46 protein-coding genes and 1 riboswitch (1 of these 47 running past the window's edge) are annotated in these 57,671 nt (G+C 61.7%); of the genes, 34 read left to right on the top strand and 12 right to left on the bottom strand.

The window, feature by feature from the left end:
- From PMI24_RS07090 to aceE, 4 genes are all read right to left on the bottom strand, one after another.
- Nucleotides 1-2,542: the 5' portion of a putative bifunctional diguanylate cyclase/phosphodiesterase gene (locus PMI24_RS07090; protein ID WP_007952302.1), read on the bottom strand. It extends 155 nt beyond the left edge of the window; 2,542 of the gene's 2,697 nt are visible here — the first part of the coding sequence; its start codon is at nucleotides 2,540-2,542; its stop codon lies off the left edge, out of view.
- Between the two features lie 238 nt (nucleotides 2,543-2,780).
- Nucleotides 2,781-4,178, bottom strand: coding sequence for an alkaline phosphatase D family protein (locus PMI24_RS07085; protein ID WP_007952300.1), 1,398 nt, complete (start codon nucleotides 4,176-4,178; stop codon nucleotides 2,781-2,783).
- Between the two features lie 278 nt (nucleotides 4,179-4,456).
- Nucleotides 4,457-6,409: a dihydrolipoyllysine-residue acetyltransferase gene (aceF, locus tag PMI24_RS07080; protein ID WP_007952298.1), complete on the bottom strand. Its 1,953-nt coding sequence runs from the start codon at nucleotides 6,407-6,409 to the stop codon at nucleotides 4,457-4,459.
- 11 nt (nucleotides 6,410-6,420) lie between these two features.
- Nucleotides 6,421-9,066 (bottom strand): pyruvate dehydrogenase (acetyl-transferring), homodimeric type, encoded by a 2,646-nt coding sequence (gene aceE, locus PMI24_RS07075; RefSeq protein ID WP_007952295.1) that lies wholly within the window; start codon nucleotides 9,064-9,066, stop codon nucleotides 6,421-6,423.
- Nucleotides 9,067-9,328: 262 nt separating this feature from the next.
- On the opposite strand from aceE, the gene PMI24_RS29605 reads away from it, so the two are divergent.
- The 17 genes from PMI24_RS29605 to PMI24_RS06995 all read left to right on the top strand — a co-directional run bounded on the left by PMI24_RS29605 (nucleotide 9,329) and on the right by PMI24_RS06995 (nucleotide 27,994).
- Nucleotides 9,329-9,454, top strand: a complete 126-nt coding sequence (locus tag PMI24_RS29605; protein WP_255261909.1) for a hypothetical protein — start codon at nucleotides 9,329-9,331, stop codon at nucleotides 9,452-9,454.
- Nucleotides 9,451-12,390 carry a bifunctional [glutamate--ammonia ligase]-adenylyl-L-tyrosine phosphorylase/[glutamate--ammonia-ligase] adenylyltransferase gene (gene glnE, locus PMI24_RS07070; protein WP_007952293.1) on the top strand — a complete coding sequence of 980 codons (2,940 nt, stop codon included), beginning with the start codon at nucleotides 9,451-9,453 and terminating at the stop codon, nucleotides 12,388-12,390. Before PMI24_RS29605 ends, glnE begins: the two co-directional genes overlap by 4 nt.
- Nucleotides 12,391-12,441: 51 nt before the next feature.
- Nucleotides 12,442-13,476, top strand: a complete 1,035-nt coding sequence (gene waaF / locus PMI24_RS07065) for a lipopolysaccharide heptosyltransferase II (protein ID WP_007952291.1) — start codon at nucleotides 12,442-12,444, stop codon at nucleotides 13,474-13,476.
- 1 nt (nucleotide 13,477) lies between these two features.
- Nucleotides 13,478-14,539: a lipopolysaccharide heptosyltransferase I gene (gene waaC, locus PMI24_RS07060; protein WP_007952288.1), complete on the top strand. Its 1,062-nt coding sequence runs from the start codon at nucleotides 13,478-13,480 to the stop codon at nucleotides 14,537-14,539.
- Nucleotides 14,539-15,660, top strand: a complete 1,122-nt coding sequence (locus PMI24_RS07055; RefSeq protein ID WP_007952285.1) for a glycosyltransferase family 4 protein — start codon at nucleotides 14,539-14,541, stop codon at nucleotides 15,658-15,660. Before waaC ends, PMI24_RS07055 begins: the two co-directional genes overlap by 1 nt.
- Nucleotides 15,661-16,467 carry a lipopolysaccharide core heptose(I) kinase RfaP gene (rfaP, locus tag PMI24_RS07050; RefSeq protein WP_007952283.1) on the top strand — a complete coding sequence of 269 codons (807 nt, stop codon included), beginning with the start codon at nucleotides 15,661-15,663 and terminating at the stop codon, nucleotides 16,465-16,467. It abuts the gene before it with no gap.
- Complete coding sequence (locus PMI24_RS07045) at nucleotides 16,467-17,201, top strand: lipopolysaccharide kinase InaA family protein (protein WP_007952281.1); 735 nt, start codon at nucleotides 16,467-16,469, stop codon at nucleotides 17,199-17,201. The genes rfaP and PMI24_RS07045 overlap by 1 nt, the downstream gene beginning before the upstream one ends.
- On the top strand, nucleotides 17,198-17,950 hold the full coding sequence (locus tag PMI24_RS07040) for a lipopolysaccharide kinase InaA family protein (RefSeq protein ID WP_007952279.1): 753 nt from the start codon (nucleotides 17,198-17,200) through the stop codon (nucleotides 17,948-17,950). Before PMI24_RS07045 ends, PMI24_RS07040 begins: the two co-directional genes overlap by 4 nt.
- Nucleotides 17,950-19,401 carry a lipopolysaccharide kinase InaA family protein gene (locus PMI24_RS07035; protein WP_007952277.1) on the top strand — a complete coding sequence of 484 codons (1,452 nt, stop codon included), beginning with the start codon at nucleotides 17,950-17,952 and terminating at the stop codon, nucleotides 19,399-19,401. The genes PMI24_RS07040 and PMI24_RS07035 overlap by 1 nt, the downstream gene beginning before the upstream one ends.
- A 159-nt stretch (nucleotides 19,402-19,560) precedes the next feature.
- On the top strand, nucleotides 19,561-19,896 hold the full coding sequence (locus PMI24_RS07030) for a YceK/YidQ family lipoprotein (RefSeq protein WP_007952269.1): 336 nt from the start codon (nucleotides 19,561-19,563) through the stop codon (nucleotides 19,894-19,896).
- A gap of 172 nt (nucleotides 19,897-20,068) precedes the next feature.
- Complete coding sequence (locus PMI24_RS07025; protein ID WP_007952261.1) at nucleotides 20,069-21,826, top strand: carbamoyltransferase family protein; 1,758 nt, start codon at nucleotides 20,069-20,071, stop codon at nucleotides 21,824-21,826.
- Nucleotides 21,810-22,940 carry a glycosyltransferase gene (locus PMI24_RS07020; RefSeq protein WP_007952260.1) on the top strand — a complete coding sequence of 377 codons (1,131 nt, stop codon included), beginning with the start codon at nucleotides 21,810-21,812 and terminating at the stop codon, nucleotides 22,938-22,940. Before PMI24_RS07025 ends, PMI24_RS07020 begins: the two co-directional genes overlap by 17 nt.
- On the top strand, nucleotides 22,940-23,836 hold the full coding sequence (locus PMI24_RS07015; protein ID WP_007952259.1) for an antimicrobial resistance protein Mig-14: 897 nt from the start codon (nucleotides 22,940-22,942) through the stop codon (nucleotides 23,834-23,836). Before PMI24_RS07020 ends, PMI24_RS07015 begins: the two co-directional genes overlap by 1 nt.
- Before the next feature lie 8 nt (nucleotides 23,837-23,844).
- The gene (locus PMI24_RS07010; RefSeq protein ID WP_007952258.1) at nucleotides 23,845-25,281 is read left to right on the top strand and encodes a PIG-L family deacetylase; all 1,437 of its coding nucleotides are present in this window, start codon (nucleotides 23,845-23,847) and stop codon (nucleotides 25,279-25,281) included.
- Nucleotides 25,278-26,432 (top strand): glycosyltransferase family 4 protein, encoded by a 1,155-nt coding sequence (locus PMI24_RS07005; RefSeq protein ID WP_007952257.1) that lies wholly within the window; start codon nucleotides 25,278-25,280, stop codon nucleotides 26,430-26,432. The genes PMI24_RS07010 and PMI24_RS07005 overlap by 4 nt, the downstream gene beginning before the upstream one ends.
- A 14-nt stretch (nucleotides 26,433-26,446) precedes the next feature.
- A complete protein-coding gene (locus PMI24_RS07000; RefSeq protein WP_202949241.1) occupies nucleotides 26,447-27,367 on the top strand; it encodes a glycosyltransferase in 921 nt (306 codons plus the stop codon).
- Between the two features lie 3 nt (nucleotides 27,368-27,370).
- Nucleotides 27,371-27,994, top strand: coding sequence for a CatB-related O-acetyltransferase (locus tag PMI24_RS06995; protein WP_007952253.1), 624 nt, complete (start codon nucleotides 27,371-27,373; stop codon nucleotides 27,992-27,994).
- Nucleotides 27,995-27,998: 4 nt separating this feature from the next.
- On the opposite strand, the gene PMI24_RS06990 is transcribed toward PMI24_RS06995, so the two are convergent.
- Together PMI24_RS06990 and PMI24_RS06985 are read right to left on the bottom strand one after the other, a co-directional pair.
- Nucleotides 27,999-29,222, bottom strand: coding sequence for an acyltransferase family protein (locus PMI24_RS06990; protein ID WP_007952252.1), 1,224 nt, complete (start codon nucleotides 29,220-29,222; stop codon nucleotides 27,999-28,001).
- A 2-nt stretch (nucleotides 29,223-29,224) separates the two neighbouring features.
- Complete coding sequence (locus PMI24_RS06985) at nucleotides 29,225-31,087, bottom strand: bifunctional O-antigen ligase/aminoglycoside phosphotransferase family protein (protein ID WP_007952250.1); 1,863 nt, start codon at nucleotides 31,085-31,087, stop codon at nucleotides 29,225-29,227.
- 154 nt (nucleotides 31,088-31,241) lie between these two features.
- Between PMI24_RS06985 and msbA the strand changes: the two genes are divergently transcribed.
- The 4 genes from msbA to hldE all read left to right on the top strand — a co-directional run bounded on the left by msbA (nucleotide 31,242) and on the right by hldE (nucleotide 36,045).
- Nucleotides 31,242-33,044, top strand: coding sequence for a lipid A export permease/ATP-binding protein MsbA (gene msbA / locus PMI24_RS06980; RefSeq protein WP_007952248.1), 1,803 nt, complete (start codon nucleotides 31,242-31,244; stop codon nucleotides 33,042-33,044).
- A gap of 165 nt (nucleotides 33,045-33,209) precedes the next feature.
- Nucleotides 33,210-33,914 (top strand): sulfotransferase family 2 domain-containing protein, encoded by a 705-nt coding sequence (locus PMI24_RS06975; protein WP_007952246.1) that lies wholly within the window; start codon nucleotides 33,210-33,212, stop codon nucleotides 33,912-33,914.
- A complete protein-coding gene (gene cysC / locus PMI24_RS06970) occupies nucleotides 33,907-34,518 on the top strand; it encodes an adenylyl-sulfate kinase (RefSeq protein WP_007952244.1) in 612 nt (203 codons plus the stop codon). Before PMI24_RS06975 ends, cysC begins: the two co-directional genes overlap by 8 nt.
- A 102-nt stretch (nucleotides 34,519-34,620) precedes the next feature.
- A complete protein-coding gene (gene hldE, locus PMI24_RS06965; protein WP_007952241.1) occupies nucleotides 34,621-36,045 on the top strand; it encodes a bifunctional D-glycero-beta-D-manno-heptose-7-phosphate kinase/D-glycero-beta-D-manno-heptose 1-phosphate adenylyltransferase HldE in 1,425 nt (474 codons plus the stop codon).
- 66 nt (nucleotides 36,046-36,111) lie between these two features.
- On the opposite strand, the gene PMI24_RS06960 is transcribed toward hldE, so the two are convergent.
- From PMI24_RS06960 to PMI24_RS06945, 4 genes are all read right to left on the bottom strand, one after another.
- A complete protein-coding gene (locus PMI24_RS06960) occupies nucleotides 36,112-37,080 on the bottom strand; it encodes a hypothetical protein (protein ID WP_007952240.1) in 969 nt (322 codons plus the stop codon).
- 31 nt (nucleotides 37,081-37,111) lie between these two features.
- Nucleotides 37,112-37,924: an aldo/keto reductase gene (locus PMI24_RS06955; RefSeq protein ID WP_007952239.1), complete on the bottom strand. Its 813-nt coding sequence runs from the start codon at nucleotides 37,922-37,924 to the stop codon at nucleotides 37,112-37,114.
- The gene (locus PMI24_RS06950; RefSeq protein ID WP_007952238.1) at nucleotides 37,921-39,096 is read right to left on the bottom strand and encodes an NAD(P)/FAD-dependent oxidoreductase; all 1,176 of its coding nucleotides are present in this window, start codon (nucleotides 39,094-39,096) and stop codon (nucleotides 37,921-37,923) included. The genes PMI24_RS06955 and PMI24_RS06950 overlap by 4 nt, the downstream gene beginning before the upstream one ends.
- A gap of 197 nt (nucleotides 39,097-39,293) precedes the next feature.
- On the bottom strand, nucleotides 39,294-39,626 hold the full coding sequence (locus PMI24_RS06945) for a DMT family transporter (protein WP_007952237.1): 333 nt from the start codon (nucleotides 39,624-39,626) through the stop codon (nucleotides 39,294-39,296).
- Between the two features lie 102 nt (nucleotides 39,627-39,728).
- Here PMI24_RS06945 and PMI24_RS06940 point away from each other — a divergent pair, with 102 nt between their 5' ends.
- Both PMI24_RS06940 and waaA read left to right on the top strand, forming a co-directional pair.
- The gene (locus PMI24_RS06940; RefSeq protein ID WP_007952236.1) at nucleotides 39,729-40,631 is read left to right on the top strand and encodes a LysR family transcriptional regulator; all 903 of its coding nucleotides are present in this window, start codon (nucleotides 39,729-39,731) and stop codon (nucleotides 40,629-40,631) included.
- Between the two features lie 11 nt (nucleotides 40,632-40,642).
- Nucleotides 40,643-41,923, top strand: a complete 1,281-nt coding sequence (gene waaA, locus PMI24_RS06935) for a lipid IV(A) 3-deoxy-D-manno-octulosonic acid transferase (protein WP_007952235.1) — start codon at nucleotides 40,643-40,645, stop codon at nucleotides 41,921-41,923.
- Between the two features lie 31 nt (nucleotides 41,924-41,954).
- Here waaA and PMI24_RS06930 read toward each other — a convergent pair whose 3' ends face one another.
- A complete protein-coding gene (locus PMI24_RS06930) occupies nucleotides 41,955-43,388 on the bottom strand; it encodes a TolC family outer membrane protein (RefSeq protein ID WP_007952228.1) in 1,434 nt (477 codons plus the stop codon).
- Nucleotides 43,389-43,584: 196 nt separating this feature from the next.
- Nucleotides 43,585-43,690, top strand: a riboswitch (TPP riboswitch).
- Nucleotides 43,691-43,836: 146 nt separating this feature from the next.
- Between PMI24_RS06930 and thiC the strand changes: the two genes are divergently transcribed.
- Both thiC and cytX read left to right on the top strand, forming a co-directional pair.
- The gene (thiC, locus tag PMI24_RS06925; protein WP_007952226.1) at nucleotides 43,837-45,726 is read left to right on the top strand and encodes a phosphomethylpyrimidine synthase ThiC; all 1,890 of its coding nucleotides are present in this window, start codon (nucleotides 43,837-43,839) and stop codon (nucleotides 45,724-45,726) included.
- A 149-nt stretch (nucleotides 45,727-45,875) separates the two neighbouring features.
- The gene (gene cytX / locus PMI24_RS06920) at nucleotides 45,876-47,168 is read left to right on the top strand and encodes a putative hydroxymethylpyrimidine transporter CytX (protein ID WP_007952225.1); all 1,293 of its coding nucleotides are present in this window, start codon (nucleotides 45,876-45,878) and stop codon (nucleotides 47,166-47,168) included.
- Here cytX and PMI24_RS06915 read toward each other — a convergent pair.
- Nucleotides 47,137-47,883, bottom strand: coding sequence for an RsiV family protein (locus PMI24_RS06915; RefSeq protein ID WP_007952224.1), 747 nt, complete (start codon nucleotides 47,881-47,883; stop codon nucleotides 47,137-47,139). The genes cytX and PMI24_RS06915 overlap by 32 nt on opposite strands.
- A 221-nt stretch (nucleotides 47,884-48,104) precedes the next feature.
- Here PMI24_RS06915 and PMI24_RS06910 point away from each other — a divergent pair, with 221 nt between their 5' ends.
- The 9 genes from PMI24_RS06910 to PMI24_RS06870 all read left to right on the top strand — a co-directional run bounded on the left by PMI24_RS06910 (nucleotide 48,105) and on the right by PMI24_RS06870 (nucleotide 57,411).
- A complete protein-coding gene (locus PMI24_RS06910; RefSeq protein WP_007952223.1) occupies nucleotides 48,105-48,722 on the top strand; it encodes an NUDIX domain-containing protein in 618 nt (205 codons plus the stop codon).
- Entirely contained in the window at nucleotides 48,713-49,165 is a 453-nt protein-coding gene (locus PMI24_RS06905) for a DUF1249 domain-containing protein (RefSeq protein ID WP_007952222.1), read from the top strand. The genes PMI24_RS06910 and PMI24_RS06905 overlap by 10 nt, the downstream gene beginning before the upstream one ends.
- 105 nt (nucleotides 49,166-49,270) lie before the next feature.
- On the top strand, nucleotides 49,271-50,086 hold the full coding sequence (gene cpdA, locus PMI24_RS06900; protein ID WP_007952221.1) for a 3',5'-cyclic-AMP phosphodiesterase: 816 nt from the start codon (nucleotides 49,271-49,273) through the stop codon (nucleotides 50,084-50,086).
- A gap of 96 nt (nucleotides 50,087-50,182) precedes the next feature.
- Entirely contained in the window at nucleotides 50,183-50,791 is a 609-nt protein-coding gene (locus tag PMI24_RS06895) for a YqiA/YcfP family alpha/beta fold hydrolase (protein ID WP_007952220.1), read from the top strand.
- Between the two features lie 42 nt (nucleotides 50,792-50,833).
- Nucleotides 50,834-52,741: a DNA topoisomerase IV subunit B gene (gene parE, locus PMI24_RS06890; protein ID WP_007952212.1), complete on the top strand. Its 1,908-nt coding sequence runs from the start codon at nucleotides 50,834-50,836 to the stop codon at nucleotides 52,739-52,741.
- Complete coding sequence (locus tag PMI24_RS06885; protein ID WP_007952206.1) at nucleotides 52,741-53,730, top strand: esterase-like activity of phytase family protein; 990 nt, start codon at nucleotides 52,741-52,743, stop codon at nucleotides 53,728-53,730. Before parE ends, PMI24_RS06885 begins: the two co-directional genes overlap by 1 nt.
- Nucleotides 53,727-54,251, top strand: a complete 525-nt coding sequence (locus PMI24_RS06880) for a retropepsin-like aspartic protease family protein (RefSeq protein WP_007952204.1) — start codon at nucleotides 53,727-53,729, stop codon at nucleotides 54,249-54,251. Before PMI24_RS06885 ends, PMI24_RS06880 begins: the two co-directional genes overlap by 4 nt.
- A 7-nt stretch (nucleotides 54,252-54,258) precedes the next feature.
- On the top strand, nucleotides 54,259-56,523 hold the full coding sequence (parC, locus tag PMI24_RS06875; protein WP_007952203.1) for a DNA topoisomerase IV subunit A: 2,265 nt from the start codon (nucleotides 54,259-54,261) through the stop codon (nucleotides 56,521-56,523).
- Nucleotides 56,524-56,700: 177 nt separating this feature from the next.
- A complete protein-coding gene (locus PMI24_RS06870; protein WP_007952202.1) occupies nucleotides 56,701-57,411 on the top strand; it encodes a PqiC family protein in 711 nt (236 codons plus the stop codon).
- Nucleotides 57,412-57,671: the final 260 nt, after the last annotated feature.

Raw genomic sequence — 57,671 nt, 5'->3', positions numbered from 1 at the left:
CCTTGAGTTTCAGGTTGTGGGCCATGGCGATCACGGCGGAGGTGATTTCCATATCGTCCTGGTTGTCCGGGATTTCATGGATGAAGCTGCGATCGATCTTGATGATGTCGATCGGGAATTTCTTCAGGTAGCTGAGCGACGAGTAACCGGTGCCGAAGTCGTCCATGGCCAGGGTCAGGCCCAGGCGCTTGAGCTGGTCGAGCTGCAAGTGGGTGTCTTCGGTGGCTTCCAGCAGCAGGCCTTCGGTCAGCTCCAGTTCCAGCAGATTGGCCGGCAGCGCTTCTTCCTTGAGGATGTTGGCGATCGAGGCCACCAGATCCGGGTCGGAGAACTGCTTGGGCGACAGGTTGATCGCTACTTGCAGATTGCCCATGCCGGCAGCGGTCAGCGCTTTGCTCATGCGGCAGGCCTGGCGGGCGATCCACTTGCCGATCGGAATGATCAGGCCGGTTTCCTCGGCCACGCTGATGAACTGGTCCGGGCGGATCATGCCGCGCTCCGGGTGGTTCCAGCGCAGCAGCGCTTCCATGCCCAGCAGGCGACCGCTGCGCAGGCACAGCTTCGGCTGATAGAACACGTCCAGCTCGTTCTGGGTCAGGGCGCGGCGAAGGTTGTTCTCGACGAACAGCTTGTAGCTGGCCTCGGCGTTCAGCGCTTCGGTGAACACCTGGACCTGATGTTTGCCGTTGGCCTTGGCCTTGTGCAGGGCGAGGCCGGCGTTGCGCATCAAAGTCTGCGGGTCACGGCCGTGCAGCGGCGCGCAGGCCAGGCCCACGGAGCCGGTGACGCTGATCAGCTGGTTGTCGACGAACATCGGTTTGTCGAGGGTCATCAGCAGCTGGCTGGCGATCTGCTGCCCGGCTTCGAGGTCGGTGTTGTCGAGCAGCACCGCGAATTCATTACTGGCGAACCGCGCCAGACTGCCGCTCGGGCTCAGGCTGTTGCGCAGGCGACGGGCCAGGCTGATCAACAGTTTGTCGCCGGTCTGGTGACCGAGGCTGTCGTTGATCCGCTTGAAGTTGTCGATGTCCACCAGCAGCAGGCTGATCGGGGTATCGCTGTCCCGGGCGAAGCGTTCATCCAGATTGCGGATAAATGCAGGCCGGTTGCCAAGGTTGGTCAGGTTGTCGGTGTAGGCCAGGCGCTCGATGCGCTGCTGCGCCAGTTTGGTCTGGGTGATGTCTTCGTAGATGCCGATGTAGTGCGTCAGCTCACGGTTATCGCCGTAGACCTTGGAGATCGACAACTGGCCCCAGTAGGGTTCGAGGTTCTTGCGGCGGCTTTTGAATTCGCCCTGCCAGCTGTTGCTCTTGGCCAGCGCCGAAGGCGCGTCGAACAGCAGCTCGCTGAGGTTTTCCAGGGCCGGCAGTTCCGACAGGCGCTGGCCGTGGACTTCCTCGGTGGTGTACTGGGTGATCGCGGTGAAGCTCGGGTTGACGTACTCGACCACGCCGTCGCAGTTGACCAGCAAAAAGGCGTTGGCGCTTTGCTCGACCGCGCGCTGGAACAGGTGCAGGGCGCTGGTGGCGGTGCGGCGGTTGTGATTGTTGATGACCTGGGCGAACTGGTCGGCCAGCTCGCCGGCAAAGGCGATTTCATCGGACTGCCAGGCGCGGGTGACGCCGGTTTGCTCCAGGCACAACACGCCAACCACCTGGCCGTCGACGCGGATGCTGGCGTCGAGCATGGCGTTGACGTCACGCGGGCGCAGGGCTTCGGCCATTTCCCGGGTACGCGGATCGCGCATCGCGTTGTGCGCGTCGATGGCGCGGCTGCCGTGCAGCGCGTCCATGTAATCGGGGAAGCCGCTGACGTCGATCACCTCCGGCAGGATGTATTCCTGGGTGGCGCGGTGGTACGCCGAGATCGGCACCAGCTTCTGGCCTTCGAGGTTCCACAGGCTGGCGCAGTCGATCTCGTAGATATCGCAGGCGCAACGGGTGATCAGTTCGGCGGCTTCTTGCAGGGAGTTCTGGCTGCTGTAACGCTGGCGGGCCAGCAACAGGATCAGATCCTGCTGGGCGCGCACCCGCTCCAGATGTTGCAGCTGTTCCTGCTGGGCACGCTGGTTGAGCTCCAGGGCGATTTGCAGGCGCGAGTTCTGGGTTTCCAGGTCGACGGACGGCAGCGCTGGTGCTTCGTCGAATACGTTGTCGACCGCCAGCAGGTAACCGCGCAGCAAGTGGCGGTTGTGCTGTTTGTAGGCTTCGCCGAGTTCGAGAATGCTCAGCGCGCCGGCGGCGGTGTGCAGGGTGTAGCGCACCAGATAATGCGGGCTGTCGCCGAGTTGTTGCTGGATCGCGTCGTGCAGCTGATAGCGCGCTTCGGGCTCCATCAGGCTGGCGTAGGGCGAGCCGACCAGGGCGCAGAGTTCGACGGCAGGCTGGCCGAACTGGCGTTCACAGTTGGGATCGAGAAACAGCATCGCCCAGCTGGCTTCATTCAGGCGCTCGAAACGCAGCATGCCGAGCCGCGAGGGCACAGGCAACTGCGTCACTACCTCGGCCACCATACGGCTGGCGGCATCGGGTTGGCTCTTCATGAAGGGAACTCGCTTGGAAATTTGCTGAACGCGCCGGGCTCTCGCCCTCTTTACTGTTGCCTGCGGCAAGGTTGCATCATTGCGGCACCGACTGACAAGAGACATGAAGGCCAAGTGCTATAAGAATATGTCGGCTGCAGTGAACATTTCTCCAGCACTTGCGGAAAAGTAATGCTATTAACCGTGGAGATGGCCGTTCCAGAGCCTTCGGGCATCCGGAACGGTCGTGCCGCTGGATTCATCGCAACGGAATATCAATGGATTGCAGGTGCCTGCCATCCCGGTCGTGATAGTTGACCTGGATCCGTCCGGCCTCGACCGCCATGTGCGCAAAGTTGTCCTGGCTGATGACCTGGCTGGTCAGTTCGGGCCGGTATTCGCCTGCCTCGGTCTGCGCCAGCGGCTGGTCGAGCATGAAGGTCGCGGCGGTGGCGTAGGGCAGCAATTTGCTGTTGCTCAGCGGCGAAGACACGACGGTGTGTACCTCGAAGTCCGGGTCTTCGCTGTGGCTCAGGCGACTGGTCAGCGAGCCATGCACATCGCCGGAAATGAACACGACGTTCCTGAGTCGATGCAGGCGGATGGTTTCCAGCAGGCGCAGGCGCTGTTCGGGGAAGCCCGCCCAGGCATCATCGCCGTTCATTTTGCGGTCGGGGTAGAACATGACGCTGGTGACCACGAACTTGACCCTCGCCGGGCTCTTCACCAGCCAATTGCACAAGGCTTGTTCCTGCTGTTCATCGAGGATGCGGCGGTTCTCGGCTGACAAGTTGCGGCGAGTTCGACTGTCCGTTACAAACCATTCGATATCTCCGTCGCTGAATTGATACCAGTAGTGCTTCAGTGAAGTACGGTCGATTGTGTCGTTAGTTGTTGCTGAGTAAGCCGGGCTATGACTGGCTTGATAAAGTTCGTAAGCCTTCATCGCATTGCTAAACAGTGTTTCATCGGACTCGTGGGCGTTCATTGGCCAGTTATCTTCTATTTCATGATCATCAAGAATCATGTAAGTCGAAGTCTCCGACATCAGTCGTCGAATATTGGGCAGGGAAAACGCCGCACGGTACTTTGCAATGAAATCGTCATAGTCGCGATCCGGGGCGAACAGGTTCAGATCGTCGGCGTAGATCTGATCGCCACACATCATGATTGCGCTGATCGCCGGTTGCGCGCCTTCGATCAGCTGCCTGATGGACGAGAAGATCCGGTCGCCCAGATGCGGAAGCACCGGGATGCCGGAGGTCATGCGCAGGTAACGACACGAACCGAGGATGTAGGCGCGCGGCTGCAAAGGCTGGCTGCTGCGGGTGCGCAGGCGATAGATCTCCCGTGGCCATTGCAGCGGCAGCTCCGCCACGCTGTGGATGGTGTGGACGGGACTCATCGGGCTGAACCAGCCGGTCTGGTATTCGTACTCGGTGTCGGCTTGCAAATGATCGAGCACCAGCACTTCAGTCATGTCGCGGGTTGAATCCAGTTTTACAAACTGGCCCGTCTGCCATTGTTTCGAATCCAATATCCGGTAACGGATGCCGGCAAATACGGCAGCGTTATGTTGCAGTCCGCCACGAATGAAAATTCGCGCCTGATTAGTTGTTGTGTGGCCAACGATCGGGCCAACAGTAGGTTTCAGCATGTTCGAATCCATTCGAATAAGTGTTGGTGATTGATAAAGTTGCCTGGCTTGTCGGTGCAACTTTGATGCGCCAAGGTTAGTTGCCTGTCGCTGAAAAATATCGATTTGAAGTGGACTAAAGTCGTGGCCTATATCAGCGCAAGTTGTGGGAAAAGTGCAGGCGAACGTTATTTCAGGCAAAAAAAAGCCCCGCCAAACTGACGGGGTTGAGGTACGAGCGTGTGGCGCTCGAAAACGTGGAACACGGCCGGCCCTCCGTTGCCGGAGGGCCGAGCGCTTTACAGCAGGATGGTGCGGATGTCCGCCAGCAGGTCGCTCAGACGCTTGGTGAAGCGTGCAGCAGCGGCGCCGTTGATCACACGGTGATCGTAGGACAGCGACAGTGGCAGCATCAGTTTCGGCTGGAAGGCTTTGCCGTCCCAGACTGGCTGGATGGTTGCCTTGGAAACACCGAGGATCGCCACTTCCGGCGCGTTGACGATCGGCGTGAAGCCGGTACCGCCAATGTGGCCGAGGCTGGAAATGGTGAAGCAGGCGCCTTGCATCTCGTCCGACGAGAGCTTCTTGGTCCGGGCTTTTTCAGCCAGGGAAGCGGCCTCGGCGGCCAGTTGCAGCAGGCTCTTCTGGTCGACGTTCTTGATGACCGGTACGAGCAGGCCATCCGGGGTGTCGACGGCGAAGCCGATGTTCACGTATTTCTTGCGGATGATCGCCTTGCCGCTTGGTGCCAGCGAGCTGTTGAAGTCCGGCAGTTCCTTGAGCAGGTGTGCGCAGGACTTGAGCAGCAGCGGCAGGATGGTCAGCTTGACGCCGGCCTTCTCTGCGACAGCTTTCTGTGCGTTACGGAACGCTTCCAGCTCGGTGATATCCGCCGAGTCGAATTGCGTTACGTGCGGCACGTTCAGCCAGCTGCGGTGCAGGTTGGCGGCGCCGACCTGCATCAGGCGGGTCATCGGCACTTCTTCGATTTCGCCGAAACGGCTGAAGTCGACGACCGGAATCGGCGGGATACCCGCGCCACCGGTTGCGCCAGCAGCGGCCGGTGCTTCCTTGGCCTTCTGCATCATGGCTTTGACGTAAACCTGCACGTCTTCTTTCAGGATGCGACCGTGCGGACCGCTGGCGCCGACAGCGCTCAGCTCGACGCCGAACTCGCGAGCCAGTTGACGCACGGCAGGGCCGGCGTGAACTTTCGCACCAGGCTTGGCTGGCGCAGCAACCGGAGCGGCAGCAGCAGGTGCAGCGGCAGCCGGAGCAGCAGCGGCCGGTGCCGGAGCGCTCGGAGCAGCAGCGGCAGCTGGAGCCGGGGCAGCAGCCGGAGCGGCGCCTTTGACTTTCAGCTTGAGGATCAGGTCGCCGGTGCCGACTTCGTCGTCCAGCTTGATGGAAACGCTTTCCACCACGCCAGCGGCAGGCGACGGAATTTCCATGCTCGCCTTGTCGGATTCCAGGGTGATCAGCGACTGGTCGGCTTCAACGCTGTCGCCAGCCTTGACCAGCACTTCGATGATCTTGGCCTTGCCGGCCGAGCCGATGTCCGGAACGTGGATGTCCTGAACGCTGTCGGCAACCGGTGCGGCTGGAGCGGCGGCAGGCGCCGGCGCAGCGGCAGCGGCCGGAGCAGCAGCCTGGGCCGGAGCGGCAGCAGCAGGGGCCGCAGCACCCGCCACTTCCAGATCCAGGATCAGGTCGCCAGTGCCGACTTCGTCGTTCAACTTGACGCTGATGGCCTTGACCACGCCAGCGGCAGGCGACGGGATTTCCATGCTCGCCTTGTCGGATTCCAGGGTGATCAGCGACTGATCAGCCTCGACGGTGTCGCCGACCTTGACCTGGATCTCGATGATCTGGGCCTTGCCCGACGAACCGATGTCCGGCACGTGCACTTGCTGAACCGAAGCGGCAGCAGGGGCAGCAGCTGGAGCAGGAGCGGCTGCCGGTGCAGCTTCGGCCTTGGCGGCAGGCGCAGCAGCCGGAGCAGGGGCCGCTTGCGCGGCGCCCTCGACTTCCAGCTCCAGTAGTTCGTCGCCTTCTTTCAGGCGATCGCCCAGCTTCACTTTCAGGCTCTTGATGACGCCGGCTTTCGGGGCCGGCACTTCCATGCTGGCCTTGTCCGATTCCAGAGTCAGGATGCTCTGGTCGGCTTCGATACGGTCGCCGACCTTCACAAACAGTTCGATTACTTCACCTTCACCGCTGCCGATGTCAGGTACGCGAATGAGTTCGCTCACAGAGTTTCTCCTCAGCAGTCCAGTGGGTTGCGTTTTTCCGGGTCGATGCCGAACTTGGTAATGGCCTCGGCCACGACTTTAGGTTCGATATCACCACGGTCAGCCAGTGCTTCCAGGGCTGCCAACACCACGAAATGACGGTCGACTTCGAAGAAATGACGCAGTTTCTTGCGGCTGTCGCTGCGGCCGAAACCGTCGGTGCCCAGGACTTTGAATTCCTTGGACGGTACCCACTGACGGATCTGCTCGGCGAACAGTTTCATGTAGTCGGTAGACGCGATGACCGGACCCTTACGGCCGCTCAGGCATTCTTCGACGTAGCTGCGTTGAGGCTTCTGGCCAGGTTTCAGACGGTTGCTGCGCTCTACGGCCAGGCCGTCGCGACGCAGTTCGTTGAAGCTGGTGACGCTCCACACATCGGCGCCGATGTTGAACTCTTCACGCAGGATCTTCGCCGCTTCACGGACTTCACGCAGGATGGTGCCGGAGCCCATCAGCTGTACGTGGTGCGCCGCATCGCGGGTGTCTTCTTCCAGCAGGTACATGCCTTTCTTGATGCCTTCTTCGGCACCGGCCGGCATGGCTGGCTGCTGGTAGGATTCGTTCATCACGGTGATGTAATAGAAGATGTCCTGTTGCTCTTCGGTCATCTTCTTCATGCCGTCCTGAATGATCACCGCCAGCTCGTAGCCGTAGGTCGGATCGTAGGTGCGGCAGTTCGGGATGGTGGCAGCCAGCAGGTGGCTGTGACCGTCTTCGTGCTGCAGGCCTTCACCGTTCAGGGTGGTACGGCCGGCGGTGCCGCCGATCAGGAAGCCACGGGTACGGCTGTCGCCAGCGGCCCATGCCAGATCGCCGATACGCTGGAAGCCGAACATCGAGTAGAAGATGTAGAACGGCAGCATTGGCTGGTTGTGGCTGGAGTACGAAGTACCGGCAGCGATGAAGGAGCTCATGGCGCCCGCTTCGTTGATGCCTTCTTCAAGGATCTGACCTTTCTGGTCTTCCTTGTAGAACATCACCTGGTCTTTATCGACTGGCTCGTAGAGCTGGCCGACGGACGAGTAGATGCCCAGCTGACGGAACATGCCTTCCATACCGAAGGTACGGGCTTCGTCCGGGATGATCGGAACGATGCGCGGGCCGATTTCCTTGTCCTTGACCAGTTGCGCGAGGATTCGCACGAACGCCATGGTGGTGGAAATTTCACGGTCGCCGGAACCGTCGAGGATTGCCTTGAGGGTATCCAGATCCGGAGTCGGTACGCTGAAGCTTTGTGCACGACGCTGAGGAACGAAACCGCCCAGTGCAGAGCGACGCTCGGCCAGGTAACGGGCTTCGGCGCTGTTTGGCTCCGGCTTGAAGAACGGCAGGTTTTCCAGCTCTTCGTCTTTCACCGGGATGTCGAAGCGGTCGCGGAACAGCTTCAGGCTGTCGACGTCGACTTTCTTGGTGTTGTGCGCGGTGTTCTTCGCTTCGCCCGCACCGGTACCGTAACCCTTGATGGTCTTGGCCAGGATGACGGTCGGTTGTTCTTTGTGGTTGACCGCTTCGTGGTACGCCGCGTAGACCTTGTACGGGTCGTGGCCGCCACGGTTGAGTTTCCAGATCTCGTCGTCGGACAGATCAGCAACCATCGCCTTGAGTTCAGGCGTGTTGAAGAAGTGTTCACGCACGAACGCGCCGTCTTTGGCTTTGTAGTTCTGGTACTCGCCGTCGATGACTTCGTCCATGCGACGTTGCAGGATGCCGTCGACGTCTTTGGCCAGCAGTGGGTCCCAGAAACGGCCCCAGATGACTTTGGTCACGTTCCACTGAGCACCGCGGAACACGCCTTCGAGTTCCTGGATGATCTTGCCGTTGCCGCGAACCGGGCCGTCGAGGCGCTGCAGGTTGCAGTTGATGACGAAGATCAGGTTGTCCAGCTTCTCGCGGCCGGCCAGGGAGATGGCGCCCAGGGATTCCGGCTCGTCGCACTCGCCGTCACCCAGGAAGCACCAGACTTTCTGTTTGCCCGGCTGGATGAAACCGCGGTGTTCCAGGTACTTCATGAAGCGAGCCTGGTAGATCGCCTGGATCGGGCCCAGACCCATCGAAACGGTCGGGAACTGCCAGAAGTCAGGCATCAGCCAAGGGTGCGGGTAGGACGACAGGCCCTGACCGTCGACTTCCTGGCGGAAGTTGTTCATCTGGTCTTCGGTGATGCGGCCTTCCATGAATGCACGGGCGTAAACGCCTGGCGAGGTGTGGCCCTGGAAGTAGATCAGGTCGCCGCCGTGTTCGTCGGTCGGGGCCTGGAAGAAGTAGTTGAAGCCGATGTCGTACAGGGTCGCACTGGAAGCGAAGCTGGAGATGTGACCACCCAGGTCAGAATCTTTCAGGTTCGTACGCATTACCATGGCCATCGCGTTCCAGCGTACCAGCGAGCGAATGCGGCGTTCCATGAACAGGTCGCCAGGCATGCGTGCTTCGTGGGTAACGGGGATCGTGTTGCGGTAAGGCGTGGTGATGGCGTAAGGGAGTTGCGAACCGCTGCGGGTCGCCAGTTCACCCATACGGGTCATCAGATAGTGAGCACGGTCTTCGCCTTCTTTGTCGAGAACCGATTCCAGGGCGTCCAGCCATTCCTGGGTTTCGACGGGATCGAGGTCTTGCATGGCTTGCTCCAGGGCGGAAAGGCTTCCAGAATCGGTTGCCTGAGTTTGCGACTGGCCTTGTGGGCAGACGATTTAAAATTCTTGGATTGCCGACAGGTTGTTCCGGCGGCGTGTAGTTTTACTACAAATCATCCGGCATTTCAGCCTTTCGAATGTATAGACGAGTAGTAAAACTACAGATGAAAGGCTTGTGGCCTCCGACTGCGTTGTGAGAATAATCGTTAAGGTTGGTCTTTAGCCATCCGAAAAAGGTGAAAGTTTGATGCTGGCTGCCAAAGAAAAAGAAATTTCAGCTATTTCTCACTTTTGTTCGACAGTCCTTCGCGTAGCGGTTTTTCAATCATCACTACAAGCGGCCATTTACACGCCGATCAAGGATAGACCATGACCCTGCCTGCGCTTGCCGAACTGCCCGCCATTCTCCTGCCGTTGGTCAGCCGATCGGAGCAGTCGTTCCGTGCGGCCGTCGCGCAACTGGAAGACGATCACGGCTTCTCGTCCTGGACGCCGGAACGCTGGGCGCAGTTCGCCCGCGTCAGCGCCGCCAGCGATTTCGTCATTGAACAGAGCGTTCGTGACCCTTTGATGTTGTTGTCGCTGGTGCAGTCCGGCGAACTGGACCGGCCGTTCGCCAAAGGTGAGTTGTGCGCGCAGATCGCCGCCGCCGTCAGCCTCGCCCAGACCGAAGATGAACTGGGCCGGGCCCTGCGCCGTCAGCGCACCCGGCATCAGGTGCGGATCATCTGGCGCGACCTCAACCGTCAGGCCGATCTGGTGCAGACCTGCCGCGATCTCTCGGACATGGCCGACGCCAGCATCGATCAGGCCTATCAATGGTTGTACCGTCGCCATTGCGACCAGTTCGGTACGCCAACCGGCCGGCGCAGCGGCGAACCGCAGCAGATGGTCATTCTCGGCATGGGCAAGCTCGGCGCGGTCGAGCTGAACCTGTCCTCGGACATCGACCTGATCTTCGCCTACCCCGAGGGCGGCGAAACCGTCGGCGTGAAGCGCCCGCTGGATAACCAGGAATTCTTCATCCGCCTCGGCCAGCGCCTGATCAAGGCCCTCGACCCGATCACCGTCGACGGTTTCGTATTCCGCGTCGACATGCGCCTGCGCCCGTACGGTTCGTCCGGCGCGCTGGTGCTGAGCTTCAATGCGCTGGAGCAGTATTACCAGGATCAGGGCCGCGACTGGGAACGCTACGCGATGATCAAGTCGCGGGTGGTGGCCGGCGATCAGGTGGCGGGCGAGCAGTTGCAGGAAATGCTGCGGCCGTTCGTTTACCGGCGCTATCTGGACTTCTCGGCGATCGAAGCACTGCGCACCATGAAGCAGCTGATCCAGCAGGAAGTGCGGCGCAAGGGCATGGCCGACAACATCAAGCTCGGCTCGGGCGGTATCCGTGAAGTCGAGTTCATCGCCCAGGCCTTTCAACTGATTCACGGCGGTCGCGACCTGAGTCTGCAACAGCGCCCTCTATTAAAGGTGTTGAGCACGCTTGAAGGGCAGGGCTATCTGCCGCCGGCGGTAATCAGCGAACTGCGCGAAGGTTACGAGTTCCTGCGTTACACCGAACACGCGATTCAGGCGATTGCCGACCGCCAGACCCAGATGCTGCCGGACAGCGCTCAGGATCAGGCGCGTATCGCATTCATGCTCGGGTTCGCCGACTGGGAGGCGTTCCACGAGAAGCTGATGTTCTGGCGCGGCCGCGTGGCCTGGCACTTCGCGCAAGTGATCGCCGATCCCGATGAGGACGAAGGCGTCGAGAGCGAAGTGGTGGTCGGCGGTGAATGGCTGCCGCTGTGGGAAGAGGCTCAAGACGAAGAGGCGGCCTGTCGTCAGCTGGAGGAGGGCGGTTTCGCTGACGCGACCAAGGCCTTGAAGGCATTGGCGAGTTTGCGTGCCAGTCCGCAGTTGCGGGCGATGCAGCGTCTGGGGCGCGAGCGTCTCGATGCCTTTATTCCGCGTCTGCTCGCCCAGGCGGTGGAGCACGAAAATCCCGATCTGGTGCTTGAGCGGGTGCTGCCACTGGTCGAAGCAGTGGCCCGGCGTTCGGCTTATCTGGTGCTGCTGACCGAAAACCCCGGCGCGTTGCGGCGTTTACTGACGCTGTGCGCCGCCAGCCCGTGGATCGCCGAACAGATCACCCGCTTCCCGTTGCTGCTTGATGAATTGCTCAACGAAGGCCGGCTGTTCAAGCCGCCGCTGGCGCCGGAACTGGCCGCCGAGTTGCGCGAGCGCCTGACCCGGATCCCGGAAGACGACCTAGAACAACAGATGGAAGCCCTGCGCCATTTCAAACTGGCGCACCGCTTGCGCGTCGCCGCCTCGGAAATCGCCGGCAGTCTGCCGTTGATGAAAGTCAGCGATTACCTGACCTGGCTGGCCGAAGCGATTCTGGAGCAAGTGCTGGCCCTGGCCTGGCGTCAGACCGTGGCCAAGTACGGCACGCCGCTGCGCACCGATGGCACGCTGTGCGATCCCGGCTTCATCATTGTCGGTTATGGGAAAGTCGGCGGGATCGAGTTGGGGCATGGTTCGGATCTGGATCTGGTGTTCATCCACGATGGCGACCAGCAGGCTGAAACCGATGGCCCGAAACCGATCGATGGCACGCAGTTCTTCACCCGGCTCGGCCAGCGGATCATTCACTTGCTGACGGCGCAGACCAACTCCGGTCAGCTGTACGAAGTGGACATGCGCCTGCGACCGTCCGGGGCGTCCGGGCTGTTGGTCAGTTCGCTCGGCGCGTTTGCGCGCTATCAGGAAAATGAAGCCTGGACCTGGGAACATCAGGCGCTGGTGCGGGCGCGGGTGCTGGTGGGCAGCAAGGATGTCGGCCAGGCCTTCGAGAGCGTCCGGGCCCAGGTGCTGGGCAAGGCGCGGGATCTGGCGAAACTGCAACAGGAAGTGAGTGAGATGCGCGCCAAGATGCGCGACAACCTCGGCAGCAAGAGCACCGCCGCCGGTACCGGGGCGAATGCCTTCGAGGCCACGGCGCCGTTCGACCTCAAGCAGGACGCCGGAGGTATCGTCGATATTGAATTTATGGTGCAATACGCGGCTCTGGCGTGGTCGCAAACCCACCCGCCGTTGCTGCGCTGGACGGACAATATCCGCATTCTGGAAGAGCTGGAGCACGAAGGGCTGATGCCTGCCGAAGACGCCAGCCTGTTGCGCGAGGCCTACAAGGCCTATCGTTCCGCCGCCCACCGGCAGGCCTTGCAGAAGGACGCCGGGGTGATACCGGGCGATCAGTTCGCGGACGAACGGCGGCAGGTGATGCGGATCTGGCGTGAGCTGGGGCTAAGCTGATTCTCGAGACGGGGAGGCGTAAAGCCTCCCCGGTTCGTTTATGGAAACCACATGAATATTCTGATCGTTGGGCCCAGTTGGGTCGGTGACATGGTGATGGCGCAGACACTGTTTCAGTGTCTCAAGCAGCGCCACCCGCAGTGCGAAATCGACGTGCTGGCCCCCGAGTGGAGCCGGCCGATCCTCGAACGCATGCCCGAAGTGCGCAAGGCCTTGAGCTTCCCGCTCGGCCACGGCGCGCTGGAGCTGGCGACACGTCGGCGGATCGGCAAATCCCTGGCCGGCCAGTACGACCAGGCGATCCTGTTGCCGAACTCGTTGAAGTCGGCGCTGGTGCCGTTCTTCGCCGGCATCCCGAAACGCACCGGCTGGCGCGGCGAATTCCGCTATGGCCTGCTCAATGACGTGCGCACGCTGGATAAAGAACGTTATCCGCTGATGATCGAGCGTTTCATGGCACTGGCTTACGAGCCGAACGCCGAACTGCCGAAACCGTATCCGCGCCCGAGTCTGCAAATCGATCCGGTGACCCGCGAGGCGACGCTGGCCAAGTTCGGCCTGACCCTCGACCGCCCGGTGCTGGTGCTGTGCCCCGGCGCCGAATTCGGTGAAGCCAAACGCTGGCCGTCCGAGCATTACGCCAAGGTCGCCGAAGCGCGGATTCGCGAAGGCTGGCAAGTCTGGCTGTTCGGTTCGAAGAACGATCACGCGGTCGGTGAAGACATTCGCGCGCGGCTGATTCCGGGCCTGCGCGAAGAGTCTGTGAATCTCAGCGGCGGCACTTCGCTGGCCGAGGCCATCGACCTGATGTCCTGCGCCGACTCGGTGGTCTCCAACGATTCCGGCCTGATGCACGTGGCCGCTGCGCTGAATCGTCCGTTGGTGGCCGTCTACGGTTCGACCTCGCCGGGTTTCACTCCGCCGCTGGCCGAACACGTGGAAATCGTCCGTCTGGGCCTCGATTGCAGCCCTTGCTTCGACCGCACCTGCCGTTTCGGCCATTACAACTGCCTGCGCCAGCTGATGCCGGACGCGGTCAACGATGCCTTGCAGCGTTTGCAGGGCTCTGTGGTCGAGGTTCATTAACTTGCGGGTATTGCTGATCAAGACTTCATCGCTGGGCGACGTGATTCACGCGTTGCCGGCGCTGACCGACGCCGCCCGGGCGATTCCCGGGATCAAGTTCGATTGGGTGGTGGAAGAAGGATTCGCCGAGATTCCGACCTGGCATCCGGCCGTAGGCAAAGTGATTCCGGTGGCGATCCGCCGCTGGCGCAAAAACATCTGGAAAACCATCACCAGCGGCGAGTGGAAGCGCTTCAAGCAGTCCGTTCGGGCGAACAAATATGATCTGGTGATCGACGCTCAAGGTTTGCTGAAAAGCGCCTGGCTGACCCGCTACGTCAAAGCCCCGGTGGCCGGTCTCGATAAGGGCTCGGCCCGCGAACCGATTGCCGCGCGCTTTTATGACCGCAAACTGGCGGTGGCCCGTGGGCAGCATGCCGTCGAGCGCGTGCGCCAATTGTTCGCCATCGCCCTGGGTTACGACTTGCCCAAAGGCTTGGGCGATTACGGCCTTAACGTCGAACGTCTGGTCGAGCTGCCGCGCAAGAATGCCTACGTGGTATTCCTCCACGGCACCACTTGGGACACCAAACACTGGCCGGAAGCCTACTGGCGCGAGCTGACCGAGCGGGTCGGCTACCTCGGCGTCGGGATCAGGCTGCCGTGGGGCAACCCGTTGGAGAAGGCCCGGGCCGAGCGCATCGCCGCCGGTTTCAAGCACGCCGAAGTGCTGCCGAAGCTGAACCTGGCCGGGGTCGGCAAGGTGCTGGCCGGCGCCCAGGCCTGCGTCGCGGTGGACACCGGTCTCGGCCATCTGGCTGCGGCACTGGATGTGCCGACGATTTCCCTGTTCGGCCCGACCAATCCGGGCCTGACCGGCGCCTACGGCAAGCTGCAGATTCACCTCGGCAGCGATTTTCCGTGCGCGCCGTGCCTGCAAAAGAAATGTACGTATCAACCGACCGCGCAGGATGCCCGTCAGTTTGACCTGAAACGCGAGTGGCCCCTGTGCTTCACGCGTCTGAATCCCGAGCGTGTTGCCAGCCGACTGAGCACGTTGTTGATGGCTGAGGAGCTGCGCTGATGCAATTGGCTTTTGTCCTGTACAAATATTTCCCGTTCGGCGGTTTGCAGCGCGACTTCATGCGCATCGCTCTCGAATGCCAGAAGCGCGGGCACCAGATCCGTGTCTACACCCTGATATGGGAAGGCGACGTGCCGCCCGGCTTCGAAGTGCTGGTGGCGCCGGTCAAGGCGTTCTTCAATCACCGCCGCAACGAAAAGCTCAGCGCGTGGATGGAGGCGGACCTGGCCAAGCGTCCGGTGGATCGCCTGATCGGCTTCAACAAGATGCCGGGGCTGGACGTCTACTACGCCGCCGACGGCTGCTTCGAAGACAAGGCGCAGAACCTGCGCAATTCGCTGTATCGCCGCTGGGGCCGTTACCGCCACTTCGCCGAATACGAGCGCGCCGTGTTCGCCAAAGACGCGAAGACCGAAGTGCTGATGATTTCCGAAGTGCAGCAGCCGCTGTTCATCAAGCATTACGACACACCGCTGGAACGCTTCCACCTGCTGCCGCCGGGCATTGCCCAGGACCGTCGCCGCCCTGCGGATGCCGACGAGATTCGCGCTGGTTTCCGCGCCGAATTCAATCTGAAGGATGACGAACTGCTGCTGGTGCAGATCGGTTCCGGCTTCAAGACCAAGGGCGTCGATCGCAGCCTGAAAGCGCTGGCCGCATTGCCTGCCGAGCTGAAGAAACGCACCCGGCTGTTTGTAATCGGCCAGGATGACCCCAAATTGTTCCAGATGCAGAGTGCGACGCTGGGCCTGGGCGACAACGTGACGTTCCTCAAGGGGCGCAGCGATATCCCGCGTTTCCTGCTCGGCGCCGATCTGCTGATTCACCCGGCGTACAACGAAAACACCGGTACGGTGCTGCTTGAAGCGCTGGTCGCCGGGTTGCCGGTGCTGGTCAGCGCGGTCTGCGGTTATGCCCATTACATCGCCGAGGCCGACGCCGGGCGAGTGCTGGACGAGCCGTTCGATCAGGCGCAACTGACGCAATACCTGACTGACATGTTGAACGACGACGCTGCACGGGCGGCCTGGAGCCGCAACGGTCTGGCTTTCGCCGAGACGGCCGACCTCTACAGCATGCCGCAGCACGCGGCCGATGTGATTCTGGCGGAGCACGCTTAAATGAAGTTGATGCTGGCTGAACCGTTCAAGAGCCTGTGGGCTGGCCGCGATGCGTTCGTGGAAGTCGAAGGCTTGCAGGGCGAGGTGTACCGCGAGCTGGAAGCCCGCCGGACGTTGCGCACGGAAGTCGACGGCAATGGCTTTTTCGTCAAGATCCACCGCGGTATCGGCTGGGGCGAGATCTTCAAGAACCTACTGACCGCCAAGCTGCCGGTGCTCGGCGCGGGCCAGGAATGGAAAGCCATTCAGCGTTTGCAGGAAGTCGGCGTGCCGACCATGACCGCCGTCGCTTACGGCGAGAAGGGCAGCAACCCGGCGGATCAGCATTCGTTCATCGTCACCGAAGAGCTGGCGCCGACCATCAGTCTCGAAGACTTCAGCATCGACTGGGTCAAGCAACCGCCGCAGCCGAAACTCAAGTGGGCGCTGATCGCTGAGGTCGCGCGCATGACCGGCATGATGCACCGCGCCGGGGTCAACCACCGCGACTGCTACATCTGCCACTTCCTGCTGCACACCGACAAACCGGTCACGCCCGAAGATTTCAAACTCTCGGTGATCGACCTGCACCGCGCCCAGACCCGCCCGGCGATCACTCAGCGCTGGCGCAACAAGGATCTGGCGGCGCTGTACTTTTCCGCACTGGACATCGGCCTGACCCGCCGCGACAAGCTGCGCTTCCTTAAAGGTTACTTCCAGCAACCGCTGCGCCAGATCCTGGCTGAAGAGGCGCCGTTGCTGAGCTGGCTCGAAGGCAAGGCCAACAAGCTCTACGCGCGCAAGCAACGGTACGGGGATGCGCTCTGATGGCGGGTTGGAATCTGGAGCCTGAGTACAGTGAACTTGCGCAGTATTTCGGTAGCCTCGAAGCGGTATTTGCCCTTCAGGGCGAGCGCCTGACTCGCGATCCATTGTCCGAAGTCATTCGCGTGCAACTCAACGGCGTCAACTATTACGTCAAGCGCTACACCGGTGCCGGCAAAGGCCTGCGGCGTTATCTGGGTAAGCCCCGGGTGAAGATGGAATGGCAGAACCTCAAGCGCTTCGCCAAGTGGGGCATTCCCACCGCCGAAGTGGTGGCGTGGGGCTTGGAGCGCAACGGCATGGCCTACGATCGCGGGGCGATGATCACCCGTGAACTGCCGCGCACCGAAGACCTGTCGGCACTGGCCGAGCGCAACGATCCCAAGCTCAAGGATCGCGCCTGGGTCGACGGCGTCAGCCGGCAACTGGCTGCTTATACGCGTGTCATGCACGACCACCGTTTTACCCATAACGATCTGAAGTGGCGCAACCTGCTGATCGACGATCAGGCGCAGCTGTTTCTGATCGACTGCCCGAACGGCGATTTCTGGCGCGGCTTCTGGCTCAAGTACCGGATCACCAAGGATCTGGCCTGCCTCGACAAGGTGGCCAAGTATCACCTGTCGAACACCCAGCGCCTGCGCTTTTACCTGCAATACCGTGGACGTGATCGGCTGAATGCCGCCGACAAGCAACGTATTCGCCACGTGGTGAGATTTTTCGAGGGACGCGAATGACTGATTTTCTGGCCGCTGAAGACCGTGCGCTGCTGGAGCGCCACGGTCTCGGCACGTTCGATGCGCTGTGGTCCAAGCAGCTCGACGCCGTGGATGAGCCCAACACCGATGGCGGCGGCTGGAGCAGCGTGTTTCGTCTGGACCTGGAAGGGCATGGCTATTACCTCAAGCGCCAGTGCAATTACCTGACCCGCACCCTGCACGCGCCATTCGGCGAGCCGACGTTCGCCCGGGAATTTCGCAACATCAGTCGTTACAACAAGCTCGGCATTCCGGCGTTGCAGGCGGCGTTCTTCGGTGAGCGCAAGGTCAACGGCGAAGTCCGTGCGATCCTGCTGACCCGGGCGCTGGACGGCTGGGACGATCTCGATTCGCTGCTGCAGCGCTGGTCCGACCTCGATGCCGCGCAGCAATCGGCGATTCTCAAGTCTTGCGGCCTGTTGGCGCGCCATCTCCATGGCATGCGCCAGGTGCATGGCTGCTTTTATCCCAAGCACATTTTCCTGCGTGCCGAGGGCGATGGCTATCAGGCGCAGTTGATCGACCTGGAGAAGACTCGGCCGTTGCTGTTCGGTATGCGTGACCGGGTCAAGGATCTGGAGCCGCTGCTGCGCCGTGCGCCGGAGTGGAGCGAAGCGCAATTGCGTGAGCTGCTTGCGGCGTATCTCGATCAATCGACGGACAGTTCGCTGGTCGATAGCTGGGTCACGCGGCTGACCGCGCGGCGCAGTCGCAAGGAGACCCGCTGATGCAGCTGTCCGACCTGAAAAATGCCGGGCGTACGCCGAGTCTGCCGCTGACGGTTTCGCTGGCCGATGCGGCGGGCGCCGCCGATTTGCAGTTGCTCAGCCTGTTGCGGGTGTTGCCGGGGCAGCGTTACGTCGGTGCCGGTGTGTGGCGCGGGCGTCCGGTGCTGGCCAAATTGCTGGTCGGTAACAAGGCTGCGCGGCATTTTCAGCGTGAACTCGAAGGTGTGAAACTGCTCGCGGCTCAGGGCATGACCACGCCGTTGTTGCTGGCCGATGGCTTGAAGGACGGCGAGGGTGGCTGGCTGCTGTTCGAGTTCCTCGAAGGCGCCGAAAGCCTGGGCGATGCCTGGAGCAAGGTCGAATCCTTGCCGGTGCTGGCCGACGAACAATCGGCGGTGCTGGCCGAAGCGCTTGGTGCCATCGGTCAGTTGCACGGCAAAGGCCTGTGGCAGGAAGACCTGCACCTGGACAACCTGTTGCGCCATGGCGGTCAGCTGTATCTGATCGATGGCGCGGGGATCTGTGCGGAAACCGCCGGCCAGCCTTTGTCCCGACAGAAAGTGCTGGAAAACCTCGGGGTGTTCTTCGCCCAGCTGCCCAAGTCGCTCGAGCCGTTCACCGAAGAACTGCTGGTGTATTACCTGCTGAGCAACAGCGAACACGCGCTGCCGCTGGAAGCCCTGCAAAAGCAGATCGACAAGGTGCGCGCCTGGCGCTTGAAGGATTACCTGATCAAGGTCGGTCGTGAATGCACGCTGTTCAGCGTCAAGCGCGGCGCGTTCGGTCTGCGCTCGATTCGCCGCGAGGAAGAGCCCGCGATACTGCCGGTGCTGGAACAGGCCGATGCCTTGCTCGATCAGGGCCATCTGTACAAGACCGGCGGCGCGGCCAGTGTCGGCAAGGTCGAGGTTGCCGGGCGTCCTCTAGTGATCAAGCGCTACAACATCAAGAATTTTGCCCATTGGCTGAAGCGCTTCTGGCGTCCAAGCCGCGCCTGGCATTCCTGGCGCGAAGGCAATCGCCTGACGTTTCTCGGCATTGCCACACCAAAACCGCTGGCAGTGCTGGAAACCCGGTTTTTCTGGCTGCGCAGCAAGGCCTATCTGATCACCGAACACCTGGCCGGGCCGGACATCATCGAGCGCTTTGCGCCATATGTTGAAAGCGGTGAAGCGCCTGAAAGCGAATTGCTGGCACTGGATCAGCTGTTTGCACGGTTGATCGCCGAGCGCATCAGTCATGGCGACTTCAAGGGTCATAACCTGTTCTGGCAGGAAGACCGCTGGGCGCTGATCGATCTGGACTCGATGTGCCAGCACGGCTCGGTGGGCAGCTTCGCCCCGGCCTATGCCCGGGATCGCGCGCGGTTCATGCGCAACTGGCCCGAGAACAGTGCGCTGTATCAGGTGATTGATCAGCGATTGCCCAAGGATGTAACGGGCACTGCGTGATTATTTTCGCCAGCGCGTAAGACGTTTCTGCAGTTGAAACCGGGTGAGGGTTGTAGCGACAAATCCTTGTGACTTGTCCTACGGCCTTCCCGGAACCCATGAACTGCCCCCCGCAAAACCCCGATGCTAGTTTGCCCCGACGTTCCCGGAGGGCAAACCTTGAGCATCAAAAACGCTATCACGATCGGCGCATTTTCCCTGGCACTGTCCGGCTGCGGCACCGCCGTCACGGTGTTGCAGGACGACGACGGCGCCACGCGCGGCCTGCGCAAACAGAAGACCTACTGTCAGTCGATTCCGCGCATCTACAGCGGCCTCGCCCACGATTTCTGCCTGCTGCACGCGCCGCCCGATCCTACCGGCATTCTGGTGCCGGTCGTCCTGCTCGACCTGACCCTGTCCGGTGTGTTCGATACGGCTTTTCTTCCTTACACGATCTATCGCCAGGCGGTGGACGGGAATATCAGTGTTTATTGGCGATCAGGTCGTGGATAGGCCCATGGACAAGGGTTCTGTGGGTTGAACGACATGGGGCAATTCGCACAGGGTCATTCCCGCCACGTTTACGCTATAATCCCGCCCTTTAGCTGTCTCTCGCCCGGTGCGAGGGCACATCATTTTTCAAGGCGCATCGCGCCTGAATGCAGACTAAAGAGGCTAGACCCCTGTGGCATTGACGATTCTTGGCCTGTCCGGCGCCCTTAGCCATGATCCTTCAGCAGCCTTGTACATCGACGGCAAGCTGGTCGCGGCGGCTGAGGAAGAGCGCTTCGTACGCGATAAACATGCAAAGAACCGCATGCCCTACGAATCGGCGAAGTTCTGCCTGGAGCAGGCAGGCATCAAGCCGTCCGACGTTGACGTGGTCGCGATTCCGTTCGCCCCGATCAGCATTTTCGGCAAGGCTCGCTGGCAGTACGCCAAGCGTTACTGGTACGCCCCGGACCGCGCACTCGACGCGATCCTGATGGGCAACCGTCGCTACAAGCGCTATCGCAACAAGATCGTCTGGTGCCTGGAGCAACTGGGCTTCGATCCGAAGAAAATCAAGATCGAGCCGGTTGAACACCACCTGGCCCACGCTTCCAGCGCCTATCACTGCTCGGGTTTCAAAGAGAAAACCGCGATCCTCGGCATCGACGGCAAGGGCGAGTACGCCACGACCTTCTTCGGTTATGGCGAGAACGGCAAGATCCACAAGATCAAGGAATTCTTCGATCCGGACTCCCTCGGTGGCCTGTACGGCGCGATCACCGAGTTCCTCGGTTTCGACATGCTGGACGGCGAGTTCAAGGTCATGGGCATGGCGCCGTACGGCGACGCCAGCAAATACGATTTCTCGCGTCTGGCCTCGTTCGAGAACGGCGAACTGGTGATCAACACCGACTACGCCAACGTGATCGGCCTGCGTCGCTATAAAGAGAAGGGCAAGGGTTACTACTTCTCGCCGAAGCTGATCGAGTGGTTGGGTCCGAAGCGCGAAGGCGACATCGCCGACGAGCCGTACATCCACTACGCCGCCAGCATTCAGGCGCTGTTCGAAAAAATCGCGCTGCAGATGATCGACTACTACCTGGGCGACGTGCTCAAGGAAACCGGCAAGCTGGCCTACGCCGGCGGCTGTGCGTTGAACGTCAAGCTCAACCAGAAAATCATTGCCCGCGACGACGTCAAGGAGCTGTTCGTACAGCCTGCTTCCGGCGACGCCGGTACGGCGGTTGGCGCAGCGGCCTATGTGTCCAACGCCCGTGGCGTGCCGGTCGAGAAGATGGAACACGTCTATCTCGGCCCGTCGTACAGCAACGAAGACGTGATCGCCGCGTGCGCCCGTCACGAGAACAAGCCGACCTGGCGCAAGCTCGACAACATGCCGGAGCAGATCGCCAAGATCATGGTCGATGGCAACCCGGTGGCCTGGTTCCAGGGCCGCATGGAGTTCGGTCCGCGTGCACTGGGCGGTCGTTCGATCATCGGCTGCCCGAGCGTGGCTGGCGTGGCTGACCGGATCAACCACCAGATCAAATTCCGCGAGCGCTGGAGGCCTTTCTGCCCGTCGATGCTCGACACCGTTGCGCCACAGATGATCAAGATCGATCACCCGGCGCCGTTCATGACCTTCACCTTCGAAGTGGCTGAAGAGTGGAAGACCCGCGTGCCGGAAGTCGTCCACGAAGACGGTACTTCCCGGGCCCAGGTGCTCAAGCGCGAATACAACCCGCGCTACTACGACATGATGAAGGCGCTGGAAGTGCTGACCGGCAACGGTGTGTCCCTGAACACCTCGCTCAACCGCCGTGGTGAACCGATGATCTGCTCGCCGACCGACGCCCTGAACATGTTCTTCGGCTCGGATCTGCAGTACCTGATCATGGAAGACATCCTGGTGGTCAAAGAAGGCGCAAACGCTTATGACACGCTCGGCTGAACGCCATGTGCTGCAGTTCTGTCACGGCTATGACGGGCCGTTCCTCGACTGCGCGCGGCAGTACGCCAGCCTGTTCGCGGGCACCGGTTATCGGGTGACCACGGTCTTTCTGACCGGGGCTGCCGATAGCGAGGTGGCCGCAGCCTGCGCTTCCGATGAAGTGTTGTTCATGGAATACAGCTCCAAGGCCATTCGTGGCCTGAAGCTGGGCGCCATCGGCGATCTGCGCAAGATCGCCGCTTCACGCAATTTCAGTTTCTGCATTGCCCATCGCTTCAAGCCGATCTATATCGCCTTGCTCGGCACTTCGCTGCCGGTGATTGGTGTGCACCACGCGTTTGGCGATTACAAACGCGGTTCGCGCAAACTCTTTGCGCACATTTTCCGCAAGCGTCTGAGCCTGCTCGGCGTGTCCGATGCGGTGCGCGACGACATGCGTCGTTGCCTGCCGAAATGGCCGGCGGCGCGCATCCAGACCCTTTACAACCGCATCGATGTCTCGGCGTTGCAGATGAGTCAGGTGTCCGCCCGTGAAGCCCGCGAGACCCTCGGTCTGTCGGCGGATGCGTTCATCGTCGGCAACGTCGGTCGCCTGCACCCGGACAAGGATCAGGCTACGCTGCTGTACGGTTTTGCGGCGGCATTGCCCGGTCTGCCGGCCAACAGCCAACTGGTAATTCTCGGCAAGGGTCGTCTCGAGGATGAACTCAAGGCGCAGGCCCGCGAGCTGGGCGTCGGTGATCGCGTGCTGTTCCTCGGCCAGGTGCCGGACGCGCGCAATTACTTCCGCGCGTTCGATGTGTTTGCCTTGAGCTCCGACCACGAACCGTTTGGCATGGTGCTGCTGGAGGCCATGGCCGCCGGCGTGCCGTTGCTGGCCACGGCGTGTGGCGGGGCGAAGGAAGTGGTCGAAGGCGTGGGCATTCTGTTCCCGCTGGGTGACGCAGAACATCTGGCCCAGGGCCTGAAACATCTGGCCGGTATGGACGAGCAGCAGCGTCGCCAATGCGCGGAGATGATGTTCGAACGCCTGCGCGAGCGCTTCTCCGACCGCGCCGTACGCGACACCTTCTGGCATTTGCCGCAAGTTACCGATCTGGCACCGAGGGGCTGATGCTCAACCGATTTCAAGGCTGGCGCGAACGTGGCTGGTCGCCCGTTGACGCCTCAACTTATGCACAGGCCTGGCAACGTTTCGGCGGCAGCGTCGCGACTCATCCCATGGTCGTTGAGCGTCTGGCGAATCTGGCCGGCATCCCGGTGCGCTATCTGGCCTGGGAGCAGCAGGGCGAAATCAAAGCCGCGATCCCGACCTGGGGCCGCGACCTGGCCTTGTCCAAGGACGTGCTCAAACGCAACGGCAAGAAAGGCCTGTTCGACCTCGGCAACGCCGAGCTGATCCTGCCGGCCGCCGCCGATGCCCAGGCCCCGCTGCGCCATCGCGGGCGCTACCTGTCGGCGCTCAACGAAAACCGCTTCAGCGGCCTCAAGTTGCAGACCGAACAACTGGCCATGGCCCGCACTCCCGAAGAGCTGTCGAAGAAGTTTCGCTACAACCAGCGCCGCGAACTGCGCCTGCTGGAAGAGGCGGGCGGGGTGGTGCGGCCGGTCAGCGATTTTTCCAGTGCCGAACTGGCAGCCATTTATTGCGACCTGTTCCAGCGCCGCTGGGGTTTCCCGGCCACTGGCGCGGCACGCATGGCCGAAGTCATCGAGCTGTTGCGCGAGCTGTTGATCGGCTCGGTGATCTTCCTCAACGACGCGCCGATCGCCATTCAACTGGTGTACCGCGTCGAAGCGCCGGAGTGGATCAGCGTCGAATACATCAACGGCGGCGTCGACCCCGAAACCCGCGAATTCAGCCCTGGCAGCGTCCTGAGTTTCCTCAATACGCAATCTGCCTGGGAGCACGCTCGGGCACTGGACAAGCCGCTGCGCTTTTCCTTCGGTCGTGCCGACCGTGAATACAAGGATCGCTGGTGCAATCCTGTGCCGGTCTTCACCGTATGAGTCAGCCCATGAGCCGCAAACAGCAACTGCTCAAGCGTCACCGGCGCAATAAACGCATCGGCCTGCTGATCGCGTTGATCGTGTTGATCGCCCTCGGCGTGCTGGTGGCCTGGTGGTTGCCGCTGGTGCTGGCGGTCATTGGCTGGATCGCTCACGAAGCGTGGTTCGCCGATCACCTGTTCTACTCGCCGAAAGACGATTACCAATACAGCTTTCCGCCGTTCACACCGCAGCCAAAAGTGCATTTGAACGGTGAGCAACTGCGCCTCGACGAGGGTGTGATGCTGGTGGACGACGCCACGCTGATCCTCGCCGTGAAGGTCAAAAGTAGCTTTCTGGGACGCTTCTTCGATCCTCGGGTCGAGTTGGCTGGTGGCACCCATCCTGATGCGCAGACGTTCGAACGTGGCGTCAACGGCCTGCGTTATCTGAACCTCAGCGGTCAGGCGCAGGCCTTGTCGCAAGGCCAGTTGCGTCTGCGCGGGCGCTTTTGCCGGGTATCCGGCGAGCCAGTGCTGTGGGCGCTGGAACAACCGGACTACCGCCAGCAGCGGGTGATGGTCATCGCGCCGCACGCCGACGATGCCGAACTTGCCGCCTACGGTCTGTACAGCCAGGCCAAGGAAGCCTGGATCGTGACCCTGACCGCCGGTGAGATCGAAGCCGAACACTATCAACAGATGGGCCTGAACAAGGTCGAGGCGGCGCGGCTCAAGGGGCGCTTGCGTGCCTGGGACAGTCTTGCCGTACCGCGCTGGGCTGGCGTGCCGCAGGAACATTGCGTGCAGCTCGGTTATTTCTGCCTGCAACTGGCGGCGATGCAGGCTGCGCCCAATCAACCGATTGGCTCGCGGGAAGCCGATCTGAACGACACGCGGATGTTTCGTCAGCTGAATCCGTTTGCCTTGCCCGGCGATGCCGACGGCGCGCCGACCTGGAACAACCTGCTGGCCGACCTGCGTGACGTACTGGCCCGCGCGCGCCCGGATGTGATCGTGTTGCCGCATCCGACGCTGGATCCGCATCCCGACCATATCTGCGCCCAAGAGGCAGTGCTGGAAGCCTTGCGCGGTCTCGATTACCAACCGACCCTGCTCGGTTACGCCAATCACTTGCACGACAATGACCGCTGGCCGATGGGCGACAGTGGGCAGGGCATTGCCTTGCCGCCGACGTTCGAGGCGGCCCTAGCGATGCAGCCGCTGTGCCTGCCGCTGTCGATCGACTTGCAACGGGACAAGGCCATGGCGCTGGGCATGATGCATGACCTGCAGCCACCGGCCCCGTTCAAGCGTCGCCTGCGCCGGCTGTTTCAGCGACTGCTGGCCGGTCGGATGCCGTCGGTCTACGGCGAGAACGAATTTTTCAGAAAAGCGGTCAGGCGCCAGGAGCTGTTCTGGCTACTCAAACAGGGCGAAACGGGCGTCAACCGGGGAGATTTATGAGTCAACGGTCAAAGGTGTTGCAGCTGCAGCCCGACTACAACGTCAAATCCCATGATTTCGCCGACCTCGCCGAGCAAATCGTCAAGGCGCTGCCGACCGATCGTTACGAAGTGACCGCAGCCTTCCTGCGCGGCAAGCCAGGGCCGGGCGAAGCCGTCAGCCGTGCCGACCGTTCGGTGTATTTCGAGTTTTCCGACAAGTCCCTGAAGGGCATGCGCCTGCGGGCGATGTGGCAGCTGTACAAGTTCTGCCGCCGGGAAAAGTTCGATGTGGTGATCTGCAACCGCTTCAAACCGGTGAACATGATGCTGACGCTCAACCGCTGGTTGAAAGTGCCGCTGTGCATCGGCATTTCCCACGGTTTCGGCGAGTACGACCGCTTCTACCGTCGTCGCCAGACTCAGCGCCTGATCGATCGGCACTGGCGTTTCGTCGGCGTGTCGCCGGCGGTCAAACAGTATTTGCTGGACTGCGATTGCGGTTTCACTGACCAGAACACGTACGCAATCACCAACGCCATCGACATCGAACAGGCCGAGGGTTTGCAGCACAGTCGCGAGCGCGCGCGTGAGCTGTTGGGCATCGACCCGAATGTGCGCCTGATCGGTGCGCTGGGGCGACTGGTGTCGGTCAAGGGCCACACTTACCTGTTGCAGGCTTTCGCCCAACTCAAAGACAAATACCCGAACACCCAACTGGCAATCATCGGTGCCGGGCGCCTGCAGGCGCCGCTGGCCGCCGAGATCGAACAGTTGGGCCTGAGCGGTCGGGCGCATCTGTTGGGCTTCAAGGAAAACGCTCTGCAGTACGTACGCGCGTTCGATATCTGGACCATGCCATCGCTGGCCGAAGGCCTGGGCCTGGCCTTGCTGGAGGGTATGAGCGGGCACCTGCCGGTGATCGCCTCGAACGTGCCGGCCATGCTGCCGCTGATCGAAGGTGCCGGTGGCTTGTCGATCACGCCCAAGGACGTACCTAGCCTGGTCTCGGCGCTGGACACCTACCTCGCGCTGTCGGATGACGAGCTCAAGGCCAAGGGCGAGCAGGCCTATCGTTATTTGCAGGAGCAGCACGACATCGAGGTCTTCCGCCAGGAATACCTGAACCTGATCGACTCCGGCCTGGAGCAGGCCCGCAAGGAACAGCCGTGAGCGAAGAAAGAGCCATGAGCGAAGAAAGAGCCATCAGCGAGTCCGCAGCCGTGAGCGGTGAGCAACCTCTCGTCACCGTCATCATCGCCTCCTATAACCATGGCCCGTACATCGAGGAAAGCATCCTCAGCGTCATCAACCAGAGCTACCAGAACATCGAGCTGCTGGTGGTCGACGACGGCTCGAAGGACGACAGCGTCGAGCGCATCAAGGCCTTGCAGGAAAAACACGGCTTCGATTTCCGGGTGCAGCAGAACCAGGGCCTGACCAATACGCTCAACGGCGCGATCGCGCGGGCCAAGGGCAGCCTGATCGTGCCGTTCGGCTCCGACGACATCATGTACCCGGACCGCATCGCCACCCAGGTCGCCTACATGGACGGCAAGCCGGAGGTGGGGATTTGCGCCGGCAACATCGAGTTGATGGACGCCGACGGCAATCTCTACCCGGAAAAGCGTCAGCGCCGGGACGTGCCGTTCCGTCGCCTGGATTTCGATGACATGTTCCTGGAGCGCAAGCCGTATCCGCCGGCGCCGACCCTGATGATCCGCCGTGAGGCTCTGGACAAGGTGGGCCGGTTCGACCCGACGATTCGTCTTGAGGATCTGTACATCGAGCTGAAAATCACCCGCGCCGGGTACTTCATCGATGGCCTGAACGTGGTGATGGCGCGCTACCGCAAGCACGCCACCAACTCCTACAAGAACCACCGTTTCATGATCGAGAACATCCTGCGCACCTACGCGCTGTTCAGCGATCATCCGCTGTACGACGAAGTGCGCTACAAGTCGCTCAACTCGATGTTCCTGAAAACCGCCAACCGCGATCGCAAACTGGCGCGGGAGCTGCTGGCGCAAATCCCGTTCAAGGCCTGGAACAAGAAGACCTGGCGCGGATTGGGCCGGTTGCTGTTTTCACCGTTGGAAAAAGACTGAGCCATGGGCTGGATTCAGCGCTGGCGCGAGCGACGCGCGAAACGGGCTATTCGCAAATTGCCGAAGATCGAACGCGGCGCGGCGCGATTCCGGCAGGCCTACCCTGACTATGATTTCGGTCGGGGCAGTTATGGCTTGCCGCTGGTGCATGACTGGAAGGAAGGCTCGACGCTGAATATCGGCGCCTATTGTTCGATTGCTGAAGGCGTGCAGATTTTTCTCGGTGGGCATCACCGTGCCGACTGGGTGACCACGTTTCCGTTTCCGGCGATGCTGCCGGAGGCGGCCCACATCAGCGATTACAGCGGCACCCATGGTGACGTGATCATCGGCAACGATGTCTGGCTGTGTTCCGGTTGCACGATCCTGTCGGGCGTCACTGTCGGCAGCGGTGCAATCATCGCGGCGGGTGCGCTGGTTACGCGGGATGTCGAACCCTATGCGGTCATGGGGGGCAATCCCGCGAAGTTCCTGCGTTGGCGGTTCCCCGAGGAACAGCGTCAACAGCTGTTGCAGAGTGCCTGGTGGGACTGGCCGGAAGCCGAATTGAACGGGCTGGCCGGCACGCTGTGCAGCGATGACGTCGAAGGATTCCTCAGTTACGCCCGACAGCGTCGATCGACATAGCTGCTCAGCGATCCTGAACGGCTTTCTCGGCCAGCTTCTTCGACCCGGACCTTTTCTGGCGCAACCACTGCAGAAATGTCCTGCCCGCTTCAATGCCCGGTTTTTCGATGTACAGGAATGTCAGGCTGGCGATGACGATCAGCAGGCAACTGCACACGGCCATCAACAGCAGATAGAGGATCGGGTTTTGCGGGTTGAAGGGTATGAAGTGCGGCAGTTGCTGCACCATGATCCAGAGCACATAACCGTGTAGCAGGTAGGTGCTGTAGCTGATCTCTCCCAGCCAGCGGACACTGCGCAGGCGCAGGGCGCCAAACAGCGGGTTGCCCGAGGCCACGATCAGGAAGAACACGGTCAACAGCAGCAACGGCATCAGGTTGAAGGCGCGTTTGTACAGCGTCATCACCAGGACCAGAGCCAGCAGGGCTATTACGGTGGCGAGACGTGTCTGACCCCATGCCGCGAGCTGCGGGCGACGCACCCAGTAGGCTGCGGCAATCCCTCCCAGAAAACTCGCCAGAAAATGCTTCTTCAGCGAATGTTCCCAACCGACCACCTGATACAGGGTGTAGATCCCGATCAGGCAGAGCACCACTTGCAGCCAGTGTCCACGATAGATGAACACCAGCCCCAGCAGCGGCAGTGCCAGGTAGAAAAACACCTCATAGGCCAGCGTCCAGGTCACGTTGGAAATCAACATGCCGCTCTGCGGGTACTGATTGATGTCAGGCCGGTCGAAGGTCAGCCAGGCCAGTATCTGCCCGGCCAGTTGTGTACCGGAGTCCTTCAGCTCCCAGCCTTGCAGGTAGAACACCGTGACAAACACGATCAGCATCAGCGGCAGGTACAGAGGATAAAGCCGAAATACCCGTGACACCGCAAAGGCCTGCCAGTCGTGATCACGGCCCTGTTTGAGCAGACGGCTCCAGAACAGAAAACCGGTGATCATGAAAAACAGCGCAACGCTGGCCTGACCCAGTTGCGAGTAGAAGTTGCTGGGCGGAAAGTCGATCACACCGGTACGCAGGTAAAACCAGGTGATGATGGCGTGATGGATGAATACGCCAAAAGCCAGGTAGCCACGCAGGCCGTCAATACTGCCATAGCGGCTTTCGCCGGCATGTTGCAAATGCGTGGCCGCTTTGGGTAGCAGGCGAAGGAGCAGAGCCGAAGTCGCGATAGCAAGCAGATACGCTATCGCGGCATAGACTGGGTTTGTATCCGTCATGATCAATGGGCCCGGACCGGGCGACCTCCCTGTTGCACCTGCCGGTGCAGATTGTCGACCGCAGCTTTGGAGGCCGTCACCGAATAACCCTGGAGCAGGGCATCGAAGTGATCCTCGAACAGCCAGCGCTTGTCTTCCGTGTAGCGCTGCATGTGACGCAAGTTGCGTTGACGCAATGAAAGGCTCAGGGGCGACGGATAGATGCGCAGGTCGGCCAGATCGATCAATCCGAATTCGCCATCCTCCAGCACCAGTACGTTGCCCAGGTGCAACGAGCGGAAATACACGCCCTGTTCATGCAGTTGGGCCATGAACTTGCCAAAGCGTTCCACCAGGGCCTGGCGTACTGCGGGAGCCGTGATGCCTTGCAGCACCTGACGCAGGGTATGGCCCGGCAAAGGAGAGTAATGAACGGCGCTGCTGCCGTCTTCGAGACGATACAGACCCAGTATCTCCGGGGTCGGGATGCCTGCCCTGCGCAATTGCTCGCTGTTCACGGCAAATCGCTCGGAGTAGGGATTGAAGGTGCCGGAGGTGTACCAGCGGCGACGGCGGAATAGTTTCAGGAAACTGCCATCTTCCAGGCGCAGAACTTTGGGCCCCAGGCCGTCTTCTTCGATGATCCGGGCATTTTGGCTCAGCTGCTGCATGTCGGCTGCCGAGCGTTTTACCACCGGCCTGTCCAGCAGGCGGCGGGCACGCAGGTTAATGCTCAGTGCGGCAATCAGTGCCAGCGGTATCCACAGCAGGAACCAGTGCTCCTTGGGCCGCGAAAGGATGCCGCCACCCTCGGTCAGTCCCGCACCGATACCGAATACCAGCAGGGTCGAGGCGATGATCAGCAAGGGCTGTACACGCTGGCGCCAACTGCTCAGCAGTCCCCAGGCGAGGAAGAACAGCCACGGCAGCAGGCCCAGCAGGCCGACGTAATAGAGGACACCCAGCGCAAAACTGTGCGGCTCCTGAAAGTTGTATCCGACACCGGGATCGATCGACAGGTTGGCGTTATAGCCGTGGCCGATCCACGGATGATCGGAAATCTTGTTCAAGGCCAGTTGCCAGATTTCGAAGCGATAGGAGTCGCCACGTTCGATGATCATTTGCGAAAACACGGCCATGACCACCGCACCGCTGGTGGCCAGCGCGCCCAGCAGCAGCAGCGAACGACGGTTCCAGCAGATGAAGCACAGCCAGAGTGCCGCCGCGGTCAGGGCGACCAGCGGGGTTCTGGAACCGGTGCCGATCACCGCCGCGAACATGATCGCCATCGCCGGCATACTGAGCCAGAGCAGCTGGCGACGCTTGCAGGTCATGCTGATGCTGAGCCAGTAGGCACAAAAGAAACCGAACAGATGAGAACTGAGCAACGGGTTGTCGAAGGCGCCACCACCGATCAGGCGCATCCCGGGCTCATAGGTGCGGGCAAAATGGATCAGGAAGACACTGGTGGCCACTAGCGCAACCAGTGCCGCCGTGAACAGCAAGGGCTGGAGGATATCGTTGCGATAGCGCACCAGCAGGTAGCAGCCGGCGAACAACAGCAAGGTGTGCAGCGGCGGCTTGAACATACCGCCGATCGGTTCATCCCCCGGTCCCCAGCACAGGCTGAGCAGCGCCCAGGCGACGAACAGCAGCAGTGCGATGATCAGTGGCTCCTGGAGCAACTCCTTGAACGCCCGCGGGCGCAAGCAGATGGCGATCAGCGTCGGAATGCTGAACAAGCCGTAAAACAGTTTGTGATGCAGGCTGCGACCCGGCAGGAAAAACAGTGCGCACAAGAGCAGGAAGTAGCCGGCGGGGAGTATCCACAGACTAATGAAATCGAAAATTCGATTGGACGTACTGCTGAAGCCGCGAAGTTGCATGCTGAGAAATTCAATCCTGAAGTTGATCGGCCATTTCGATGATGGCTATTTGATGCTGAAAAAGATGCCTAACAATAACAGCCTTTGCCCGATTGCCAGAACCCTGAAGAAGCTGTGCTAAAGTCAGCGTCCTTTTTATCGACTTTCGCGTGATATGACCGACTCCAGTCCCGCCGCAAGCCCTTCGAGCTTGAAAATCTACTTCCGCCTGCTCGGCTATGTCCGGCCGTACATCAGTCTGTTCCTGATCAGCATCGTCGGTTTTCTGATTTTTGCCTCGACCCAGCCGATGCTCGGCTACATCCTCAAGTACTTTGTCGACGGTCTGTCCAATCCCGAGGCGGTGCTGTTTCCCACCGTGCCTTACCTGCGCGATCTGCAACTGTTGCAGGCCGTACCGCTGCTGATCATCCTGATCGCTGCGTGGCAGGGTCTGGGATCTTATCTGGGCAACTATTTCCTGGCCAAGGTTTCCCTGGGCCTGGTGCACGACCTGCGGGTGCAGCTCTTCAACAACCTGCTGGTCCTGCCCAACCGTTATTTCGACAAGCATAACTCCGGTCACCTGATTTCGCGTATCACCTTCAACGTGACGATGGTCACGGGGGCGGCAACAGATGCGATCAAGGTCGTAATCCGTGAAGGCATGACGGTGATCTTCCTGTTCGCCTCCCTGCTGTTCATGAACTGGAAGCTGACGCTGGTGATGGTCGCGATCCTGCCGCTGATCGCCGTGATGGTGCGCACCGCGAGCAAGAAATTCCGCAAGCAGAGCAAGAAGATCCAGCTGGCCATGGGCGACGTGACCCACGTCGCCTCGGAAACCATCCAGGGCTATCGCGTGGTGCGCAGCTTCGGTGGCGAAGCCTACGAGGAGAAACGCTTCCTCGACGCCAGCCAGAGCAACACCGACAAGCAACTGCGCATGACTCGCACCGGCGCGATCTACACGCCGATGCTGCAACTGGTGATCTACAGCGCCATGGCGGTGCTGATGTTCCTGGTGCTGTTCCTGCGCGGTGACGCGTCGGCCGGTGACATGGTCGCCTATATCACCCTGGCCGGCCTGCTGCCCAAGCCGATTCGTCAGTTGTCCGAAGTAAGTTCGACCATCCAGAAGGGCGTGGCCGGTGCCGAAAGCATTTTCGAGCAACTGGACGTCGAACCGGAAGTCGATACCGGCACGGTCGAGCGTGATTCGGTCAGCGGTCGCCTCGATGTGCGCAACCTGAGCTTCACCTACCCGGGCACCGAGCGTCAGGTACTCGACGACATCAGCTTCTCGGCCGAGCCGGGGCAAATGGTGGCGCTGGTGGGGCGTTCGGGCAGCGGCAAGTCGACCCTCGCCAACCTGATTCCGCGCTTCTATCACCACGACAAGGGCGAGATCCTGATCGACGGTGTGGAAGTCGAGCAGTACAAGCTGCTCAACCTGCGCCGCCACATCGCCCAGGTGACCCAGCACGTCACGCTGTTCAGCGACACCGTGGCCAACAACATCGCCTATGGCGATCTGGCCGGGGCACCGCGCGAAGACATCGAGAAAGCCGCGCGTGATGCCTACGCGATGGACTTCATTTCGCAGCTGCCCCAAGGCCTGGACACCCAGGTCGGCGAGAACGGCGTGCTGCTTTCCGGCGGCCAGCGTCAGCGTCTGGCGATTGCCCGTGCCTTGCTCAAGAACGCGCCGCTGCTGATTCTCGACGAGGCCACCTCGGCTCTCGACACCGAGTCCGAGCGGCACATCCAGGCCGCCCTGGATCAAGTGATGAAGGGCCGTACCACGCTGGTAATTGCTCACCGCCTGTCGACCATCGAGAAGGCCGATCTGATTCTGGTCATGGATCAGGGCCGGATCGTCGAGCGCGGCACCCACGACGACCTGCTGGCACAGAACGGCTACTACGCGCGTCTCAACGCCATGGGCCTCGACGCCCCGGCCGAAGACATCGCCTGATCCCGCCTCGAAAACGCCGGGCGCGCAATGCGCCCGGCGATTTGTATCCAGTCCTTTACCCTTCTTGACCAAACCGGCATAAAACCGGCCATCGCGCTTGTTAAGGTTCCTGAACGAACTCTGACTTCAAATCGAAGGGGCCATCCTCTTCGCGCGGGTGCTGGCATGCTGCAACGTTATCTCTGGAAATTGCTGCCCAAACCGCAGCGGGCCTTTCTGCTGGGGCGCCTGTCGGTGGTCGACCGGCAAGTGGTGAACAAGTCGATGTCGGCCAGCCTGGCCTTTCCCGCTGCCTTCGAGCAGCGCGACTGTCTGTTTATCCACGTGCCCAAATGCGCCGGCAGCAGCTTGTGCGCGGCGATGTTCGACGGCTGGCGTCCCGGACACTTGCCGTTGTACTGGTACGAAGAGCAATTTCCCGAGCAATATGCCGCGGCCTACAAATTTGCCTTTGTGCGCGACCCGCTGGAGCGCGCCTATTCGGCTTACGCCTTTTTGCATGGCAACACCTTGGGCGGGCGCGATCACGCCGCTCAGCAGATGGTTCGGCAATATCGGGATTTCGACGATTTTGTCGCACGCTGGCTGCATCCGGAGACGATCTCGCGGCAGCTGCACTTTGCCGCACAGACCGACTTTCTCACCGATTCACTGGGTCATCTGGCCCTGGACTTCATCGGTTACCAGGAACATCTGGAACAGGATTTCAAACAGGTTTGCGACCGCTTGGGGATGGTGTGTCAGTTGCCGCACGTCAACAGCTCCCGGCAGCGCCAACCGCTGAAGGCGCGGGAGTTCTGCTCGGCGCGAACCCGTCGGCTGGTGCGTCGGGCCTATCAGCGCGACTACGAGTTGCTCGGTTATGAATGAGGCGCTGCACAGCCTGGTGACACGGCCTGCCATCAGCCCCTACAGCCTTGCGCTGTCCCGCCAGGCGCGAGCCGCGCTCAAGGGACAGCGGCCGCGTTGCCTGTGGCTGACCGGGTTGTCCGGCGCCGGAAAGTCGACCCTGGCCAATTCGCTGGAGCTGCACCTGCATCAATTCGGGTTGCACACCTTTCTGCTCGATGGCGACAACGTGCGCAATGGTCTGTGCCGGGACCTGGGCATGGACGATGCCGGTCGCCGGGAAAACATCCGGCGCATGGCGGAAGTCGCCCGGCTGATGGTCGATGCGGGGCTGATCGTCATCGTCGCGGCGATCTCGCCGTTTCGGGCCGAGCGGGATGCTGCGCGGCAACTGTTTGCCGAGGGCGACTTCATCGAAGTGCATGTGAGCACTTCGCTCACGGTGTGCGAGCGCCGTGATCCGAAAGGTTTGTATCAGGCAGTGCGCCAGGGTCGTATCCAGCATTTCACTGGCATCGACAGCCCTTACGAGGCGCCGTTGGCGGCGGAGTGCCGGATCGACACGGAAGCGGTCGAGCCGAGCGAGGCCTGCGAGCGGTTGGCGGCTTTTCTGCTTAAAAAATGAGCAAAAAAGCCAGCTGTTTCATCCTGTTGCAGCCGCCGCACAAGCCTTCGCCAACCCTGTGTTAATATCGCGCCCCTGTTCATTTTGTATGTGGGTTGCTCCATGAAGTTGTCCATGCCGCGATTCGATCAAGCCCCTGTCTTGGTGGTCGGCGATGTCATGCTCGACCGTTACTGGCATGGTGGTACCTCACGGATTTCCCCTGAGGCGCCGGTTCCTGTCGTTAAAGTCGAGCAAATCGAAGACCGCCCGGGCGGTGCCGCCAACGTTGCCTTGAACATTGCCGCGCTGGGTGCGCCGGCGTCGCTGGTCGGTGTGACCGGTGACGACGAAGCCGCCGACAGCCTGAGCAACAGCCTCAAGGGTGCGGGCGTGCGAGCCTTGTTCCAGCGCATCGCGCACCAGCCGACCATCGTCAAGCTGCGGGTCATGAGCCGGCACCAGCAATTGCTGCGTATCGACTTCGAAGAACCGTTCGCCACCGACGCACTGGCCCTCGGCGCGCAGGTCGACGACCTGCTCGAAGGCATCAAGGTGCTGGTGCTGTCCGACTACGGCAAAGGCGCCCTGAAAAACCATCAGGCGCTGATCCAGGCCGCGCGTGCCAAAGGCATTCCGGTGCTGGCCGACCCGAAGGGCAAGGATTTCTCGATCTACCGTGGCGCGAGCCTGATCACCCCGAACCTCAGCGAGTTCGAAGCCATCGTCGGCGGTTGCGCCGATGAGCACGAGCTGGTGACCAAGGGCGCGACGCTGATGCACGACCTGGATCTCGGCGCACTGCTGGTGACCCGTGGCGAGCACGGCATGACCCTGCTGCGTCCGGATCATCCGGCGCTGCACCTGCCGGCTCGGGCCCGTGAAGTGTTCGACGTGACCGGTGCCGGCGACACGGTGATTTCCACCCTGGCGGCCGCGATTGCCGCTGGCGAAGAACTGCCGCACGCGGTGGCGCTGGCCAACCTGGCGGCGGGCATCGTGGTCGGCAAGCTGGGTACGGCGGCGATCAGCGCACCGGAACTGCGTCGCGCCATTCAGCGTGAAGAAGGTTCCGAGCGCGGCGTGCTGGGTCTGGAGCAACTGCTGCTGGCAGTCGCCGATGCCCGTGCGCACAACGAGAAGATCGTGTTCACCAACGGCTGCTTCGACATCCTGCATGCCGGCCACGTGACCTACCTCGAGCAGGCGCGAGCCCAGGGCGATCGCCTGATCGTTGCGATCAACGACGACGCCTCGGTCAGCCGCCTGAAAGGGCCGGGCCGTCCGATCAACAGCGTTGACCGGCGCATGGCGGTTCTCGCCGGTCTCGGTGCGGTGGACTGGGTGATCAGCTTCGCCGAAGGCACCCCGGAAAACCTGCTGCGCGAGGTCAAGCCGGACGTGCTGGTGAAGGGCGGCGATTACGGCATCGACCAGGTTGTCGGCGCCGATATCGTCAAAGCCTACGGTGGCACCGTTAAAGTGCTGGGGCTGGTGGAAAACAGCTCGACCACGGCGATTGTGGAAAAAATCCGCAAGTCCGAGTGATGCAAACATAAAGACCGCGCCTGCGATGACTCTCCAGAGTCACTCGCAGGCGCGGTCTTTTGCCGTTCAGGAGTTCACTTTCTTGCGCGGCACGATCTTCTTCAGCAGCTGCTTCGCCTTGCCGCGCAATCGCGCCAGCCCCGTGTCCTTGGGCGGCGGGGTCAAACCCTGCTGGCGCAGCCAGTCCTTCCAGCGAATCCGCTCATCGCGCACCAGCCAGCCGTCCTGTCGGGCGAAACTTTCCGCCAGATACAGGCCGCGAGTGCCCGCCGGGTACAACTGACCTTTCTTCAGCGTGTACAGCTCAGGCAGCGGTTCGCCGTCCTGTAATGGCATCAAGTACAGATCGGGGCGTTTGCGGTCGAGTCGGGCGACCAGTTGATCGCCTTCCAGTCGTTCATCGACATGAAACAGGCTGAGGTTCTTGGCTTCCTTGGGCACGTCCAGTCGCAGGTCGTAGATCAATTGCAGGGACGCGGTCGGCAAGTGCACGTAGGCCCTCGGCCGTTCGAGCAATTGCAGATTGGCGCAGCGCACCGGCCGGGCCGAACCGGACAGCGGCGTCAGGCGAAAGGGCAGGGCCTCGCGATAATGCAGCGCCGACGCATACGGCGCTGGCAGCCAGGTGTCGTTGAAACGTCCGCCGAGCCAGCCTTCCGGTGTTTCCAGCAGGCATTCTTCGGCGATTTCCTGGATCGCCGTGTGCAGCGGAATGTTCAGCTCATGGGCCGGCACGTAACCGGAAATCAACTTGAGCACCACATCGCCGCGATCCTGCCGGCGCTGGCGCACCAGCACCCAGTAATCGCGATTCTGCCAGTGCAGGGTCAGGCGCACCGAGACGCCGAGATTGGCCAGCTCCAGCGCAAACCGCTCGGCGTCGGCCACGCTGACCGGTTTGCGCCGCTGCAGGGTCTGGGCGAAATTCAGTGGCATGCCGACGCTCTGGTAGGTCAGGCCTTCCGGCGTGGCTTCGACGAACAGCGGCAGCGTCTTGAAGTTGCTCGGGTTCTTTCTGATGAGCGTACGCGGCATGTCGGCTCCTGCTTAAGGCCGCGAGGCGGCGTCAGTGACCACGAAGGACCTGGGCAACGGTCGCAACGTTATGGGCGAGGTGCAGCGGATTGATCGTCCCGACGATGGCACTGGCCACGCCGGGCTGGGCGAACAGCAATTCGAAGCTGGCGCGCACCGGATCCACGCCGGGACTCAGGCACACATGACCGCTGGCCAGGGCCTTTTTCACCAGAATGGCTTTGCCGTGGGCAGCAGCATAGTCAATGACCGCCTTCTCGTTTTGTTCGTTCAGATTGTAGGTGACCATCGCGCAGTCGCCTTGCTCCAGTGCTTTGAGGCCACCGTCGACGGTTTTGCCGGAAAAGCCGAAGCCGCGAATCTTGCCCTCGGCCTTGAGTGCCGCGAGGGTTGCGTAGACTTCGCTGTCGTTGAGGATCGCCAGATCGTTACCGTCGGAGTGCACCAGCACCAGGTCGATAAAATCGGTTTCAAGACGTTGCAGGCTGCGCTCCACCGACATCCGCGTGTGAGCGGCGCTGAAGTCGTGGGTCGACTGGCCGTCGACAAATTCTTCGCCGACCTTGCTGACGATCACCCAGTCCTGACGCTGACCGCGCAGCAGCGGGCCGAGGCGTTCTTCGCTGCGGCCATAGGCCGGGGCGGTGTCGATCAGGTTGATGCCTAGCTCCCGCGCCTGTTTGAGCAGCATGCGCGCGGCATCGTCGTCGGGGATCTGGAAGCCGTTGGGGTATTTCACACCCTGGTCGCGACCGAGTTTGACGGTGCCCAGGCCCAGCGGCGAAACCAGCAGGCCGGTGTTGCCCAGCGGGCGATGCAGATCGTGCAGGGTCGGCAGGCTCATGGCAGCAGTTGCTCCCAGGCGGGAACGCCCATCGGTGGTTTTGGCAGCTCGGGCAACGGAGCTGCGTGGCTCGGCTGGATGCCGTCGCGTTCGAGGGACGCGATCACCCGGTCAGCAAAGTCCGGCGCCAGGGCCAGTTTGGTTGGCCAGCCGACCAGCAAGCGACCTTCTTCTGCGAGGAAGGCGTTGTCCGGACGGGTAAGACCGGTTTGCAGCGGTTCGGCGCGATCGACGCGCAGGGTCGCCCATTGCACGGTGCTCAGGTCGATCCATGGCAACAACTGGCCAAGTTCTTTTTTAGCGGTGGCGATCTGTTCGGCCGGCTCACGGGCCACGCCTTCGGACTCGGCAATGTCGCCGCCCAGATACCAGACCCACTGGCCGTCAGCGGCCGGGTGGGTGGTCACGGTGATGCGCGGCTTGGTGCCGCCACCGAGGCAGTGGGCATACAGCGGTTTCAGGCCCGGGCCCTTGGCGATGATCATGTGCAGCGGCCGGCGTTGCATGGCCGGATGGGTCAGGCCCAAAGCCGTCAGCAGGTCGGCAGTACCGGCGCCGGCGCTGAGCACGATGCGCTGGGCACGGATCTCACGGCCATCGACTTTCAGGCCAACCAGCACGCCGCTTTCCAGCAGCGGCTCGATGGTCTGGCCGGCGAGCAGACCGTCACCCGACAGGTCGGCCAGACGCTGAATCAGGCTCGGTACATCGATCACCAGTTCGGCGAGGCGGTAGACCTTGCCCTTGAAGCGTTTGTCTTGCAGGGCCGGCGGCAGTTGATCGCCCTTGACCTGATCGACCCGGCCACGCACCGCTTTGCTGGCGAAGAAACTGGTGAGGTTGCCGGCCAAGGTGCCCGGCGACCACAGGTAATGGGCTTCGGACAGCAGGCGCACGCCGGTCAGGTCCAGTTCGCCGTTACCGGCCAAGGCTTCACGCCAGCGGCGCGGCATGTCGGCGATGGCTTCCGAGGCGCCGGTCAGCGCACCGTGCAACGCGTACTTGGCGCCGCCGTGAATGATGCCCTGGGACTTCACGCTCTGCCCGCCGCCGAGGCTGGCGCTTTCCACCAGCACGGTCGAGAAACCCTGGCGACGCAGGCGCGCGTTCAGCCAGAGACCGGCGACACCCGCGCCGACAATCAGCACGTCGGTGGAAATTGGAGATGGCATGCAACGACCTCAGTGTTCAAGACGAGGGCGCAGTATACAGACTCGGGGAAAAGGGGATTTGTCGATGATCAATGGGGATGCGAAACCGAATGTGGGAGCGAGCCTGCTCGCGATAGCGGTGGTTCAGGCGACTTGGTAGTTGAGTCGACTATAGCCTTCGCGAGCAGGCTCGCTCCCACAGGAGTAGAGGCTGATGTTCAGTGGCCGGCGGTTTTCGAGAACAGCTGAATCACCACCACGCCGAGCACGATCAGCGCCATCCCGAGCATCGCCGGGATATCCAGCTTCTGCCCATAGATGAACAGCGCCGCGACGCTGACCATCACGATGCCCATGCCGGCCCACACCGCGTAGGCCACGCCCACCGGCACGCTGCGCACCACCAGGGTCAGCATCCAGAACGCAATGGCGTAGCCGACGATGACCAGCACGAGTGGCAATGGTGTGCTGAAGCCTTTGACGGCTTTCATCGAAACAGTCGCGATCACTTCGGCACAGATGGCGATGGCCAGGTAGACGTAAGCGTTCATGTTCAAATCCTCGTGTGTAGCGTTGCTTTCTGAGGCGGCATTCTAGTGATTCACCAGATGGGGTAAAGTCATTACCTATCTGTTTACAAGATGGGTTGGCCGATGAGCATGCAGTGGAATCTGGAGCAGTTGCGGGTGTTCGTCGCGGTGGCTGAACAGCGTTCGTTTTCCGCCGTGGCGCGTCAGCAACGCAAGGCGCAGTCGGCGATCAGCAGCGCGATTGCCATGCTCGAGGACGACCTCGGTGTCAGTCTGTTCGAGCGTAGCAGTGGTCGCCAGCCGAGTCTTACCGAAACGGGTGAAGCCTTGCTTGAAGAGGCGCGTGAAGTGTTGCGCCAGTGCGAGCGCCTGAACGGTCGGGCCGTGGCCATGATGCGCGGGCAGGAAGCACAACTGCGGGTGGCGCAGGACGAGGCGATGCCTTATCAGGCGCTGGTGGAAAGCTTCGGCGCTCTGGCCGAACAGTTTCCCAGTCTTGAAGTCCAGCTGACCAGCGCCGCCCAGGGCGAGGTTTCGCGCAAGCTGGTGGAGCGTCGGGCCGATCTCGGGTTGCTGTTCTATCACGACGAAATCCCCGAAGCGCTCGAGCGTCGGGTGCTGGGCAGCGTGGAAATGGTCACGGTCTGTGGGGTCAATCATCCGCTGGCGGCGCAATCCCGGGTCAACTGCCAGCAGCTTGCTCAGCATCGGCAGCTTTTGATGTCGACCCAGACCAGCGTCTACCCCGGCAGCGAACCGGCCAGTCCACAGGTCTGGCGCGCCGACAGTTTCTACGTGATGGCCGAATGGCTGGTGCGTGACCTCGGCTGGGCCTGGCTGCCGCGTCACGTGGTGCAGTACTCGGCCTATCAGGGCCTGATGGTGGAACTGGACAGCGAATGGACGCCGCCGGCGCTGGTGGTGGAGCTGGTCTGGCGCCGCGACGAACCCCTCGGGCCGGCCGCCCGTTGGCTGGCGGAGCGATTTGCCATACACCTGCGGGCGATCGGCGGCAAAAGCCGATAAACTCCGCCGCCATGAATAGAACTCTCTACACCGCGCTGTTTTATCTGGGGCTGCCATTGGTGGCGATTCGGCTGTGGCTGCGCTCGCGCAAGGCACCGGCGTATGCCAAGCGAATTGGCGAACGATTCTCCTACGGCATGCCGACCCTGCAACCGGGCGGCATCTGGGTTCACGCCGTGTCGGTGGGCGAAAGCATCGCCGCCGCACCGATGATCCGTGCACTGCTGCAACGTTATCCACAGCTGCCAATCACCGTGACCTGCATGACGCCGACCGGTTCGGAGCGCATTCACGCGCTGTTCGCCAACGAGCCACGCATCCAGCACTGCTATTTGCCGTATGACTTGCCCTGCGCAGCCGAGCGTTTTCTGGATCGCGTGCAGCCTAAACTGGCGGTGATCATGGAAACCGAGCTCTGGCCGAACCATATTCACCAATGCGCCAAACGCGGGATTCCGGTGGCGCTGGCCAACGGACGCCTGTCCGAGCGTTCCGCCAAGGGCTATGGCCGGTTCAGCAAACTGACCGCGCCGATGCTCGCTGAAATGAGCCTGTTCGCCGTGCAGACCGAAGCCGAAGCCCAGCGCTTCCGCGATCTCGGTGCGCGCCCGGAGACGGTCGAAGTCACCGGCTCGATCAAGTTCGACCTGACCATCGACCCGCAACTGCTGCAACGCGCTGCTGAACTGCGCGGCCGATGGCAGGCGCTGGAGCGCCCGGTGTGGATCGCCGCCAGCACCCATGAGGGCGAAGACGAGGTGGTGCTGAACGCTCACCGTCGTTTGCTGGCCAACCATCCCGATGCGCTGCTGATTCTGGTGCCGCGTCATCCGGAGCGTTTCAACTCGGTGTTCGAGTTGTGCCAGCGTGAAGGTTTCGCCACGGTACGTCGTTCCACCGGCGCGAGCGTCGATGCGCAGACTTCGGTGCTGCTCGGCGACACCATGGGCGAACTGCTGTTTCTCTATGCGCTGGCCGACAGCGCGTTTGTCGGCGGCAGCCTGGTGCCCAACGGCGGCCACAACCTGCTCGAACCGGCAGCCTTGGCAAAACCGGTGATCAGCGGCCCGCACCTGTTCAACTTCCTCGACATCGCCGCGCAACTGCGCAGCGCCGGAGCCTTGGCCGAAGTGGATGACGCCGAAGGTCTGGCGACAGAAGTGCAGCGTCTGTTCGAACTGCCGCGCGACGCACAGCGCATGGCCGAAGCCGGATTGAGCGTGATGCGCCGCAATCAGGGCGCGTTGCAACGCTTGCTTGATGGCCTGGGAAGGTTGATCGACCGCCCATAAAAAAACGCAGCCTCAGGGCTGCGTTTTTTGTTTAAGGCCGGGCCTTGAGCTGGGCTTCGGCAGCCTTGGCCAGATCCGGCGGCAGGAAGTCCTTGTCCGGGTTGTAGTCGGCTTTCAGGTATCGGGTCAGATCCTGCAAGTCACCCGGGTTCAACGTCCCCGCCGCCTGCTTCAAGCGCAGGTTGTCGAGGATGTAGTCGTAGCGGGTGTTGTTGTAGTTGCGCACCGAGGTGTACAGCTGACGCTGGGCGTCGAGTACGTCGACGATGTTGCGCGTCCCCACCTGATAACCGATTTCCGTGGCTTCCACCGCGCTCTGGTTGGAGATGATCGACTGCCGGCGCGCCTGTACCTGCTCGACGTCGGTGTTCACCGCGCGGTGCAGGTTGCGGGTGTTCTCGACGATCTGCCGGCGCAGGCCTTCACGTTGCTGTTCGGTCTGATCCAGTTGCGCGTAAGACTGGCGCACCTGGGAGCTGGTCAGCCCGCCGCTGTAGATCGGGATGTTCACCTGCAACGCCAGGGTGCGTTGTTCGACGTTGCCGCCATACGGCGTGCCGAAAGCATTCGGGTTGCTGAAGCCAAACGAATCGTTGTCGCCTTTCTCGTACTTCGCCACCGCGTCGAGGGTCGGCAGGTGGCCGGCCTTGCGCTGTTTCAAGGTCTGCTCGGCGGAGCTGACCGCGTAGTTGCTGGCCAGCAGATTGAGGTTCTGTTTCGCGGCGGTATCGACCCAGGCCTTGGCGTCGTTCGGCGCCGGCGGCAGGATCGGCAACGTGTGGACGATGCCCTGGATCGAGTTGTACTGACGGTTGGTCAGGGTGATCAGCGCTTCGAACGCATCATCGACCTGACGCTGGGCGACGATCCGGTTGGCCCGCGCGGTGTCGTAACTGGCTTGCGATTGCAGCACGTCGGTCTTGTCCGACAGGCCCACATCGAAGCGCTCGTTGGACTGGTCGAGCTGGCGCTTGAACGCGGCTTCCTCGGCCTTGGTCGAGGCCAGGTTGTCCTGGCTGCGCAGCACGTTGAAGTAGTTTTCGGCGGTTTGCAGGATCAGGTTCTGCTCGGTGGCCGAGAGTTGCAGCGCGGCCTGCTCGTTGACGTCCTTGGCGGCCTGGTACTGGAACCAGCGATCGGCGCGGAACAGCGGTTGCGCCAGGGTCGCCTGATACGACTGGGCGCTGCGGTTGGCGACGGCCGACGGCTGATCGATGTCGGTGCGCACATTGGCGACCTGGGCGCCGCCGGACAGGTTCGGCAGCAGCCCGGCGCGGGCCTGGGGCACGACTTCTTTCTGCGCGCCGTACTGGGCGCGGGCGGCGGCCAGGTCAGCGTTGTTGTCGACCGCTTCCTGATAGACGCTGACCAGATCAGTCCTGGTCGATAAAGGCGCTTCTGCTGCCCAGACCGTGGCGGTGGACGCACAAGACACGGCAACAGCCAGTGAGAGTTTGCGCAGCATGAGGCGATCCCTAGCATGAATATTATGGAAATAATCCGGGCGCCAAAGGTAAGGCGCGGCCCATGCAGCGTCAAGGCGCAGCATGGCGTAGCGAGTGTAGTTGCGCAGGCGGCAGGCAACAATCTGCCAATTGCGCCATTCATCATGGTGTTTGCAGCGGTGTTGGCGTTCTTTGCCGGTTGTGTCTAGACTGGCCGGGTTCTTGTCGGGGTGCCTTGCTATGAGGCTGAGATCGAATAATTTCGGATCCCGTTGAACCTGATCAGGTTAGCGCCTGCGTAGGGAACAAGATTTCTCGTCACCCGGCGAGTCCTCTTGTGCTTCGTCCGGGATATTGTTCGACAATCGAACGCTCGACGACGATGCACAGCACCAGTCCTGGTGCGTCCGTGCCTTTCAGGTTCTGCTCCGACAATCCACTGCCTGGATGCTGTCTGGAGAGCCCGTGATGACTACAAAATCTAAAAACGCGATCAACCTGAGTGACTCGGCCAAGGTCGACGAGCAGTCGGTTCAGCCGTTCACCCGTTCGCAAAAAGTCTACGTTCAGGGCTCCCGCCCGGACATCCGCGTGCCGATGCGCGAAATCACCCTCGATGTGACCCCGACCGACTTCGGTGGCGAAATCAACGCGCCGGTCACCGTCTACGACACCTCGGGCCCGTACACCGATCCGAACGTGGTGATCGACGTGCGCAAAGGTCTGGGCGATGTACGTTCGGCGTGGATCGACGACCGTGGCGACACCGAGCGCCTGCCAGGCTTGAGTTCGAATTTCGGTCAGGAGCGCCTGGCCGATCCGGAGCTGACCAAGCTGCGCTTCGCCCACGTCAACAACCCGCGCCGCGCCAAGGCCGGGGTCAACGTCAGCCAGATGCACTACGCCCGCCAAGGCATCATCACCGCCGAGATGGAATACGTCGCCATCCGCGAAAACATGAAGCTGCAAGAGGCCCGCGCTGCCGGTCTGTTGAAGCAGCAGCACGCCGGCCACAGCTTCGGCGCGAGCATCCCGAAAGAAATCACCCCTGAATTCGTGCGCGAAGAAATCGCCCGTGGCCGCGCGATCATTCCGGCCAACATCAACCACGTCGAACTGGAACCGATGATCATCGGCCGTAACTTCCTGGTGAAGATCAACGGCAACATCGGCAACAGCGCGCTGGGTTCGTCCATCGAAGAAGAAGTGGCGAAACTGACCTGGGGCATTCGCTGGGGTTCGGACACCGTGATGGACTTGTCCACCGGCAAGCACATTCACGAAACCCGCGAGTGGATCATCCGCAACTCGCCGGTTCCGATCGGTACCGTGCCGATCTATCAGGCGCTGGAAAAGGTCAACGGCGTGGCCGAAGACCTGACCTGGGAGCTGTTCCGCGACACGCTGATCGAGCAGGCGGAGCAGGGCGTCGACTACTTCACCATCCACGCCGGCGTGTTGCTGCGCTACGTGCCGCTGACCGCCAAGCGTGTGACCGGCATCGTGTCCCGTGGTGGTTCGATCATGGCCAAGTGGTGCCTGGCGCACCACAAAGAGAACTTCCTCTACACCCACTTCGACGAAATCTGCGAAATCATGAAGGCCTACGACGTCAGCTTCTCGCTGGGCGACGGCCTGCGTCCGGGCTCGATTGCCGACGCCAACGACGAAGCGCAATTCGGCGAACTGGAAACCCTCGGCGAGCTGACCAAGATCGCCTGGAAACACGACGTGCAATGCATGATCGAAGGCCCGGGCCACGTGCCGATGCAGCTGATCAAAGAGAACATGGACAAGCAGCTGGAGTGCTGCGACGAGGCGCCGTTCTACACCCTCGGCCCGCTGACCACCGACATTGCGCCGGGCTACGACCACATCACCTCCGGCATCGGTGCGGCGATGATCGGCTGGTTCGGTTGCGCGATGCTCTGCTACGTGACGCCGAAGGAACACCTGGGTCTGCCGAACAAGGATGACGTGAAGACCGGGATCATCACCTACAAGATCGCCGCTCACGCAGCGGACTTGGCCAAGGGGCATCCGGGCGCGCAGATCCGCGACAACGCTTTGAGCAAGGCGCGGTTCGAATTCCGTTGGGAAGACCAGTTCAACCTCGGTCTGGATCCGGACACCGCCCGTTCGTATCACGATGAAACCCTGCCGAAGGATTCGGCGAAGGTCGCGCATTTCTGTTCGATGTGCGGGCCGAAATTCTGCTCGATGAAGATCACTCAGGAAGTCCGCGAATACGCGGCCAACCAGCGGATCGACGCGGTCGACGTGGACGTCGCCCAGGGCCTGGCGGAACAGGCCGAGCGGTTCAAGAAGGAAGGCAGTCAGCTGTACAAGAAAGTTTGATCTGACCTGAAAGGGTGGGGCCTGTGCAGGCCCCATCGCCAGCAGGCTGGCTCCCACACAGGATTTGTGATCGCCACCAGTCCCCTGTGGGAGCCAGCCTGCTGGCGATTGATCGACACAACAACAAATGTCCCTCTGAGATAACACCCTTGAGCATTCAACCCGGTACTTATTCCCCCGACCTCGCCGTGCCCGCCAACCAGCGTGTGTTCGGCGGTCGCGATCTGTTTTCCCTGTGGTTTTCCCTCGGCATCGGCCTGATGGTCTTGCAGACCGGTGCGCTGCTGGCCCCGGGGCTGGGCCTGTCGGGATCGCTGCTGGCGATCTTCCTCGGCACCCTGGTCGGCGTCCTGTTGCTGGCCGCCGTCGGCGTGATCGGCAGCGACACCGGCCTGTCGTCGATGGCTGCGCTGAAGCTCAGCCTCGGCAGCAAAGGCGCGAGCCTGCCGGCGCTGCTCAACCTGCTGCAATTGATCGGTTGGGGCTCGTTCGAAATCATCGTCATGCGCGACGCCGCCAGTCTGCTCGGCACCCGTGCGTTCAGCGAAGGTTCGCTGTGGGCCAATCCGATGTTGTGGACGTTGTGCTTCGGTGCACTGGCGACCTTGCTCGCCGTCAGCGGTCCGCTGACATTCGTGCGCAAGATCCTGCGCAAATGGGGCATCTGGCTGATTCTGGCCGCGTGCATCTGGCTGACGTGGAACCTGTTCGCCAAGGCCGATCTCGCCGCCTTGTGGGCACAGGCCGGGGATGGCTCGATGCCGCTCGCCGTGGGCTTCGACATTGCGATTGCGATGCCGCTGTCATGGCTGCCGCTGATCGCCGACTACTCGCGTTTCGGCCAGCGGGCGAAGAACGTATTCGGCGGCACGGCGATCGGTTTCTTCATCGGCAACTTCTGGCTGATGAGCCTCGGCGTGGCCTACACCCTGGCCTTCGCGCCGAGCGGTGAAGTCAACGCGCTGCTGCTGGCACTGGCCGGTGCGGGTCTGGGTATTCCGCTGTTGCTGATTCTGCTGGACGAGTCGGAAAACGCTTTCGCCGATATTCACTCGGCCGCGGTTTCCAGCGGGATTCTGTTGCGTATGAAAGTCGAGCATCTGGCGCTGGCCATCGGTGTGATCTGCACCTTGATCGCCTTGCTCGCGCCATTGGCGCAGTACCAGAACTTCCTGCTGCTGATCGGTTCGGTGTTTGCGCCGCTGTTCGGCGTGGTGCTGGTGGATCACTTCATCCTGCGCAAGCGCAGTGCCCAAGTGGCGTCGGCCGCATTGCGCTGGCCGGCACTATTGGCCTGGCTGGGTGGTATCAGCACCTATCACTTGCTGGCCAATCTGTATCCGGATGTCGGCGCGACCCTGCCGGCGCTGGTGCTGGCAGGGCTGCTGCAACTCGTACTCGGTCGGGCTTTCAGTTACGGCCGGGAAACAGCTCGGGCTTGAGAATGCCGTTCAGGCGCGGGTAAGGGATCTTCAGTTCGACGTGGCCCAGCGCATAAGGCGCGATGGTGGTCACGTCGTACTTGAGGATCACGCCGCCGTAGGTCAGCGCCACGTTCGGGGTTTTGACGAACGGCCAGCTCTTCACGAACTCCGGTTCCTGATCGAGCTTGGTGCTGATCAGCCAGCTGTTGTGCGCCACTTGCGCGGTTTTCCAGAAAGCCTCTTCCTGACCCGGCAGCAACATATCCGCCAGGGTCAGCACCTTGTGCTGCTGACGCGAATAGTTGATGAAACCGCGTCCCGGCGTGCCGTGGGCGCCGCCGGTGTCCAGGTAGCTCGACGTTTCGATGATCACCAGACCGTCATGCTGCTCGCGTACTTTCGCCTGCAAATAGCTGCTGTTGCGCGGGCCGGCGTTGGCCAGGAACTGCTCGCGATACGCTGCCAGCGTCGGCGCCACCGGCGCGTTCGGTGCGGTGCGGGTCATTTGCAGCAGGCGTTTTTCGATGATGCCGTCCAGCGCCGGTTCTGCCGGGAAGCGCAACGTATCGATGTTCACCAGCGGGCAGTCCGGGTTGGAGCAACCGGGTTTCAGCGTTTCCGAGGCGTCGCGGGTGGTTTCCAGCGGCGTGCGGTAGTTGGGCTGAAACAGGCTGGCGCAGGCGCCCAGGGTCAGGGCGATGGCGGCCACGGAGGCGATTTTGAAAAGCGACATGGGCGTCCTTTCTGAAGCAGGGGAAGGCAAAAAGTTACCGCTTCGACTCTCAACGAAGCGGTCAGTTCGCCACTAAGCTAATTAGAGTGGGTTTCGCCTCCACCGTCCATCCCGCTGACAGTAAAGGGGCTGCATCAAACGTCACGGGCGCGTTAGGATGGCGCGAAGTCGAGGTGGCAGGTAAGGCGCCTCGTATTGGATTTGCAGTAAAGAGGATGCTCATGACCGATTTTGCCAAAGCCATTCCGACCGCCGTCGATATCGTGCGACGCGAGCAGTGCTACAAGGGCTTCTACAAGCTCGACCGTTTGCACTTGCGCCACGAACTGTTCGCCGGTGGCATGAGCCGCGAAATCAATCGTGAAGTGTTCGTGCGCCACGATGCGGTGTGCATGCTGCCCTACGATCCGCAGCGCGACGAAGTGGTGCTGATCGAGCAGTTTCGCGTCGGCGCTCTGGGCAAGGCGGACAACCCTTGGTTGGTGGAACTGGTCGCCGGTCTGATCGACAAGGACGAACAGCCGGAAGAAGTTGCTCACCGCGAGGCACAGGAGGAAGCTGGGCTGGACATCAAGGCCCTGTGGCCGATGACCAAATACTTTCCATCGCCGGGTGGCAGCAACGAATTCGTGCATCTGTATCTGGGGCGTTGCAGCACCGAAGGCGCGGGCGGCCTGCATGGGCTGGAGGAAGAAGCTGAAGATATTCGCGTCACGGTCTGGGCGTTTGAAGATGCCCTGCAGGCCGTACGTGACGGACGGATTGCCAATGCGGCGAGCATCATCGCCTTGCAGTGGCTGGCGCTCAATCGCGCCGAAGTGAGGGGGCTATGGTCGTAAACAAGCTGCGCGATCGCTACCGCGTCGACCTCGTGGGCCTGCAAGCCGCCTGCGAGGCGAACTACGCGCGCCTGATGCGACTGTTGCCGGACATGCGCAGCGACCCGGAGGCACGGCGCATCGCCGTGACCCAGGGCGACCAGATGCTCGGCGTACTGACTCTGGAAGTGCTGCAGGCCTGTCCGTACACCACGACCCTGCAAGTACGTCAGGAACACAGCCTGCCGTGGCTGCCGGTGCCGCAACTGGAAGTGCAGGTCTATCACGACGCGCGCATGGCCGAGGTGATCAGCGCCGAGCATGCGCGACGTTTTCGCGGCGTCTATCCTTACCCGAATGCGGCCATGCATCAGCCGGACGAAAAGGCCCAGCTCAATCTGTTCCTGGGCGAATGGCTGAGTCATTGCCTGGCGTGCGGACACGAATACGCGGCGGTCCGATAACCACCGCAAGTTGTGAACTGCGTCCGGTTCGCCGGTTTCTCTTTGCGCTGTCCCCCCGCATAATTGCCGCACCTATCCAGTCCCGTGATCCCCGGGGAGAACGCCTTGCCGAGCGTATCGACTTTGACCACCGCCGACACGGCGTTGCTGGTGCAGCTCTCTGACAGTCATCTGTTCGCCGAGGCGGACGGAACGCTGCTGGGCATGAACACCCGCGAGAGTCTGCAAAAGGTCATCGAGCTGGTGCTCGAACAGCAACCGCGGATCGACCTGATCGTTGCCAGCGGCGACCTGTCTCAGGACGGTACGCTGGAGTCCTACCAGCAATTCCGCCAGATGACGGCACAGATCGATGCGCCGGCCCGCTGGATACCCGGCAATCACGACGAGCCGCAGATCATGGCTCAGGCGACTGTGCAGAGTGCGCTGCTGGAGTCCGTGGTGGATGTCGGCAACTGGCGCGTGACCCTGCTCGATTCGGCGGTGCCCGGATCGGTGCCGGGGTATTTGCAGGATGACCAACTGCAATTGCTCGCCCGCTCCCTGAGCGAAGCGCCGGATCGCCATCATCTGGTGTGCTTTCACCATCATCCCGTGTCGATCGGTTGCGCCTGGATGGAGCCGATCGGCTTGCGCAATCCGGAAGCGTTTTTCGAAGTGCTCGACCGTTTCCCGCAGGCCCGTGCCGTGCTGTGGGGGCATGTCCATCAGGAGATCGACCGCGAACGCAACGGCGTAAGGCTGATGGCGTCGCCGTCGACCTGCATTCAGTTCGAGCCAGGCAGTGAAGATTTCAAGGTCGGCGAACAGGCGCCGGGCTATCGCTGGTTGCGATTGTTGCCGGATGGCCGGATCGAGACCGGTGTGGAGCGTGTCACCGATTTCCGGTTCACCGTTGATTACGGCTCCGACGGTTACTGATCAAAGGGCGCAGCGCTGATTTCCTCGGGTGCTGGCCCAACTCCCCTCGACTCCCTGTAAACTCCGCTATCTTCAGCCGACGCCCAGGGAGCTCAAATGTCCGGTTCGATTCTCTATATCCATGGTTTCAACAGTGCGCCGGCCTCGAAGAAGGCCTGTCAGCTGGTCGAGGTGGTGGAGCGGCTGGGTTTGAGCGATCAACTGCGTGTGCCGGCACTGCATCACCACCCGCGCCAAGCCATCGGTCAGCTGGAACAGGCAATCGCCGAACTCGGCCGGCCATTGCTGGTGGGAAGCTCGCTCGGCGGCTACTATGCGACTCACCTGGCCGAGCGCCATGGCTTGAAAGCCCTGCTGGTCAACCCGGCCGTCAGTCCGCACCGGATGTTCGACGGATACCTGGGCACCCAGAAAAACCTGTACACCGACGAAACCTGGGAGCTGACCCACGACCACGTGACGGCCTTGGCCGAGCTGGAAGTGCCGGCGCCGCAGGATCCGCAGCGTTATCAGGTATGGTTGCAGACCGGGGATGAAACGCTGGATTATCGGCTTGCCCAGCAGTACTACCGGGCCTGTGCCTTGCGCATTCAGGCCGGCGGCGACCACAGTTTCCAGGGATTTGTTACACAATTGCCGGCCTTGCTCAGCTTTGCCGGGATTGGCGCCGATACCTATCAGGCAATCGATTTCACCGCACTGTGAAGTCTTGCCCCATTTTCATTGAATCACTGACGACGAGACCCTATGGCCACTCCCAGCGCTAGCTCCTATAACGCCGACGCCATCGAAGTCCTCTCGGGCCTCGACCCGGTGCGCAAACGCCCCGGCATGTACACCGACACCAGTCGGCCGAACCACCTTGCCCAGGAAGTCATCGACAACAGCGTCGACGAAGCCCTGGCCGGCCACGCCAAATCGATTCAGGTCATCCTCCACGCCGATCACTCGCTGGAAGTCTGCGACGACGGCCGTGGCATGCCTGTCGACATCCACCCGGAAGAGGGTGTGTCGGGCGTCGAACTGATCCTTACCAAGCTCCATGCGGGCGGCAAGTTTTCCAACAAGAACTACCAGTTCTCCGGCGGTCTGCACGGGGTGGGTATTTCGGTGGTCAACGCCTTGTCGACCCAGGTACGGGTGCGGGTCAAGCGTGACGGCAACGAATATGAAATGACCTTCGCCGACGGCTTCAAGGCCACCGATCTGCAAGTGATCGGCACCGTCGGCAAGCGCAATACCGGGACCAGCGTGTACTTCGCGCCGGACCCGAAATACTTCGACTCGCCAAAATTCTCCATCAGCCGCCTCAAGCACGTGCTCAAGGCCAAGGCCGTTCTGTGCCCGGGGCTGCTGATCAGCTTCGAAGACAAAGGCACCGGCGAAAAAGTCGAGTGGCATTACGAAGATGGCCTGCGCTCCTACCTGGTAGACGCGGTCAGCGAATTCGAGCGCCTACCGGACGCGCCGTTCTGCGGCAACCTGGCCGGGACCAAGGAAGCGGTCGAGTGGGCGCTGTTGTGGTTGCCGGAAGGCGGCACCTCGGTCACTGAAAGCTACGTCAACCTGATCCCTACGGAGCAGGGCGGCACCCACGTCAACGGTCTGCGTCAGGGTCTGCTCGACGCGATGCGCGAGTTCTGCGAATTCCGCAGCCTGCTGCCGCGCGGCGTGAAGCTGGCGCCGGAAGACGTCTGGGAGCGCATCGCTTTCGTCCTGTCGATGAAGATGCAGGAACCGCAATTCTCCGGCCAGACCAAGGAACGCCTGTCGTCCCGTGAAGCAGCGGCGTTTGTCTCCGGTGTGGTCAAGGACGCGTTCAGCCTGTGGCTCAACGCCAACCCTGAAACCGGTCTGGCGCTGGCCGAACTGGCAATCAGCAACGCCGGCCGTCGCCTGAAGGCCAGCAAGAAAGTCGAGCGCAAGCGCATCACCCAGGGGCCGGCATTGCCGGGCAAACTGGCCGATTGCGCCGGGCAGGACCCGATGCGTTCCGAGCTGTTTCTGGTGGAAGGTGATTCCGCCGGCGGTTCGGCCAAACAGGCGCGGGACAAGGAGTTCCAGGCGATCCTGCCGTTGCGCGGCAAGATCCTCAACACCTGGGAAGTCGATGGCAGCGAAGTGCTGGCCAGCCAGGAAGTGCACAACATCGCGGTGGCCATCGGTGTCGATCCGGGCGCCGAGGACATGAGCCAGCTGCGCTACGGCAAGATCTGCATCCTCGCCGACGCCGACTCCGACGGTCTGCACATCGCGACCTTGCTCTGCGCCCTGTTCGTCCAGCATTTCCGCCCGCTGGTGGATGCCGGTCACGTCTACGTGGCGATGCCACCGCTGTACCGCATCGACCTGGGCAAAGAGATTTTCTACGCCCTGGATGACGCCGAGCGTGACGGGATTCTCGACCGTCTGGTGGCCGAGAAGAAACGCGGCAAGCCGCAGGTCACCCGATTCAAAGGTCTGGGTGAAATGAACCCGCCGCAACTGCGTGAAACCACCATGGACCCGAACACCCGGCGTCTGGTGCAGTTGACCCTCGGGGACGACTTCGCCCAGACCTCGGAAATGATGGACATGCTGCTGGCGAAGAAACGCGCCGGCGACCGCAAGACCTGGCTCGAATCCAAGGGCAACCTCGCCGAGGTTCTGGCCTGATGCGGTTTGGCTGGGCCTTGGCGGGTGCGTTGCTGCTGGGTTCGATGACGGTGTCGGCAGAGCCTGCGCAAGAGCTGCGCGTGCTCGCCGAACACCCGGTCGAAGGCATGCGTGGCGGCAACCTGTCGGGGCTGGCCTTGTGCGGCAATGACCTGTGGACGATTTCGGACCGCGACGATGACCAGATCTACCGTCTCGATATCCGCGATCGGGTCTGGCAGGCCACGGCTGTGCGCATTGATCCGCCGAAAGTGCCGGACAGCGGCCTGCCGTGGGGTATCAGTTCGCGCACCTGGGCGGCGTCGTTCATTCGTGGCGGCGATCTGGATTTCGAAGGCATCAGCTGCGACAGCGCCGGCAACCGCTACATCGTCAGCGAAGCCCACGCAGCTGTGCTGCAAGTGCCGCCGCAGGGGCCGTCGTCGTGGCTGAAAATCTCGCCGATGATGGTTCGCGAAGCGCGGGCCAGCGGGATGTTGCTGCAATTCAACGCGATATTCGAAGGCCTGGCGATCAATCCGACGGGCGATCAGATGTGGCTGGCCGCCGAGCGGCAAAGCCGTGGCTTACTGCTGATCAAGCGCCAGCAGACGGTGTGGGATTGTGATGGTCGCTGCGTGTTGCTCAGCGAAGGCGGGATGGAAATGCAGCCGCCGCAGTTCCCGAAAGCCCGTCCGGTCAATCGGGATTTTTCCGATATCTCCCTGTTCAACGGCAAGCTGTTTACCCTTGAGCGCAACGCGTACCAGATCTGTCGACGCGATGCGCAGACGGCCAAGGTCGAGCTCTGCTGGTCATATGCGGCCGAGCTGTTGCAGGCCAATCGTCGTTACGAGCAGAACTTCGGGCTGGAAGAGGCACTGGTGGTCGATGCTCAAGGTGCCTGGATCGGCGTCGACAACAATTTCGGCCCGCGCGCCGATGGCGAGGTTCGCCCGATCATCTGGCGTTTCGCCGCGCCTGAGGGTGGCTGGAGCGCCAAGCCATGAGCCAGCAACCGCCGGGCAAACGCGCCGGTCGGGTGCTGATGATTCTGGCGTGGTGCGCGGCGCTGTTTCTGGCCACGCGGTTTTTCGGCCAGTGGGAAGAGCGCCAGCGCAATCCCAATGTGGAAGTGGCTTCGCAGCAGGGTAACGGCTTTATAGAAGTGAAACTGATCGGCAACGCCCAGGGACATTTTGTCGCCAGCGGCCTGATCAACGGTCGGCCGGTGGAGTTCATGCTCGACACCGGCGCGACCGACGTGGCAATCCCGGCCGAGGTGGCGAAAAACCTCCGGCTGGAAGAAGGTTTCGGTGTGACCCTGAGCACGGCCAATGGCCTGAGCCAGGGCTATCGCACCCGTATCGACCGCCTGCAACTGGGCGACATCGTGCTGCGGGACGTCCGCGCACTGGTGGCGCCGGGACTGCATGGCGATCAGGTGCTGCTCGGCATGAGCGCCCTGAACAAACTTGAATTTACTCAGCGCGGCGGCACCATGCTGCTGCGCCAGACAACGAACCGATGAGGCCCGCATGAGCGACAACCTTGCAGACAGCTTAGATGGCGTAGAACGCCGGTCGCTGGCTGACTTCACCGAAAATGCCTACCTCAACTACTCCATGTACGTGATCATGGACCGTGCCCTGCCGCATATCGGCGACGGTCTGAAACCGGTACAGCGGCGTATCGTCTACGCCATGAGCGAGCTGGGGCTGGATGCCGATTCCAAGCACAAGAAGTCGGCGCGTACCGTCGGCGACGTGCTCGGCAAGTTCCACCCGCACGGCGACTCGGCGTGCTACGAGGCGATGGTGCTGATGGCCCAGCCGTTCAGCTATCGCTACACGCTGGTGGACGGCCAGGGTAACTGGGGTGCGCCGGACGATCCCAAGTCCTTCGCCGCCATGCGTTACACCGAAGCGCGGCTGTCGCGTTATTCCGAAGTGCTGCTCAGCGAACTGGGCCAGGGCACCGCAGACTGGGGCCCGAACTTTGACGGCACCCTGCAGGAACCGCTGGTGTTGCCGGCACGTTTGCCGAACATCCTGCTCAACGGCACCACCGGTATCGCCGTGGGCATGGCCACCGACGTGCCGCCGCACAACCTGCGCGAAGTTGCCACCGCGTGCGTGCGTCTGCTCGACGAGCCAAAAGCCACGGTAGAACAGCTCTGCGAGCACATTCAGGGCCCGGACTACCCGACCGAAGCGGAAATCATCACGCCGCGCGCCGACCTGCTGAAAATGTACGAAACCGGCAAGGGCTCGGTGCGCATGCGCGCCGTGTACCACGTCGAGGACGGCGACATCATCGTCACCGCGCTGCCGCACCAGGTCTCCGGGGCCAAGGTGCTGGAGCAGATCGCCGCGCTGATGCAGGCCAAACCGTCGAAAGCGCCGCAGATCGCCGATCTTCGCGACGAGTCCGACCACGAAAACCCTTGCCGCATCGTGATCATCCCGGTCAACAGCCGTGTCGATCACGAAGCGCTGATGCAGCACCTGTTCGCCAGCACTGAGCTGGAGTCGACCTACCGGGTCAACGTCAACATCATCGGTCTGGACGGCAAGCCGCAGCTGAAAAACCTCCGTGCGTTGCTGGTGGAGTGGCTGGAATTCCGCGTGCTGACTGTACGTCGCCGTCTGCAATTCCGACTCGACAAGGTCGAGCGTCGCCTGCACCTGTTGGACGGTTTGTTGATCGCTTACCTCAACCTGGATGAAGTGATTCATATCATCCGTACCGAGGAGCATCCGAAAGCCAAGCTGATCGAGCGTTTTGACCTCAGCGAAATCCAGGCTGACTACATCCTCGACACTCGTCTGCGTCAGTTGGCGCGACTGGAAGAGATGAAGCTGCGCGACGAGCAGGATGAATTGCTCAAGGAACAGGCCAAGCTGCAAGCCCTGCTGGGCAGCGAAGCCAAGCTGAAGAAGCTGGTGCGCACCGAACTGTTGAAAGATGCCGAAACCTACGGCGATGACCGTCGGTCGCCAATCGTCGAGCGCGCTGAAGCCAAGGCGCTGACCGAACACGATCTGCTGCCGAACGAGAAAGTGACCGTTGTGCTGTCGGAAAAAGGCTGGATCCGTTCGGCCAAGGGCCACGAGATCGATGCGACCGGCCTGTCGTACAAGGCTGGCGACGGCTTCAAGACCTCGGCGGCGGGGCGTTCGAACCAGTCCGCTGTGGTCATCGACTCCACGGGTCGCAGTTATTCGCTGGCCACCCACACCCTGCCATCGGCACGGGGCCAGGGCGAGCCGTTGACCGGTCGCCTGACGCCGCCGCCGGGCGCCACGTTCGAGTGCGTGCTGATGCCTGAAGAGGACTCGCTGTACGTGATCGCCTCCGATGCCGGCTACGGTTTTGTGGTGAAAGGTGAAGACCTGCAAGCCAAGAACAAGGCCGGCAAGGCCCTGTTGAGCCTGCCGAACAACGCCAAGGTGATTGCGCCGCGTCCGGTCGCCGACCGCGAGCACAACTGGCTGGCTTCGGTGACGACCGAGGGTCGCCTGCTGATCTTCAAGATCAGCGATCTGCCACAATTAGGGAAGGGCAAAGGCAACAAGATCATCGGTATTTCCGGTGAACGTGTGGCCAGTCGCGAAGAATATGTCACGGACATCGCCGTTCTTCCGGAAGGCGCCACCTTGGTGCTGCAGGCCGGAAAACGTACCTTGTCGCTGAAAGCCGACGACCTCGAACACTACAAAGGTGAACGTGGACGTCGTGGCAACAAACTGCCACGTGGCTTCCAGCGGGTGGATGCGCTGCTCGTCGAAAACCTCAATTAAGCGTCCTAGACGCTCCGATCTACGATTTAACCCGTAGATCGGCGCTTTGGCGCTGGAGTCGGAACGCATATTCACGGATGATATGGCCTTTCCAAGCGCCGGCGTGGCCGAGCGTTCTTCATATTTGTTGAGTATTTTCACTGTGGTCAGCCTTGTGGCGGCCACCTGGACGGGATGATGACTTCTCTGCGCCCCCTTATTTTCCTGCTCGCCGGCGTTCTTGGCCTGGCGGGTTGCAGCGTTCACCAGCCGGTGTCGCTGTATCAGCTGGACAGCGGAAGTCCGGCTCAGCCTGCGCAAAGCTCAGGCATGGCAGTTTTGCTGGGCCCTGTGATCGTTGCCGATTACCTGCAACGGGAAACCCTGTTGCAGCGTCAACCGGACGGCAGCCTGCAAGCCTCGGTCGATGGCCGCTGGGCCGGCAGCCTGTCTTCGGACATCGATCAGTTGCTGTTGCGTCAGGTTGCCGGGCATCTGGACAGTCAGCGCGTCGTGCTGGCGCCGGCCACCGTGGGCTTCACCCCGGACGTGCAGGTGCTGTTGACCATTACGCGTCTGGACTCGGGTCAGTCGCAACCGGCGATCCTCGATGCGCAATGGCGCCTGATCGACCGCCGTGGTCAGGTGCGCGACAACCGCATCGTCCATCTGCAGGAACAGCACGCCGGCACCACCGCCGCGCAGGTGCAGGCGCAAGGCGTGTTGTTGCAGCGTCTGGCCGAGCAGCTGTCGGTAGCGCTCAAGCCGTTGGCCAATCAGCCACCGGTCGCCGAGGCGCCGCGCAAACCGGCACCGAAACCGGCAGCACCGGCGGCGGAAGCCGAGAAGCAGCCGAAGATACCGATGGCTTCGCCGATTCGTACGGATATGGAAGTGTTCCGCTTCTAGGACTGGATCGAGTCAGAACAGAGCCCGCCTTGTGCGGGCTTTGTTGTGTCTGGGATTCTGAGTAGAAGATCAAAAGCTCCCTCACCCCAGCCCTCTCCCGGAGGGAGAGGGAGCCGACCGAGGTGTCTGGCGTCATACATCGACCTGAAAAATCTTGGCGATTATGGATTTTGCGCAGTGCGGTATTACGATTATGGATTCGGCACAGCACGTTCAGGTCGGTGTAGATCCCGAATATCCCCTCACCCTAGCCCTCTCCC

Origin of the sequence: Pseudomonas sp. GM25 (genome assembly GCF_000282255.1) — a bacterium.
Classification (GTDB): domain Bacteria; phylum Pseudomonadota; class Gammaproteobacteria; order Pseudomonadales; family Pseudomonadaceae; genus Aquipseudomonas; species Aquipseudomonas aphyarum.
Note: the sequence above shows the minus strand (reverse complement) of the source record. Positions and strands in the feature narration are given on the sequence as shown.

Excerpts from the sequence above, each read along its gene's own strand:
- aceE (WP_007952295.1), bottom strand. The coding sequence starts at position 9,066 with ATGCAAGACCTCGATCCCGTCGAAACCCAGGAATGGCTGGACGCCCTG.
- PMI24_RS06990 (WP_007952252.1), bottom strand. The coding sequence starts at position 29,222 with ATGACGGATACAAACCCAGTCTATGCCGCGATAGCGTATCTGCTTGCT.
- PMI24_RS07055 (WP_007952285.1), top strand. The coding sequence starts at position 14,539 with ATGCAATTGGCTTTTGTCCTGTACAAATATTTCCCGTTCGGCGGTTTG.
- PMI24_RS06960 (WP_007952240.1), bottom strand. The coding sequence starts at position 37,080 with ATGCCGCGTACGCTCATCAGAAAGAACCCGAGCAACTTCAAGACGCTG.
- PMI24_RS07000 (WP_202949241.1), top strand. The coding sequence starts at position 26,447 with ATGAGCGAAGAAAGAGCCATCAGCGAGTCCGCAGCCGTGAGCGGTGAG.
- PMI24_RS06905 (WP_007952222.1), top strand. The coding sequence starts at position 48,713 with ATGGTCGTAAACAAGCTGCGCGATCGCTACCGCGTCGACCTCGTGGGC.
- parE (WP_007952212.1), top strand. The coding sequence starts at position 50,834 with ATGGCCACTCCCAGCGCTAGCTCCTATAACGCCGACGCCATCGAAGTC.
- parC (WP_007952203.1), top strand. The coding sequence starts at position 54,259 with ATGAGCGACAACCTTGCAGACAGCTTAGATGGCGTAGAACGCCGGTCG.
- PMI24_RS29605 (WP_255261909.1), top strand. The coding sequence starts at position 9,329 with ATGCTGGCTGCCAAAGAAAAAGAAATTTCAGCTATTTCTCACTTTTGT.
- msbA (WP_007952248.1), top strand. The coding sequence starts at position 31,242 with ATGACCGACTCCAGTCCCGCCGCAAGCCCTTCGAGCTTGAAAATCTAC.
- thiC (WP_007952226.1), top strand. The coding sequence starts at position 43,837 with ATGACTACAAAATCTAAAAACGCGATCAACCTGAGTGACTCGGCCAAG.
- PMI24_RS07085 (WP_007952300.1), bottom strand. The coding sequence starts at position 4,178 with ATGCTGAAACCTACTGTTGGCCCGATCGTTGGCCACACAACAACTAAT.
- PMI24_RS06870 (WP_007952202.1), top strand. The coding sequence starts at position 56,701 with ATGACTTCTCTGCGCCCCCTTATTTTCCTGCTCGCCGGCGTTCTTGGC.
- PMI24_RS07010 (WP_007952258.1), top strand. The coding sequence starts at position 23,845 with ATGAGCCGCAAACAGCAACTGCTCAAGCGTCACCGGCGCAATAAACGC.
- PMI24_RS06955 (WP_007952239.1), bottom strand. The coding sequence starts at position 37,924 with ATGAGCCTGCCGACCCTGCACGATCTGCATCGCCCGCTGGGCAACACC.
- PMI24_RS06940 (WP_007952236.1), top strand. The coding sequence starts at position 39,729 with ATGAGCATGCAGTGGAATCTGGAGCAGTTGCGGGTGTTCGTCGCGGTG.
- cysC (WP_007952244.1), top strand. The coding sequence starts at position 33,907 with ATGAATGAGGCGCTGCACAGCCTGGTGACACGGCCTGCCATCAGCCCC.
- rfaP (WP_007952283.1), top strand. The coding sequence starts at position 15,661 with ATGAAGTTGATGCTGGCTGAACCGTTCAAGAGCCTGTGGGCTGGCCGC.
- waaF (WP_007952291.1), top strand. The coding sequence starts at position 12,442 with ATGAATATTCTGATCGTTGGGCCCAGTTGGGTCGGTGACATGGTGATG.
- PMI24_RS07020 (WP_007952260.1), top strand. The coding sequence starts at position 21,810 with ATGACACGCTCGGCTGAACGCCATGTGCTGCAGTTCTGTCACGGCTAT.
- PMI24_RS06895 (WP_007952220.1), top strand. The coding sequence starts at position 50,183 with ATGTCCGGTTCGATTCTCTATATCCATGGTTTCAACAGTGCGCCGGCC.
- PMI24_RS06910 (WP_007952223.1), top strand. The coding sequence starts at position 48,105 with ATGACCGATTTTGCCAAAGCCATTCCGACCGCCGTCGATATCGTGCGA.
- PMI24_RS07005 (WP_007952257.1), top strand. The coding sequence starts at position 25,278 with ATGAGTCAACGGTCAAAGGTGTTGCAGCTGCAGCCCGACTACAACGTC.
- PMI24_RS06950 (WP_007952238.1), bottom strand. The coding sequence starts at position 39,096 with ATGCCATCTCCAATTTCCACCGACGTGCTGATTGTCGGCGCGGGTGTC.
- PMI24_RS06930 (WP_007952228.1), bottom strand. The coding sequence starts at position 43,388 with ATGCTGCGCAAACTCTCACTGGCTGTTGCCGTGTCTTGTGCGTCCACC.
- PMI24_RS07035 (WP_007952277.1), top strand. The coding sequence starts at position 17,950 with ATGCAGCTGTCCGACCTGAAAAATGCCGGGCGTACGCCGAGTCTGCCG.
- PMI24_RS07015 (WP_007952259.1), top strand. The coding sequence starts at position 22,940 with ATGCTCAACCGATTTCAAGGCTGGCGCGAACGTGGCTGGTCGCCCGTT.
- PMI24_RS06885 (WP_007952206.1), top strand. The coding sequence starts at position 52,741 with ATGCGGTTTGGCTGGGCCTTGGCGGGTGCGTTGCTGCTGGGTTCGATG.
- PMI24_RS07045 (WP_007952281.1), top strand. The coding sequence starts at position 16,467 with ATGGCGGGTTGGAATCTGGAGCCTGAGTACAGTGAACTTGCGCAGTAT.
- PMI24_RS06995 (WP_007952253.1), top strand. The coding sequence starts at position 27,371 with ATGGGCTGGATTCAGCGCTGGCGCGAGCGACGCGCGAAACGGGCTATT.
- PMI24_RS06880 (WP_007952204.1), top strand. The coding sequence starts at position 53,727 with ATGAGCCAGCAACCGCCGGGCAAACGCGCCGGTCGGGTGCTGATGATT.
- waaA (WP_007952235.1), top strand. The coding sequence starts at position 40,643 with ATGAATAGAACTCTCTACACCGCGCTGTTTTATCTGGGGCTGCCATTG.
- PMI24_RS06985 (WP_007952250.1), bottom strand. The coding sequence starts at position 31,087 with ATGCAACTTCGCGGCTTCAGCAGTACGTCCAATCGAATTTTCGATTTC.
- hldE (WP_007952241.1), top strand. The coding sequence starts at position 34,621 with ATGAAGTTGTCCATGCCGCGATTCGATCAAGCCCCTGTCTTGGTGGTC.
- glnE (WP_007952293.1), top strand. The coding sequence starts at position 9,451 with ATGACCCTGCCTGCGCTTGCCGAACTGCCCGCCATTCTCCTGCCGTTG.
- PMI24_RS06945 (WP_007952237.1), bottom strand. The coding sequence starts at position 39,626 with ATGAACGCTTACGTCTACCTGGCCATCGCCATCTGTGCCGAAGTGATC.
- PMI24_RS07040 (WP_007952279.1), top strand. The coding sequence starts at position 17,198 with ATGACTGATTTTCTGGCCGCTGAAGACCGTGCGCTGCTGGAGCGCCAC.
- PMI24_RS06975 (WP_007952246.1), top strand. The coding sequence starts at position 33,210 with ATGCTGCAACGTTATCTCTGGAAATTGCTGCCCAAACCGCAGCGGGCC.
- PMI24_RS06915 (WP_007952224.1), bottom strand. The coding sequence starts at position 47,883 with ATGTCGCTTTTCAAAATCGCCTCCGTGGCCGCCATCGCCCTGACCCTG.